The sequence below is a fragment of the Rhizobium sp. ZPR4 genome, from assembly GCF_040215725.1.
Classification (GTDB): domain Bacteria; phylum Pseudomonadota; class Alphaproteobacteria; order Rhizobiales; family Rhizobiaceae; genus Rhizobium; species Rhizobium rhizogenes_D.
Genome location: NZ_CP157967.1, coordinates 2,482,026 through 2,538,104, shown reverse-complemented (window position 1 = coordinate 2,538,104; position 56,079 = coordinate 2,482,026). Strand labels below are relative to the sequence as shown.

57 protein-coding genes and 1 other RNA gene (2 of these 58 running past the window's edge) are annotated in these 56,079 nt (G+C 60.3%); 36 read left to right on the top strand and 22 right to left on the bottom strand.

Features of this window, described 5'->3' with window-relative positions; genetic code table 11:
- The 4 genes from ABOK31_RS12475 to ABOK31_RS12460 all read right to left on the bottom strand — a co-directional run.
- Nucleotides 1–1,243, bottom strand: the 5' portion of a protein-coding gene (locus tag ABOK31_RS12475) for a translation factor GTPase family protein (RefSeq protein WP_349956242.1). 695 nt of this gene lie to the left of the window's left edge; only the first 1,243 of its 1,938 coding nucleotides appear in the window; its start codon is at nt 1,241–1,243; its stop codon lies beyond the left edge, outside the window.
- 283 nt (nt 1,244–1,526) lie between these two features.
- On the bottom strand, nt 1,527–2,042 hold the full coding sequence (locus ABOK31_RS12470; RefSeq protein WP_174171913.1) for a DUF1465 family protein: 516 nt from the start codon (nt 2,040–2,042) through the stop codon (nt 1,527–1,529).
- A 384-nt stretch (nt 2,043–2,426) separates the two neighbouring features.
- Nucleotides 2,427–2,618, bottom strand: coding sequence for a DUF1192 domain-containing protein (locus tag ABOK31_RS12465; RefSeq protein WP_174171914.1), 192 nt, complete (start codon nt 2,616–2,618; stop codon nt 2,427–2,429).
- A 30-nt stretch (nt 2,619–2,648) separates the two neighbouring features.
- On the bottom strand, nt 2,649–3,923 hold the full coding sequence (locus tag ABOK31_RS12460; RefSeq protein ID WP_174171915.1) for an MFS transporter: 1,275 nt from the start codon (nt 3,921–3,923) through the stop codon (nt 2,649–2,651).
- A 229-nt stretch (nt 3,924–4,152) separates the two neighbouring features.
- On the opposite strand from ABOK31_RS12460, the gene ABOK31_RS12455 reads away from it, so the two are divergent.
- The gene (locus ABOK31_RS12455; RefSeq protein ID WP_167459809.1) at nt 4,153–4,314 is read left to right on the top strand and encodes a hypothetical protein; all 162 of its coding nucleotides are present in this window, start codon (nt 4,153–4,155) and stop codon (nt 4,312–4,314) included.
- A gap of 49 nt (nt 4,315–4,363) precedes the next feature.
- Here ABOK31_RS12455 and ABOK31_RS12450 read toward each other — a convergent pair whose 3' ends face one another.
- The 7 genes from ABOK31_RS12450 to tkt all read right to left on the bottom strand — a co-directional run bounded on the left by ABOK31_RS12450 (nt 4,364) and on the right by tkt (nt 14,126).
- Nucleotides 4,364–5,281, bottom strand: a complete 918-nt coding sequence (locus ABOK31_RS12450) for a PhzF family phenazine biosynthesis protein (protein WP_349956241.1) — start codon at nt 5,279–5,281, stop codon at nt 4,364–4,366.
- A 144-nt stretch (nt 5,282–5,425) separates the two neighbouring features.
- Complete coding sequence (locus ABOK31_RS12445) at nt 5,426–6,505, bottom strand: serine hydrolase (protein WP_349956240.1); 1,080 nt, start codon at nt 6,503–6,505, stop codon at nt 5,426–5,428.
- Nucleotides 6,506–6,932: 427 nt separating this feature from the next.
- Nucleotides 6,933–8,135 carry a phosphoglycerate kinase gene (locus ABOK31_RS12440; protein ID WP_174171918.1) on the bottom strand — a complete coding sequence of 401 codons (1,203 nt, stop codon included), beginning with the start codon at nt 8,133–8,135 and terminating at the stop codon, nt 6,933–6,935.
- Between the two features lie 173 nt (nt 8,136–8,308).
- Nucleotides 8,309–10,159, bottom strand: a complete 1,851-nt coding sequence (locus ABOK31_RS12435) for a potassium/proton antiporter (RefSeq protein ID WP_174172197.1) — start codon at nt 10,157–10,159, stop codon at nt 8,309–8,311.
- Nucleotides 10,160–10,482: 323 nt separating this feature from the next.
- Nucleotides 10,483–11,067 carry a putative glycolipid-binding domain-containing protein gene (locus ABOK31_RS12430; RefSeq protein WP_349956239.1) on the bottom strand — a complete coding sequence of 195 codons (585 nt, stop codon included), beginning with the start codon at nt 11,065–11,067 and terminating at the stop codon, nt 10,483–10,485.
- Nucleotides 11,068–11,069: 2 nt separating this feature from the next.
- A complete protein-coding gene (gene gap, locus ABOK31_RS12425; protein ID WP_092850606.1) occupies nt 11,070–12,080 on the bottom strand; it encodes a type I glyceraldehyde-3-phosphate dehydrogenase in 1,011 nt (336 codons plus the stop codon).
- 63 nt (nt 12,081–12,143) lie between these two features.
- Nucleotides 12,144–14,126, bottom strand: coding sequence for a transketolase (gene tkt / locus ABOK31_RS12420; protein ID WP_174171920.1), 1,983 nt, complete (start codon nt 14,124–14,126; stop codon nt 12,144–12,146).
- Between the two features lie 403 nt (nt 14,127–14,529).
- On the opposite strand from tkt, the gene ABOK31_RS12415 reads away from it, so the two are divergent.
- From ABOK31_RS12415 to ssrS, 3 genes are all read left to right on the top strand, one after another.
- A complete protein-coding gene (locus ABOK31_RS12415; RefSeq protein ID WP_015341018.1) occupies nt 14,530–14,805 on the top strand; it encodes a DUF4164 domain-containing protein in 276 nt (91 codons plus the stop codon).
- A gap of 47 nt (nt 14,806–14,852) precedes the next feature.
- Nucleotides 14,853–15,230: a cell division protein ZapA gene (locus tag ABOK31_RS12410; RefSeq protein ID WP_174171921.1), complete on the top strand. Its 378-nt coding sequence runs from the start codon at nt 14,853–14,855 to the stop codon at nt 15,228–15,230.
- Between the two features lie 66 nt (nt 15,231–15,296).
- Nucleotides 15,297–15,455: non-coding RNA, 6S RNA (gene ssrS, locus ABOK31_RS12405), on the top strand.
- Nucleotides 15,456–15,539: 84 nt separating this feature from the next.
- Here ssrS and ABOK31_RS12400 read toward each other — a convergent pair.
- Entirely contained in the window at nt 15,540–17,330 is a 1,791-nt protein-coding gene (locus ABOK31_RS12400; RefSeq protein WP_349956238.1) for a chloride channel protein, read from the bottom strand.
- A 228-nt stretch (nt 17,331–17,558) separates the two neighbouring features.
- Here ABOK31_RS12400 and ABOK31_RS12395 point away from each other — a divergent pair, with 228 nt between their 5' ends.
- Entirely contained in the window at nt 17,559–17,996 is a 438-nt protein-coding gene (locus ABOK31_RS12395) for a helix-turn-helix domain-containing protein (protein WP_174171924.1), read from the top strand.
- Between the two features lie 73 nt (nt 17,997–18,069).
- Here the strand turns inward: ABOK31_RS12395 and ABOK31_RS12390 are convergent, their stop codons facing one another.
- A complete protein-coding gene (locus ABOK31_RS12390; RefSeq protein WP_349956237.1) occupies nt 18,070–18,786 on the bottom strand; it encodes an SDR family oxidoreductase in 717 nt (238 codons plus the stop codon).
- Between the two features lie 44 nt (nt 18,787–18,830).
- The gene (locus ABOK31_RS12385; protein WP_349956236.1) at nt 18,831–19,646 is read right to left on the bottom strand and encodes an SDR family NAD(P)-dependent oxidoreductase; all 816 of its coding nucleotides are present in this window, start codon (nt 19,644–19,646) and stop codon (nt 18,831–18,833) included.
- Between the two features lie 101 nt (nt 19,647–19,747).
- Between ABOK31_RS12385 and ABOK31_RS12380 the strand changes: the two genes are divergently transcribed.
- Nucleotides 19,748–20,611 carry a helix-turn-helix transcriptional regulator gene (locus tag ABOK31_RS12380; RefSeq protein WP_349956235.1) on the top strand — a complete coding sequence of 288 codons (864 nt, stop codon included), beginning with the start codon at nt 19,748–19,750 and terminating at the stop codon, nt 20,609–20,611.
- A 36-nt stretch (nt 20,612–20,647) separates the two neighbouring features.
- Here ABOK31_RS12380 and ABOK31_RS12375 read toward each other — a convergent pair whose 3' ends face one another.
- Nucleotides 20,648–20,971, bottom strand: a complete 324-nt coding sequence (locus ABOK31_RS12375; protein ID WP_349956234.1) for a helix-turn-helix domain-containing protein — start codon at nt 20,969–20,971, stop codon at nt 20,648–20,650.
- Between the two features lie 73 nt (nt 20,972–21,044).
- Here ABOK31_RS12375 and ABOK31_RS12370 point away from each other — a divergent pair, with 73 nt between their 5' ends.
- The 8 genes from ABOK31_RS12370 (at nt 21,045) to ABOK31_RS12335 (ending at nt 30,407) form a co-directional block, all read left to right on the top strand.
- A complete protein-coding gene (locus tag ABOK31_RS12370) occupies nt 21,045–21,527 on the top strand; it encodes an SRPBCC domain-containing protein (RefSeq protein WP_349956233.1) in 483 nt (160 codons plus the stop codon).
- 633 nt (nt 21,528–22,160) lie between these two features.
- Nucleotides 22,161–24,770 (top strand): bifunctional lysylphosphatidylglycerol flippase/synthetase MprF, encoded by a 2,610-nt coding sequence (mprF, locus tag ABOK31_RS12365; RefSeq protein WP_349956232.1) that lies wholly within the window; start codon nt 22,161–22,163, stop codon nt 24,768–24,770.
- Nucleotides 24,767–26,164 (top strand): AcvB/VirJ family lysyl-phosphatidylglycerol hydrolase, encoded by a 1,398-nt coding sequence (locus ABOK31_RS12360; protein ID WP_349956231.1) that lies wholly within the window; start codon nt 24,767–24,769, stop codon nt 26,162–26,164. The genes mprF and ABOK31_RS12360 overlap by 4 nt, the downstream gene beginning before the upstream one ends.
- A gap of 187 nt (nt 26,165–26,351) precedes the next feature.
- Nucleotides 26,352–27,026 carry an HAD family hydrolase gene (locus ABOK31_RS12355; protein WP_349956230.1) on the top strand — a complete coding sequence of 225 codons (675 nt, stop codon included), beginning with the start codon at nt 26,352–26,354 and terminating at the stop codon, nt 27,024–27,026.
- 104 nt (nt 27,027–27,130) lie between these two features.
- Entirely contained in the window at nt 27,131–27,718 is a 588-nt protein-coding gene (locus ABOK31_RS12350; protein ID WP_349956229.1) for a 5-formyltetrahydrofolate cyclo-ligase, read from the top strand.
- A gap of 3 nt (nt 27,719–27,721) precedes the next feature.
- Entirely contained in the window at nt 27,722–28,546 is an 825-nt protein-coding gene (locus tag ABOK31_RS12345) for a TIGR00282 family metallophosphoesterase (protein ID WP_069611843.1), read from the top strand.
- Nucleotides 28,547–28,671: 125 nt separating this feature from the next.
- Entirely contained in the window at nt 28,672–29,526 is an 855-nt protein-coding gene (locus tag ABOK31_RS12340) for an MBL fold metallo-hydrolase (protein ID WP_174171938.1), read from the top strand.
- A 134-nt stretch (nt 29,527–29,660) separates the two neighbouring features.
- Nucleotides 29,661–30,407 (top strand): YebC/PmpR family DNA-binding transcriptional regulator, encoded by a 747-nt coding sequence (locus ABOK31_RS12335; RefSeq protein WP_349956228.1) that lies wholly within the window; start codon nt 29,661–29,663, stop codon nt 30,405–30,407.
- A 54-nt stretch (nt 30,408–30,461) separates the two neighbouring features.
- Here ABOK31_RS12335 and ABOK31_RS12330 read toward each other — a convergent pair whose 3' ends face one another.
- Together ABOK31_RS12330 and ABOK31_RS12325 are read right to left on the bottom strand one after the other, a co-directional pair.
- Entirely contained in the window at nt 30,462–31,265 is an 804-nt protein-coding gene (locus ABOK31_RS12330) for an anti-sigma factor (RefSeq protein ID WP_349956227.1), read from the bottom strand.
- Nucleotides 31,262–32,017: a sigma-70 family RNA polymerase sigma factor gene (locus tag ABOK31_RS12325; protein WP_349956226.1), complete on the bottom strand. Its 756-nt coding sequence runs from the start codon at nt 32,015–32,017 to the stop codon at nt 31,262–31,264. Before ABOK31_RS12325 ends, ABOK31_RS12330 begins: the two co-directional genes overlap by 4 nt.
- A 342-nt stretch (nt 32,018–32,359) precedes the next feature.
- On the opposite strand from ABOK31_RS12325, the gene ABOK31_RS12320 reads away from it, so the two are divergent.
- From ABOK31_RS12320 to ABOK31_RS12310, 3 genes are all read left to right on the top strand, one after another.
- Complete coding sequence (locus tag ABOK31_RS12320; protein ID WP_349956225.1) at nt 32,360–33,334, top strand: MBL fold metallo-hydrolase; 975 nt, start codon at nt 32,360–32,362, stop codon at nt 33,332–33,334.
- Between the two features lie 25 nt (nt 33,335–33,359).
- The gene (locus ABOK31_RS12315) at nt 33,360–33,821 is read left to right on the top strand and encodes a tetratricopeptide repeat protein (RefSeq protein WP_349956224.1); all 462 of its coding nucleotides are present in this window, start codon (nt 33,360–33,362) and stop codon (nt 33,819–33,821) included.
- A 104-nt stretch (nt 33,822–33,925) separates the two neighbouring features.
- On the top strand, nt 33,926–34,363 hold the full coding sequence (locus ABOK31_RS12310; RefSeq protein WP_349956223.1) for a DoxX family protein: 438 nt from the start codon (nt 33,926–33,928) through the stop codon (nt 34,361–34,363).
- Nucleotides 34,364–34,432: 69 nt separating this feature from the next.
- Here ABOK31_RS12310 and ABOK31_RS12305 read toward each other — a convergent pair whose 3' ends face one another.
- A complete protein-coding gene (locus tag ABOK31_RS12305; RefSeq protein ID WP_349956222.1) occupies nt 34,433–35,431 on the bottom strand; it encodes an LLM class flavin-dependent oxidoreductase in 999 nt (332 codons plus the stop codon).
- Nucleotides 35,432–35,621: 190 nt separating this feature from the next.
- On the opposite strand from ABOK31_RS12305, the gene ruvC reads away from it, so the two are divergent.
- The 8 genes from ruvC (at nt 35,622) to ABOK31_RS12265 (ending at nt 40,675) form a co-directional block, all read left to right on the top strand.
- Nucleotides 35,622–36,134, top strand: coding sequence for a crossover junction endodeoxyribonuclease RuvC (gene ruvC / locus ABOK31_RS12300; RefSeq protein ID WP_174171948.1), 513 nt, complete (start codon nt 35,622–35,624; stop codon nt 36,132–36,134).
- 60 nt (nt 36,135–36,194) lie between these two features.
- A complete protein-coding gene (locus ABOK31_RS12295; protein ID WP_174171950.1) occupies nt 36,195–36,446 on the top strand; it encodes an AbrB/MazE/SpoVT family DNA-binding domain-containing protein in 252 nt (83 codons plus the stop codon).
- A gap of 2 nt (nt 36,447–36,448) precedes the next feature.
- A complete protein-coding gene (locus tag ABOK31_RS12290; RefSeq protein ID WP_174171953.1) occupies nt 36,449–36,862 on the top strand; it encodes a type II toxin-antitoxin system VapC family toxin in 414 nt (137 codons plus the stop codon).
- Nucleotides 36,863–36,874: 12 nt separating this feature from the next.
- A complete protein-coding gene (gene ruvA, locus ABOK31_RS12285) occupies nt 36,875–37,489 on the top strand; it encodes a Holliday junction branch migration protein RuvA (protein ID WP_174171954.1) in 615 nt (204 codons plus the stop codon).
- A 153-nt stretch (nt 37,490–37,642) separates the two neighbouring features.
- On the top strand, nt 37,643–38,683 hold the full coding sequence (ruvB, locus tag ABOK31_RS12280) for a Holliday junction branch migration DNA helicase RuvB (protein ID WP_120664914.1): 1,041 nt from the start codon (nt 37,643–37,645) through the stop codon (nt 38,681–38,683).
- Complete coding sequence (locus ABOK31_RS12275) at nt 38,684–39,586, top strand: metallophosphoesterase (protein WP_174171956.1); 903 nt, start codon at nt 38,684–38,686, stop codon at nt 39,584–39,586.
- A 6-nt stretch (nt 39,587–39,592) separates the two neighbouring features.
- Complete coding sequence (locus ABOK31_RS12270) at nt 39,593–40,102, top strand: NUDIX hydrolase (RefSeq protein WP_174171958.1); 510 nt, start codon at nt 39,593–39,595, stop codon at nt 40,100–40,102.
- Between the two features lie 9 nt (nt 40,103–40,111).
- A complete protein-coding gene (locus ABOK31_RS12265; protein WP_174171959.1) occupies nt 40,112–40,675 on the top strand; it encodes a DinB family protein in 564 nt (187 codons plus the stop codon).
- Here the strand turns inward: ABOK31_RS12265 and ABOK31_RS12260 are convergent.
- The 3 genes from ABOK31_RS12260 to ABOK31_RS12250 are packed head-to-tail and all read right to left on the bottom strand — an operon-like array spanning nt 40,620 to nt 43,653.
- Nucleotides 40,620–41,573, bottom strand: a complete 954-nt coding sequence (locus ABOK31_RS12260) for an NAD(P)-dependent oxidoreductase (protein ID WP_349956221.1) — start codon at nt 41,571–41,573, stop codon at nt 40,620–40,622. The genes ABOK31_RS12265 and ABOK31_RS12260 overlap by 56 nt on opposite strands.
- A complete protein-coding gene (locus ABOK31_RS12255) occupies nt 41,570–42,436 on the bottom strand; it encodes a glycosyltransferase (RefSeq protein WP_349956220.1) in 867 nt (288 codons plus the stop codon). The genes ABOK31_RS12260 and ABOK31_RS12255 overlap by 4 nt, the downstream gene beginning before the upstream one ends.
- On the bottom strand, nt 42,433–43,653 hold the full coding sequence (locus ABOK31_RS12250) for an NAD-dependent epimerase/dehydratase family protein (RefSeq protein WP_349956219.1): 1,221 nt from the start codon (nt 43,651–43,653) through the stop codon (nt 42,433–42,435). Before ABOK31_RS12250 ends, ABOK31_RS12255 begins: the two co-directional genes overlap by 4 nt.
- Before the next feature lie 136 nt (nt 43,654–43,789).
- Here ABOK31_RS12250 and ybgC point away from each other — a divergent pair, with 136 nt between their 5' ends.
- From ybgC to glmM, 11 genes are all read left to right on the top strand, one after another.
- Nucleotides 43,790–44,245 carry a tol-pal system-associated acyl-CoA thioesterase gene (gene ybgC / locus ABOK31_RS12245; RefSeq protein ID WP_349956218.1) on the top strand — a complete coding sequence of 152 codons (456 nt, stop codon included), beginning with the start codon at nt 43,790–43,792 and terminating at the stop codon, nt 44,243–44,245.
- Nucleotides 44,246–44,661: 416 nt separating this feature from the next.
- Nucleotides 44,662–45,384 (top strand): protein TolQ, encoded by a 723-nt coding sequence (tolQ, locus tag ABOK31_RS12240; RefSeq protein WP_075851548.1) that lies wholly within the window; start codon nt 44,662–44,664, stop codon nt 45,382–45,384.
- Between the two features lie 27 nt (nt 45,385–45,411).
- Nucleotides 45,412–45,870, top strand: coding sequence for a protein TolR (gene tolR, locus ABOK31_RS12235; protein WP_174171965.1), 459 nt, complete (start codon nt 45,412–45,414; stop codon nt 45,868–45,870).
- Between the two features lie 9 nt (nt 45,871–45,879).
- Nucleotides 45,880–47,103: a hypothetical protein gene (locus ABOK31_RS12230; protein ID WP_174171966.1), complete on the top strand. Its 1,224-nt coding sequence runs from the start codon at nt 45,880–45,882 to the stop codon at nt 47,101–47,103.
- Between the two features lie 8 nt (nt 47,104–47,111).
- The gene (locus ABOK31_RS12225) at nt 47,112–47,528 is read left to right on the top strand and encodes a hypothetical protein (protein WP_349956217.1); all 417 of its coding nucleotides are present in this window, start codon (nt 47,112–47,114) and stop codon (nt 47,526–47,528) included.
- Between the two features lie 20 nt (nt 47,529–47,548).
- Nucleotides 47,549–48,853 (top strand): Tol-Pal system beta propeller repeat protein TolB, encoded by a 1,305-nt coding sequence (gene tolB / locus ABOK31_RS12220; protein WP_174171968.1) that lies wholly within the window; start codon nt 47,549–47,551, stop codon nt 48,851–48,853.
- Nucleotides 48,854–49,006: 153 nt separating this feature from the next.
- The gene (pal, locus tag ABOK31_RS12215) at nt 49,007–49,540 is read left to right on the top strand and encodes a peptidoglycan-associated lipoprotein Pal (RefSeq protein ID WP_174171969.1); all 534 of its coding nucleotides are present in this window, start codon (nt 49,007–49,009) and stop codon (nt 49,538–49,540) included.
- Nucleotides 49,541–49,698: 158 nt separating this feature from the next.
- Nucleotides 49,699–50,721, top strand: coding sequence for a tol-pal system protein YbgF (gene ybgF, locus ABOK31_RS12210; protein ID WP_174171970.1), 1,023 nt, complete (start codon nt 49,699–49,701; stop codon nt 50,719–50,721).
- Between the two features lie 5 nt (nt 50,722–50,726).
- On the top strand, nt 50,727–52,052 hold the full coding sequence (gene tilS, locus ABOK31_RS12205; RefSeq protein WP_349956216.1) for a tRNA lysidine(34) synthetase TilS: 1,326 nt from the start codon (nt 50,727–50,729) through the stop codon (nt 52,050–52,052).
- A gap of 116 nt (nt 52,053–52,168) precedes the next feature.
- A complete protein-coding gene (ftsH, locus tag ABOK31_RS12200) occupies nt 52,169–54,112 on the top strand; it encodes an ATP-dependent zinc metalloprotease FtsH (protein ID WP_174171972.1) in 1,944 nt (647 codons plus the stop codon).
- Between the two features lie 371 nt (nt 54,113–54,483).
- Nucleotides 54,484–55,836: a phosphoglucosamine mutase gene (gene glmM, locus ABOK31_RS12195; protein WP_174171974.1), complete on the top strand. Its 1,353-nt coding sequence runs from the start codon at nt 54,484–54,486 to the stop codon at nt 55,834–55,836.
- 87 nt (nt 55,837–55,923) lie between these two features.
- Here glmM and ABOK31_RS12190 read toward each other — a convergent pair whose 3' ends face one another.
- Nucleotides 55,924–56,079 carry the end of an SH3 domain-containing protein gene (locus ABOK31_RS12190; RefSeq protein WP_174171975.1) on the bottom strand. Its footprint extends 405 nt past the window's final position, so the window shows 156 of its 561 coding nt (coding positions 406–561); the start codon falls outside the window, past its right edge; it ends in the stop codon at nt 55,924–55,926.

Sequence of the window (56,079 nt, the reverse complement as noted above, 5' to 3'; positions counted from 1 at the left end):
CGAACTCGGTTGAAAGGGTTGCCTGGATGACCTCCTTCTGCACTTCGCCGTAGAGCGAGACATATATGTCGCCCGTCTCCTCATTGGTGCGCAGGTTGATGAGCGGATCCTGCTCCGCGAGTTGGGTCAGAGCCAGCCAGAACGCTGCGCTTTCCGAAGGGTGCATCGAGCGGATGCGGGTTTCCAGAGTGGGCGGCGCGAAGTGGCGAAGCGTGCCGGATGGGCGTTCGGTGCCGACCCAATCGCCGATACGGGCATTGGTGAGCCCGCCGACCTTGGCGATCTGCCCTGCGTGGATCTGTGTAACCTTGCCCGCCCGCCCATCCCTGAAAAGCTGAAGGCTGCTGATCTTTGCCGGGCCGTTCGGGGTCTCGATATCGTCGCGAAGGCCGATCGTGCCCGACGCCAGGTGGAGATAGGCGAGCTTCTCGCCGCCCCATCCGCGCTCGATCTTGAAGATTGTCCCGGAAACCGGGCCACCAGGGTTGGGCTGCCGGCTGGGCAACAGGGTCTCGATCGCCGAGATCAGGGCGGGGATGCCAAGGCCCCGCGTCGCCGCACCGGCAAATGCCGGATGGATCAAAGACTTCGCCACCTGATCGACAAGGGCTTGTTCCAGCCTCTGCCGTGTCAGGCGCTCGGCAGCCAGAATATAGTCTTCCAGCAATGCTTCGTCATTCGCAGCAAGTGTTTCGCAGAGGCGCGAAAAATGGGGATCGCGTTTGATATCGGCGGCTTCCACCGTGGCGAGCCTGTTGCCGGCATCGCGGATGATCGACAGCGCAACGGGGCGAACCGCCAGCTGGGACGCAATATCTTCGAGAACCTCATCGTAACGCGCGCCGAGGCGATCGATCTTATTGATAAAGAACAGGAAGGGTATGCCGAGGCGGCGCAATGCCTTAACGAGCACGCGGGTCTGCGGCTGCACGCCCTCGACTGCCGATACGACAACCACAGCCGCATCGAGCAATTGTAAAATCCGTTCGATCTCGGCAATGAAGTCCGGATGGCCGGGCGTATCGATGAGGTTCACCACGACATCGCCGATGGTGAAGGAAACCACCGCCGCAGCGATGGTGATGCCGCGTTGTCTTTCGAGTGCGAGACTGTCGGTCTGTGTGCTACCGGCATCGACGCTGCCGAGTTTGTCGATTATGCCGGTGTCGAAAAGGAGTCGTTCCGTAAGGCTAGTCTTGCCCGCGTCTACATGGGCGAGGATGCCCAGATTCAATGTGCGCATGGTTCATCATCTTCTCAGAATTTCGGATTTGATTTTCGTGAGAAGTGAGTCGGCGCATTGGGTCCTCCACGCATATTCGATATCGGCATGCCCATCCCTTAAGAGAGGCAGGCACTCTTTTTTACAGGCGTTTCGCGGAATCCGTCAAGTTTCGCCCGGCTTCCACTTAGGGCCTGACTCTGCGCATGGCTTTTCCGAGGGCTGGATGATGAGATGATTGCCCAAAACAAAACCGGCCACGTCAGGCGCGGCCGGTTTAAATTCATTGCGGATTGTCTGAGGCTCAGCTGCCGCCGAATGCGGTCTGCAGCAGGGTCAGCTGCGCCTTGACGCTGTTCTGATTGTCCGGAACGATAGCGGCCTCCGTCGGGCGGTAGATCTCGCGGTCGAGGATGGCGACGCGATTCTGCAAGCGCAGCGAGCGCTCGACGAGGTCACGGAAGGATTCCGGCAGATCGTTCCAGCCCGGCGCGTTGCGGTCGACGTTGAAGCCGTCGAGGCGGACCTTGTTCTTTTCGGCCAAGACCTGATCGCGGGACATTTCGCCGTTGTTGACGGCGCGCTGCAGCAGCAGCCAAGAGGCCATCTGCATGAGGCGGGTGGTCAGCCGCATGGATTCTGCGGCGTAGAGTACGGAGGCCATGCGCGGCAGAACCTTGGAAGCAGCGCGGCCCTGGCCATCGAGATAGCCGGCGGTTTCCTCGACCAGCGACATGCCTTCAGAATAGAGTGCCCTGAACTGTGCCGATGATGCGGCGTGGCCAGCAAAGCTGATCGTGTTCAACCCAAGTTCCGACATCGAATAAATCCCTGCTTCACGCAACACTTTTGTTCAGGAAAAGCCGGTCAAGTCCATAAGAGCTTTCGGCATCCGCTTTTATGACTTTAAGATGGTTGTTTTAACTGAAATTCGCAAGGCGATTCTTAAGAAAGGGTTAATCTCCACAGTTTCGGCGAGGTCCGTGATACAGGACAAAAAAGAAGAGCCGCAAAAGCGGCTCTCAAGGTAAAACAGGGAGAAAAATCAGACCAATTCGCCAAGTGGAGGAACTGTCTGAGTCCAGAGCGAATCTGGATGGTCATAGTAATATGTCGTAAAGCTTAATATTCAGTTGAGCATGCCTTAATACTGGACTGCACCGCACAGATTTTGTGCTGCGGCCACGCGTCCCGACGCAGAGCTTCAGAAGCGGAAAAGGCTATCCGCCGCCTTGCGGCCGGAGGCCTTGGTGGCGATTTCCTCTTCCAGCCGGGCGACCTCGCTCTGGAGCAATGCTACGCGGCTTTTCAGCTCGTCCACCGACAGCAGCGACAGATCACTGCCGATCTCGTGGGCGGACGGCTGCTTGGGACGATCATCGTCGAAAATGCTCATTTCGGCTCCTCCTTTCCCTTATCAAGGGGATCAGGTGCCGTAATTTACAGTTATATCGTCCTTTTTTGAAGTCTCGCTTCGCGCGAGCGCCATGCTCTCGGGCGTGATCATCTGCGCATTGGCGGAGGGCATGGTCGTGTAGGAATCGCGATCGCCCGCTGGCTTGGCCGCGCGGCGGCGGCTGCGGAAGATCGAATAGGACGTAATCAGCACATGGGCGATGGCGGTGACGAAGAACAGCGAGTAGGGGCCGATGGAAGACATGACCGGGCCGCTCAGCGTCGGGCCGATGATCGTGCCGATGCCGTAGAGCAGCAGCAGGCCGCCCGACACCTTGACGAAATCCTCCGGCGCGGCGAAGTCGTTGGCATGGGCGACGGCGATTGGATAGAGCGTGTTGGCGACCGCGCCATAGACGACGACCATGCCGATGAGGAAGAAGGGGCTGCCGGGCTTCAGAAGGAAGAGCAGAATGCCATCGATCGCCGCGATTGCGGCCATGCCGGCCAACACGTAGCGGCGGTCGATGCGATCGGATAGCCGACCGGCCGGCAGTTGCATGACGGCGCCGGCAAAGATGGTCAAGCTCATCATCAGCGCGATATCGCTTTCGGAAAGGCCCGCATTGGCACCGAAGACGGCCCCGAGCGTGCCGTATGCGCCATTGGCGATGCCGACGAGCAGGATGCCGATCGAGGCGACCGGCGAATTGCGGTAGAGTGCCTTCAGGTCGAGACTGACCGCCTTCAGTGGCTGCGGGGATGCGGCCGTCGATAGCGTGGTCGGCAGCATGGCGACACAATAGCAGATGCCGCACATCATGAAGAGGATGGGCGTGTGGATATCGGCGAAGGGCACCATCATCTGGCCGGCGACGGCGCCGATGAGGGTGATGCCGATATAGAGAGAGAAGATCGCGCCGCGGCTTTCATTGGTGGCGCGTTCGTTGAGCCAGCTCTCGATGATCATCGAGGTGCCGGCGGTGCAGAAGCCGGTCACGGCACGCAGCACCACCCACCAGGTCGCATCGACGACTATGCCTGTCAAAAGCGCGATGATGGCGATGACCGAGATGAAGCCCGAGAAAGCGCGGACATGGCCGATGCGCCTGACCAGCTTCGGGGCCGTCAGGCAGCCAAGCACGAAACCAGTCGCCCAGGTGGTGCCGAGCAGGCCGAGCGTTGTCGTCGCATAGCCTTCGGCCGTGCCGCGCACCGGCAGCAGCAGGCTGTGCAGGCCGTTGCCCGTAAATAGGAATAGCGTGCCGAACAGCAGAGCGAGTACCGGCAATATATTTCTTTTCATGCTCCCCACCTTCATGCGGCTCCATTTTTTAGGAGCCGATAAGACAGGATCCCGCCCTGCCTGTTTTCGCTATTGATTGTGTCCCGGATTGCCGCTATCGGCCTGTAGAAACAGTCTGTTGGCGCGGAAAAATGTCCGTCCTATGACGATTAGAGCATGATCGCGAAAGCCGTGCAGCGGTTTTTGGTCGCGGCTGCCCTCACTCTTGCATAAACGGGGGAAAAATAGCGTGACAAAAGCCATAGCGCTGCTGCTCCTGCTTGCCATGGCGGTGCATATCATCAAGCCTTTGGGGCTGCCGGGCCTAAAGCGCAGGGCAGATTTCTGGAAGATCGCGATCTTCGCCTTTGCGATCTGGACGGTGGCGCTGCTGATCAACGAGGCGTTTTAGAGCATTTCAGGCCGGGATTCGGGCTCCTGGCCAATCGCACGCCGCTCCCTTAGAGCAGGATCTCGCCGCGCATGACCGAGACGCAGCTGCCCGACAGCAAGACTTCATTTACCGTGCCGGCAGATTTCCTGGCATCAACGCCGATGACGCTGCGTCTTCCCATCTCCACGCCCTGCTCGATGGTGATTTTTATTTCCGCATCCCGTGCCGGCAGCAAGGAAGTCAGATAGGCGCCGATCGCGGCAGAGGCGCTGCCGGTCGCCGGGTCTTCCGTCACATTGTCGAGCGGGGCAAACATGCGGGCGCGGATAGCCCACGGGTTTTCGTGGGAGCGCACGTAGAGAAAGAGCGAGAAGCCGGTCTTGTCTTCTTTGTGCCGCGCGGCCGCTTCGGCAAAAATGGCGGCATTCGGCCATGCCTTGCCGAGCGTTTCGAGGCTGTCCAGCTCCGCAAAGGCGAAAGGCAGGCCGACGGATGCGAAGGTTGGCGCATGGGTTGCGTGGCGGATCGATTGCGGATCGATCTGCACGCAAGCGGCAATCAGCTCGTCGGCAATGGTCTCGCCGATCGTAAGCCTGCCCGGTGCGCGGATGCTTGCGCCGGAGACGCCGCCACCGTCGCGCAACAAAGTGACCTCCACGAGCCCGGCTTCCTCTTTGAAGATCAGCCTGTCGCCTGTCGGTTTTCCGAAGATCGCTTGCTGCTGGCCGAGAACGAAAGCGGTGCCGACATTGGGATGACCGGCAAAGGGGATTTCGGCCGTGGGCGTGAAGATGCGGACCCGCGCGGTGTGATCGGGGTTTTCAGGCGGTAGCACGAAGGTTGTTTCCGAATAGCAGAATTCAGTTGCAATCTTCTGCATGGCGTCGCTGCTGAGACCGCGGGCATCAGGGATGACAGCCAGGGGATTGCCGACGAAGCGTTCGGATGTGAAGACGTCAACGGTGACGTAAGCGACGGCGTTCATGGCGGCTCCCGGCAGCTTTGATGGAACTGCCAGGATTTAGCCGTTGCTCGGCCAGGCCTGAAAGCTTGAACTTGTGCCCCTGACAAGTTTATCGACGACCTTTACCCCCCGCCTTGCGAGTTTGCGGCCTTCATGGCGATCGCTTCAATTGCTCTGGAACTGCTTGAGCACGCTGGACCAGAGTTCGACCAGCTCGGCGCTGCCGGCATCGCCAGGCTTCGCACGTACCGCAGTGTGTACGAGGACCAGATGCGTCGTTGGATCGACGAGGATGCGCTGGCCTGCTCGGCCATCCAGAAAAAACGTTCGGCGCGGACCGGGCATCAGCCAGGTCTGATAGCCATAGCCCCAGGGGTTCGTCTCGTGATTGACCGCGAGGAACGAGCCTTGCTTGACCGGTTGCGTCGCGTCGAGCAGCCATTGGCGCGGGATGATCTGCCGGCCGTTCAAGGCGCCGTCATGTGCGAGCAGCATGCCAAAGCGGGCATAGTCGCGAAGCGTTGCGCTGAAGCAGCAGTAGCCGACTTCCTGGCCTGTTCTGTCAACCTGCCAGTTCGCGCTGGCTTCCGCACCCATCGGCTGCCATATGCGGGTCTGGAGATAATCCGCCATGCTCATATGGGTGGCGTGGGTCAGGACGAGGCTCAGCCCTTCGGTGTCGAGATTGCTGTAATGCCAGACCGTATCGGGAGGAGCGACCCGCTTGTTGAACCGCGATACGGCCGTAATGGGGTCAAGCTTTTCCGGACCGAGCAATGAGTTGCTGAGATGAACGTTGTCGTCGGGATTGCCGAAGTTCTCGGTGAAGGCAATGCCGGAGGCCATGTGCAGCAACGCGCGGATCGGCGTGCTGCCCATCTCTGTGCCTTTAAGCTCCGGCACATAGGTCTCAACCGTATCGTCGATCGAATGAATGGCGCCTTCGGAAATAGCGATCCCGATCATCATGCCGGTCAATGTCTTCGCCATGGATTGCGAGACAAGGCGGTCGCGATCGGTGCGGCCATATTGATAATGTTCGAACAGGATCGTGTCGTTGTGGGCAATCAGCAATCCCGTGGTGGGATTGGTGTCGAGATATTTCGACAAGGAGGCGGTTTCGGTGCCGAACGTGAACTTGACCGAAATCTCGGAGGGCGCACGCAGCAGCGGCAGTGGATGTTCGGCTGCAGCGATCGTGTGCGTCGGGGCCAGCTGATCGGCATGGCTGAAGTTGCCGATCATGTTTTGCTGCTTGCCCATTGGTGGGCTTAGTGACGGGCCTGTGGGATAACCGAGTTTTTCACCATAAGCTTCGGCGTCCGGTCCGGTCGGAGAGAAGACGGGAACGGCTGCGTGCAACTGTTGGGCGTGAATTATGCCTGATTGAGCAACTAAGAATACAGTAAGAACGGCAACAAAACTGCGCCAGGCAAGCATATGGCAACCCCTCTATTAGGCCCCTTTATTATTAGCGGGACAACCCAGTGCCGTGCTTTCGTAACATCTGTTTGACATGGTCTCATTTCCGATATCACAGCAAACCTATTCTTGTCATTGTGGCAAATGTGACTTGCTCTGTCCTGAACGCTTGGTTGGCTATTGCAGGAAAGCAAAAGAGCCCCGGTCAGATCGCGACCGAGGCTCTTTTTCTTTTGCAGTGCTGGCTGATTTACTTGCTGGCCTGCAGAACGGCCACGCCCGGCAGGACCTTGCCTTCCATCCATTCGAGGAAGGCGCCGCCGGCCGTCGAGACATAGGTGAAGTCGTCGGCAACGCCGGCGTGATTGAGCGCCGAAACCGTATCGCCGCCGCCGGCGACCGAGGTCAGCTTGCCGGCTTTGGTGCATTCGGCGGCATATTTGGCGACTGCAACGGTCGCGGCGTCAAAAGGCGTGATCTCGAAGGCGCCGAGCGGACCGTTCCAGACCAGCGTGGTGGCACGACCGATCCAGTTCTTGACGGCCTCGACTGACTTGGGGCCGACGTCGAGTACCATGGCATCGGCGGGGATCGCTTCGATCGCGACAACTTCGTTGTCGGCACCGGCCTTGAATTCGCGGGCGACGACGCCGTCTTCCGGCAGCACGATCGCGCAGCCGGAGGCGGCGGCTTCGATCATGATCTGCTTGGCGGTATCGGCGAGATCATGCTCGCAGAGCGATTTGCCGACATTGGTGCCGCGGGCGGCGATAAATGTATTGGCCATGCCGCCGCCGATGACAAGCGCATCGACCTTCTTCACGAGGTTCATCAAGAGATCGATCTTGGTGGAGACCTTGGCGCCGCCGACGATGGCAACAACCGGACGGACCGGATTGCCGAGGCCTTTTTCCAAAGCTTCAAGCTCGGCCTGCATCGTGCGGCCCGCATAGGCCGGCAGCAACTGGGCGAGGCCCTCGGTCGAGGAATGAGCGCGATGGGCAGCCGAGAAGGCATCGTTGACGTAGATATCGCCGTTGGCGGCGAGCTGCTTGGTGAAGGCTGCGTCGTTCTTTTCCTCTTCCTTGTGGAAGCGGGTGTTTTCAAGCAGCAGGATGTCGCCATTGTTCATCTTGGCAACGGCGTCGGCTGCCGGGGCGCCGATGCAATCGGAGGCGAAGAGAACGGCATGATCGAGAACTTCCTCGACGGTCGGCACGATCAGGCCGAGGGAAAGGTCCGGGGAGGGGCCATCCTTCGGGCGGCCGAAATGGGCAAGCAGGATGACCTTGGCGCCCTTTTCGGACAGCTCGAGAATCGTCGGGGCGACACGCTCGATGCGGGTCGCATCGGTGACCTTGCCATCCTTGACCGGCACGTTGAGGTCGACGCGCACGAGCACGCGCTTGCCGGTGATGTCGGTGAGATTATCGAGAGTTTTGAAGGCTGCCATGGGAGGATCCAATATTGTTGGTGGCGAAAAGCGCGCCGACCATACTACGGATGATCGGAGACGCAAGAACCGTTCAGCGTTTCATGGAATCGTTGAACGGTTCTATCTTCTTGGTTTTTCGCAATCCCAAATGGAAAACCGCTGCGCAGTTTTCCTGGAATTGCTCAAGGCGCTCAGACGTCGTTTTTGCCTGCAGTCGAATCGTCTGAAACAGCTTCATGCGCTCGCTCGCGGCGCTTCTGCAGATAGGCGTGGATGCTCTTCAGAATGTCATGGAGATTGATGAAGATCGGCATGATGACGGGCGGCTCCACCGCTTCCAGCGACATGCCGACAGATTGGATATGGTCGTTCTCGTCGAGATCGCGAACGATGAGGATGATCTCGCCCAGACGAACGCGGTCGGCGTAGTCGGCCTTGCCACCCAGGCGATGGCGCATGAGCTCGGCGATGGTGAGACCTTTCTCCTGTTCGCTGAGGAGCCCCGGCCCATAAGCGGCATCGAGGTCCGCGGCTGGGCGCAGCGGCGAAATCGAGAACGCGCCGAAGAATTCGGCATCGTCCGGATCGACTGGCGCGCGGCTGGCGAAGAGGCGGTCGAGCAGGCGCGAATAGTTGGGCGAGACGAAAAGATAGACGATATCGTTTTCGCGCAGGCGGCCGGCATATTGATAGCGCATGGATTTGCCGTCGCGAACGATAAGCGATGGCGTCGCCCAGCGGGGGATGCGTTCGCCGCGAAGGACCGGGCTGTCTTTGACGACACGGTAGGAGAGGAGCTCGTGGTTGACGGTGCCGGGCAGATCGACCTCGACCTTGTCGATTGCTCCCATGCGCGGGGGAACGATGAGGCCAAGCCGGCGTGCCATCGGCTTGATGGTCCAGCCTTGCACGAGCAGAGAGACCAGCACGACGATGAAGGCGACGTTGAAATAGGTCTGGCCGGCCTGCAGGCCGCCGAGGATCGGCATGATCGCCAGAAGAATGGAGACTGCGCCGCGCAGGCCGACCCAGGCGACGAAGCCGGTCTCACGCTGGGTATAATCGAAGGGCAGCAGGCAGAGCCATACTGCGATCGGACGGGCGATGAAGATCAGGAACAGCGCCAGCGCCACGGCGGGGATCGCGATCGCTGGAAATTCGGACGGGGTCGCAAGCAGGCCGAGGACGAGGAACATGATGATCTGTGCCAGCCAGGTCATGCCGTCCTGGAAGCGCTTGATCGAGGCGGATGCCGGCAGGCGTCGATTGCCGGCGTAGATGCCGGCAACGTAGACGGCCAGGAAGCCGCTGCCGCCGACGGCGCCGGTAAACGAGAATACGAGGAGCGCCAGCGCCAGCACGAAGATTGGCGTCAGGCCGCGATCCGTCTCCAGGCGGCTGACGATGAGGACGATCATCATGCCGCCAAGCAGGCCGAGAATGACGCCCAGTCCCATCTGCTGGACAAAGGTGGCGAGCATGGCGAGGTTGATGCCGGCATAGCCTTCGCCGCTTGCCAATAGCTCGACCAGAGCGAGGGTCAGGAAGATCGCCATCGGGTCGTTGGTGCCGGATTCGACTTCCAGCGTCGAGCGCACCTTGTCACGGATATTGATGCCGCCGATGCGCAGCAGGAAGAAGACGGCGGCCGCATCCGTCGAGGCGACGATGGAGCCGAGCAGCAGGCCCTGCAGCCAGGTGAAGCCGAGCAGCCAGGTGGCGGCGAGGCCGAACAATGCGGCCGTTACGATAACGCCGACGGAGGCTATGGTCAGCGCGGGCGCCGCAGCAAGCTTGAAGGCCTGGATCGGCGTGCCATAGCCGGAATCAAACAGGATGATGGCAAGCGCCAGCGAGCCGAGAATATAGGCAAGATAATTGTTGGAGAATTCGATGCCGAGCCCGTCGGTGCCGGCGGCAAGTCCGATCATGAGGAAGAGCAGCAGCAGGGGTGCGCCGAAGCGGAAAGCAAGGAGGCTGGAGAAAGCTGCAATAAGAATAAGAACCGTGCTGATCAGCACGATGACGTAAAATGCCTCCACCTTTTCTTCCCCTTTTTCCGTGCGCCGCTGCTGGGGCCAAAAGCCCGGAATGCCGGAGGTCTCCCCAGTTTCCATCATGTTGCCGTGCCTGGCAAATTGGCAAACACGGAAATCGTTCGGAGGAGAGTTCATGGATCGAAACTCTTTCCGACGACTGCATCGTCATGGTGTGATGCGCCTTGCCAGAACGGCAAAGCGGCCCGGAATGCCCTGGGAGACGTCCAGCTTCGAAATTTACTGGTAAATCTGGACCATAGCAGGGCAGAGAGGTGAAAAAATCGAAATGTTTTTAAGAGGATGCGCGAGCGTGCCTTGCCGGCCGCTCAGACGGCGACGCGCCTGAAATAGATCGGATAATCGATTACCAGCCCATCCTCGTCGACCGGAAGATCGACGGTGAAATCCCTGTCTTCGGCCGCGTATCGATAAAGTTTCTCCGGCATGATGCAGGTATAGTGCTGACCGTCGCGCACCGGTTCGAAGGTGTCGAACGGGATATAGAGCATTGAAAGCTTGGCGGTCCCGCTTTCGGGCGTCAACTCCAGCCGGCGGATCGGCAGGCTGTTGGTGAAGGGCGAACCGTAGAGGTCGATATCGATGCAGCCGTCGAATTGCGGCAGCGTCACGCCATGCTCGGTGCGCCAATGTCCCTTGCCGTCCGAAATCAGCGCCAGGCGCCGGCCATCGGTGGTTTCGACGGAGAAGGAAAGAACGGCCCAATCGGCGGCGCAGTCGATGCGGTAGGAGACGCCGTAGGGCGTGCCGCCGCGGCCACCAATGATAATGCCGGCGGCGCGGATGACCGCAGCGCCGGCATTGTCGATAGGAGCGATCGTGAGGTGCTCCAGCCCGTCTCCTTCCATGGGACGCCAGCGGACTGTCGTCGGAAGGAGCGGGCGGAAGGCCATGATCAGATCAGCTTTGCGAAGGCAACGGCCGTGTCCGACATGCGGCTGGAGAAGCCCCACTCGTTGTCGTACCAGGACAGGACGCGCACGAAGTTGCCTTCCATGACCTTGGTCTGGTCGGTCGCGAAGATCGACGAGTGGCTGTCATGGTTGAAGTCGCGGGAAACCAGCGGCTCGTCGGTGTAGCCGAGGATGCCCTTCAGCTTGCCGTTCGAAGCAGCCTTGATGGCTTCGTTGATTTCGCCGACCGTCGTTGCCTTCTTGGACACGAACTTGAAGTCGACAACCGAGACGTTCGGCGTGGGAACGCGGATCGACGTGCCATCGAGCTTGCCCTTCAGGTGCGGCAGCACGAGACCAACGGCCTTAGCGGCGCCCGTCGAGGTTGGGATCATGGACAGGGCTGCGGCGCGGGCGCGGTACAGGTCCTTGTGCATGGTGTCGAGCGTCGGCTGGTCGCCAGTGTAGGAGTGGATGGTCGTCATGAAACCGTGGTCGATGCCGACGGCGTCGTCGAGAACCTTCACGACCGGCACCAGGCAGTTTGTAGTGCAGGACGCGTTGGAGATGACCAGGTGCTCCTTGGTGAGCTGGTCGTGGTTGACGCCGAAAACGACAGTCAGATCGGCGCCGTCGGCAGGAGCCGAAACGATGACGCGCTTTGCACCGGCCGTCAGGTGAGCGGCGGCCTTGTCGCGGGCAGTAAAGATGCCAGTGCATTCCATCGCGATGTCTACGCCGAGATCGCGGTGCGGCAGGGTTGCCGGGTCCTTGATCGCCGTGACCTTGATCGGCTTGCCGCCGCCAACGATGATCGTGTCGCCTTCGACCTTCACTTCGGCGGGGAACTTGCCGTGGATGGAATCGTAACGCAACAGGTGGGCATTGGTCTCGACCGGGCCGAGGTCGTTGATGGCAACGACTTCGATGTCGGTGCGGCCGGACTCGACGATTGCGCGCAGGACGTTACGGCCGATACGGCCAAAGCCGTTGATGGCTACTTTTACAGTCATGAATGTCACTCCCTTTCATTCAGGGTGTTTATCTATTGGATTTGAGAGCGCTTGTCAGCGCCCTCAGGAAAGCTTTGCCTCAGCGGCGGCGACAACGGCTTCCGTGGTGATGCCGAAGTGCTTGTAGACATCCTTGTACGGAGCGGAAGCGCCGAAGCCCTTCATGCCGATGAAGGCGCCTTCCGGTCCGATGAAGGCATCCCAGCCCTCGCGAACGCCGGCTTCGACAGCAACCTTGACCGGCGAGTTGCCGATGACTTCCTTGCGGTAGGCGTCCGGCTGCTCGAAGAAGAGCTCGGTGCAGGGAACGGAAACGACGCGCGTGGAGATGCCCTTGCCTTCGAGAACGGTGCGGGCGGCAACGGCGAGTTCGACTTCGGAGCCCGAAGCGAAGATCGTCACCTTGGCATCGGCATTGCCGGCCAGCGTGTAGGCGCCGAGTTCGCAGAGGTTCTTCTCGCTGTACTCGGTACGAGCGGCCAGCAGGTTCTGACGGGTCAAAGCAAGGCCGGACGGACGGTTGGTCGTCTTGATGGCGATCTGCCAGCATTCGGCCGTTTCCGTGGCGTCCGCCGGGCGGAAGAGCTGGAAGTTCGGGATGGCGCGCAGGCTTGCGACCTGCTCGACCGGCTGGTGGGTCGGGCCGTCTTCGCCGACGCCGATGGAATCATGCGTCAGGACGTGGATGGCGCGGATGCCCATCAGAGCGGCGAGGCGCAGTGGCGGACGGCAATAATCCGAGAAGATCAGGAAGCCGCCGCTATAGGGGATGAGACCGCCATGGAGCGCGATGCCGTTCATGGCAGCGGCCATGCCGTGTTCGCGGATGCCCCAGTGCATGTAGCGGCCGGAGAAATCGGTCGGGGTGATCGACTTCATCTGGCTGGTCTTGGTGTTGTTCGACGGCGTCAGGTCGGCGGAACCGCCCAGCGTTTCCGGGATGAAGCCGTTGATGACTTCGAGCGCATCTTCCGATGCCTTGCGGGTTGCGACCGTCGGCTTGGTTTCGGCGAGCTTCTTCTTGTACTCGCTGATGGCGGCGTCGAATCCGGCAGGCAGCTTGTGATCGAAGCGGCGGGTGAACTCGGCCTTCTTGGCAGCGTCGGTTGCGGCGAGGCGGCCTTCCCAGGCTTCGCGAGTGCCGATGGAGCGTTCGCCGGCAGCACGCCATTCACCGAGGACGTCGTTCGGGATGACGAAGGGTTCGTAAGGCCAGTTCAGCGCAACGCGGGTCGCGGCAATTTCCTCGGCGCCAAGCGGCGAGCCGTGGACCTTGTGCGTGCCCTGCTTGTTCGGAGCGCCGAAGCCGATGATCGTCTTGCAGGCGATGAGCGTCGGGCGGTCGGACTTGTGAGCGGCTTCGATGGCAGCGCTGATAGCGGCCTGGTCGTGACCGTCGACTTCGATCGTGTTCCAGTGAACGGCCTTGAAGCGCATGATCTGGTCGGTCGAATCCGACAGCGAGACGGCGCCGTCGATGGTGATGGAGTTGTTGTCCCAGAACAGGATCAGCTTGTTGAGCTTGAGGTGGCCGGCAAGCGCGATCGCCTCATGGCTGATGCCTTCCATCAGGCAGCCGTCGCCGCACATGGCGTAGGTGTAGTGATCCTGCAGCTCGGCGCCGAATTCTTCGCGCAGCTTGCGCTCGGCGATCGCCATGCCGACGGCATTGGCAATGCCCTGGCCGAGCGGACCGGTGGTGGTTTCGATGCCGGTGGCGTGACCATATTCCGGATGGCCTGCGGTCTTGGAGCCGAGCTGGCGGAAGCGCTGGAGCTCTTCAACCGTCATGTCCGGATAGCCGGTCAGATAGAGGACCGAGTAAAGCAGCATCGAGCCGTGGCCGGCCGACAGGACGAAACGGTCACGGTCCGGCCAAAGCGGGTTCTTCGGGTCGAAGCGCAGATATTTGCTAAAGAGAACGGTGGCGACATCAGCCATCCCCATCGGCAAACCGGGGTGACCGGAATTGGCCTTCTCGACAGCATCCATGGCAAGGAAACGGATCGCATTCGCCATCCGGTCGTGTTGTTCGCGAGAGTTCATGGGTTTTTCCGCAGTGTTCCGGGTTCGGGGGGATGGCCACACGCCTGGGACGGAGGGCCATCGGTTGAAAGGCGGGTGAAGGGGAGGCGCTCTTCCGAACGCCATTTTCAACGTCGCCTCAGGCGGTCGAGACATAGCAGTTGGGGCGAGCAAGTCAATAAATCGAGGACCCAATCCGACCCTCTTGGGGCAATTTTTTGACATTTGCCCGTTCACTTTTACAAAAGACGACAATCATGCGACAAGGCCTGTGTAGACGGCAAAGGTGGCATTCATCCACAGAATAGGGGGGCTGCCACATGACAGCCTTTATTGACGTGCTGTTGCCGAGTTGAATATTGTTGCGAAATCAGACAAGTGGCCGGATGTTTTGATTCGGGCCTTGCGCGGAGATGCGAAGGGTATGACACCTTCAGGCAAAACGGTGGACGCGGCGCTCGCCCAATTGCGCCAGGCGCTTTCGACTTTGGAAAGCGCGGTTGATGGACGGTTCGAGCGGGAACGGGCGCAGAGCGATATAGAAGGCGAGGTCCGCAGGGTTCACGCCGATCGGTCCCGCCTTGCCCAGGAATTGGATCAGGCTGAGTTCCGTGCGAACCGGCTCGAGGAGGTCAATCGTGAAGTGTCGCGCCGGCTTGTCACGGCGATGGAAACCATAAGAGCCGTGCTGGACCGCTGATCCCTCGGGAGGCAGCCGTCGCAGCGCGGCAATGATCGGAAAGTCGAATGGCACAAGTAACGGTAACGATCGACGGCAAAGCATATCGGATGGCCTGCGAAGAGGGCCAGGAAGACCATCTGACGGATCTTGCCAATCGCTTCGACCGTTATGTCATGCATTTGAAGAGTCAGTTCGGCGAAATCGGCGATCTGCGGGTGACTGTCATGGCCGGCATCATGATCATGGACGAGGTGAGCGAATTGACGCGGCGCGTGTCTTCGCTGGAAGCCGAACTGGAAACTCTCACCAGCAACCGCGATACGACCGTGGCGGCCAATGCGCGGGCCGAGGAGACGCTGGCAAGCGTCATCGATGAGGTGACGACGCGTATTCACGGAATCACCGAAAAGCTTCTGGAGCGGCCGGGCGTCGAGCAGGCTTGAGTTTATTTCTGCGGATGCCGGTCGCCGACCTCTGGTACAAGACCCGAAACCTCTTTATATAGTTCAGGCGGTCTGCGCTTCCCGACAGGAACCACAATCCCTGGGGCCATACTCGATCCAAAGGGAGCTGTCCCTGACCAGGCCCGTGGGCCTGGACACACGGTGCCCACCTACGTTTGTAGGCACCCAGGATCGTAAACATCCATCGGTCGTCGTGGATCGCTCTTAAATCTTCCCAGCCGATGGCCAAGGAAGGCGCCGCGCAGTTCTTCCGCCGCGCTGACGCCACTCCTCCTCCCCTTAACTTTTCTATCGCAGGTAAGCACCGCGTTCGAGTTCGGCGCGGTTGGTCGCGCTGCGCAGCCGCAGCAGATCCTTGCGGGCGATAAGACCCACGAGGCGGCCGGTCTGCGGCTCGACGACGGGAACACGTCCCGTATCGGCATGGATCATGATGTCGGCGACGCGGCCGACCGTATCCTCCGCATGGGCGACCGGGAGCGACGTATCCGAGATCACATCATAGAGCGACTGATCCATGAGCTCCGGTTCGCTCTGCCAGCGCAGGGCGTCGGCGCGCGAGATCATGCCGACGAGGCGGTCATTCTCTCCGACGACGGGATAGAAACGATGCGCATCCGGCCGCTCCGTCATCTGGGCCAGCGCTTCCGACAGGCGCATGGATGCGGGCAGCGTGTCCACCTTGGCGATCATGATGTCGCGGGCACGCGTCAGCTCGAACAGATCTATGCCGTATTCGCGGGTGATGTGCTGGCCGCGACGGGCGATCTTTTCCGTCAGGATTGATCGTTTCAACAGTAGTACGGTGACGGCATAGGCCGCGACCGTGGCCGTAAGCAGGGGCACCAGCGCGCTCGTATCTCCGGTCAGCTCGACGGCGAAGAAGGTACCCGTCAGCGGAGCACGCATCGTTCCCCCCATCATCGCCGCCATGCCGAGCATCGCCCAGAAGCCAGGATCGCCAGGCAAAACAAGGCCTACAAGCCAGCCGAGTGCGCCGCCGAGGATCAGCAGCGGCGCCAGGACGCCGCCTGATGTGCCCGAGGACAGTGCCACCAGCCAGATGCCCGCCTTGACCAACAGGATTGCCAGAACGGCCCCGACGGCGATGCGGCTATGCAGGAGATCGGCGATGATGTCGTAGCCGACGCCCAGCGCGCGCGGCTCGATCAGGCCGCCAAGCCCGACGATAAGGCCGCCGAGTGCCGGCCACCACATCCAGTGGATCGGCAGCTTCTCGAAGGCATCCTCGATCTTGTAGAGCAGCGTCGTCAGCAGGCCGGATTGCAGGCCGGAGACAATGCCAAGGCCGGCGGCGAGCACGATGCCCCACCAGGAGAGCGACATATCGAAGTGCGCAGGGAAGAGCGCGCCGCTGCCGATCAGGAACGGACGCCAGACGGCGGAAACGCAGGCTGCGACCGCGACCGGAATGAAGCTGCGCGGCTTCCATTCGAAGAGCAGCAATTCAACGGCAAGCATGACGGCCGCGATCGGCGTGCCGAACACCGCCGTCATGCCAGCCGCAGCGCCGGCAACGAGCAGGGTCTTTCTCTCGGCGGCACTCATATGAAAGAACTGCGCAAAGAGCGAACCGATGGCGCCGCCCGTCATGATGATCGGACCTTCCGCACCGAAGGGGCCGCCGGAGCCGATCGAGATCGCCGACGACAGGGGCTTCAGCACCGCCACCTTCGGCGACATGCGGCTGCCGCCGATCAGGATCGCCTCGATGGCTTCGGGAATGCCGTGGCCGCGAATTTTCTCAGAGCCGTAACGCGCCATCAGGCCGATGACGAGACCGCCGAGAATGGGAGCGGCGACCATCCAGGGAGAGCGCGCCACCATGGCGAAGGATAGCGGCTCGGTGCTGATCTTGAACAGCCAGACGGCATTGCTGACGAGCGCGATGAGATTGATGAGCACCCAGGCGGCGAATGCGCCGCCGGTGCCGACGACGAGCGCCATGGCAATCAGCACCAGGACGCGTTTGTCCGTGGTGAAATCGCCATTGTCCTTGCGGGAGGCCCCGCCGGAGAAATCGTGGCTGTGACTTTGTGAGGTGGGTATGTCCTGCATGGGAGGCCTTCTGTGCTAAGCGCGCGCGGCCGTCCTTCAGCCGCTCCCCGCTTCGAGATGGCAAATATATCGTAATGCGATATAAATCAACTGAAGCGCATCGCGATCTGCAAGATTCGTTTTCGGCACTATAGTTCCTTGATCTGGAGCACGGTGTTGCCGCAAAACCGCTGAAGATTTTGCGCGACTTGCTTTAGGACCGCGAACCGCGGCAATGAGGATTATTTGATGGTGCGACGTTTAAACAAAACCCTTTCTCAGGCGGATTACGAGGCGCTGGCGACCTTGCGCTACACGCTGCGCAAATTCATGGATTTCAGCACCTCGGCCGCGCAGGAGGCGGGCCTGCCGCCACAGCAGCATCAGGCGCTGCTGGCCATCAAGGGTAACGGCGCCGGAGAGGCGATGACGATCGGTATGCTGGCGGAAAAGCTGCTGATTGCTCCTCATACGGCGACGGAGCTTGTGGGACGGCTGATCGATGGCGGCTATGTCACCCGCCACCCCGATCCGACGGACAAACGCCGCCAGACGCTGCAATTGACGGAGAAATCCGAAGAGGTTCTTCAAACGCTGAGCTCGATCCATCTGGTCGAAATCCGTGAAATGGCTCCCAGGCTGATCGAGATCCTCACGCAGCTTCAGGCGGATGTCCGCAATAGTTGAGGGTGCCATCGCTCCCGCCGGCCGGCGATGGCGCGTTTTCGCGATCTGAAGAAAAGCGCAAAGCCTCCGGAGATCATTGACCGAGGCGGATGCCGCCATCGCAGATCAGCGTATGACCGCTGGTGAAGCCGTTGCCGATCAGAAAAGCGATGGCTTCGGCGATCTCCCGTGGGTCGCCGACGCGGCCGACCGGCGTGCGTGCTGCGAAGTTGGCGAAGGTCGGCTCTTTCTGCTCTTCGCTTAGGAAATCCCACCAGGGGGTGTCGACGACACCGGGCGAAACGCAGTTCACTCGGATGGGCTTGAGTTCGACGGCGAGGATCGGTGCCAATGCGGCAATGGCGGCATTGATGGCTCCAAGCCCGGCGGTTCCCGGCATGGCCGCCTGTGCCGAGACGGCGGAGACGAAGGTGATGCTGCCCTGCTTCGAAAGATGGGGAAGGCAAGCCTGGGCACAGGCGAAATGTGCCATGGTCTTCTGCTCGAAGCCTTTCCTGACATCGGCGAGGTCGACGGTGGCAAAGGGACCGGCGCCATTGCCGCCGCCCAAGGCCAGGACGAGATGGTCGAGCGGGCCGATTGCCTGGAAGGCTTCGGTAAGGCCCGTGAAGTCGGCGGCATCCATGGCGACGGGGGTAAGCTCGCCGTTCAGGCTTTGCGTGGCAGCCTGGAGCTTCGCAGCGTCGCGACCTGTGATCGTGACCCGGTATCCTTTTTCGAGAAGATGGGCGGCGGTCGCAAGGCCGATGCCGGAGGAGCCGCCGATAATAACGACATGCTGAGACGACATGGGTGTCTCCTTTCTGGGGTAGGGGAAGTGGTCAGGGGTATGGTTCAGCCGAGGCCGGCAAGGCTCTGGCTGAGTATTCGCAGACGCTGTCGCGCGGTTGCGTCATAGGCCTGGGCGGCAGCGCGTGATGGGCGCAGCCCGTCGTAATAGAGGCCGGTGTGCCCTTCCAGGGCGGTGCCGGCCGCCAGATTGAGGATGGCATCGGCACCTTGCTCGACGGAGCTTATGGGGGTGACGCCTGCCTGGCGCACCATGGTCGTATCCATATAGGTTGCCGGGTGCAGGCAACTGGCAGTGACGCCGGAGCCGGCAAGCTCCTCTGCGAGATCGAAGGTGAACATGATCTGCGCCAGCTTGCTCTGGCAATAGGCGCGCACACCGCTATAGCCGCGTGTCAGCATGACGTCGGAGAAGTCGATTGCCTGCTGTCCAGCCGAAGACACGTTGACGATGCGGGCGAGAGTGCTTGCCTTCAACAGGGGCAGCAGGCGGCGCGTCAGTAGGAAGCCGGCGAGATAATTCACGGCAAAGCGCAGCTCGTATCCGTCTTGGCTCACCTGTCGCCCGCCGCCGCCATTGGTGCCGATGCCGGCATTGTTGATCAGGACGTCGAGGTGGTCGTAATCATGCTCGATGGCGTCGGCCAGAGTGCGGACCTCATCCAGCGAAGAAAGGTCGGCAAGATGGAAGGTCGTTTTGCCGCCTTTGTCCCGGATGCGGGAGACCAGCTCTTCGGCGCGGGCCTTGTTGCGGCCGTGAATGAACACCGTCGCACCTGCTGCTGCCAGTCGCTCCGCGACCCGGCGCCCGACACCATCCGTCGAGCCTGTAATCAGGACCGTCTTGCCGCTCATATCCATAGCTACTGCCTTCTTGTTATCTGCATCACGATATTTGGCAGCTTGCAGGCGCGGCAAACAGTTCTGACTTTATCCTAGTATTGATCCTGCTATGATAAGCCATGACCATCAATCAGAGCCAGTCCATTCTCGAAGCCAGGCGTCGCGAGTTCGGCGCCTTTCTGCGCTCCCGCCGGGAAAAACTGACGCCCGCAGGCGTCGGGCTTCCGGAAGGGTTTCGGCGGCGCACGCCGGGGCTCAGGCGCGAGGAAGTGGCGCTTCTCGCCGGTGTCGGCACCACCTGGTACACATGGCTGGAACAGGGCCGGGATGTCCGCCCCTCCGCGGAGGTTCTATCGGCGCTGGCCGACGCGCTACGCCTCGATCCGGCCGAGCGGCGGCATCTCTTCACGCTGAGTGATCGGCCGTCTGCGGAAGCTCCTTCGCGCGGTCCTGAGGATGTACCAGACGCTCTGCGGCGCATGCTTGCGAGCCTTACGGGCCAACCGGCCTATGTTCTCGGCCGGCGTTGGGATGTGCTGGCATGGAATGCGGCAGCGGTCGCACTTTTCGGCGATTACGCCCTGCTGCAGGGCGATGCGCGTAACAGCGTCCATCGGGTGTTTACCGACCCTGCTCATCGACAGCTTCTTGTCGATTGGGAGATCGTTGCGGCGAATTCGCTGGCGATGTTTCGCGCCGACAGCGCCCGTTACGCCGGCGATCCCGATTTCGAGCGGCTGATCGCCACATTGACGCAGGCGAGCCCCGAATTTCGCGCGTGGTGGCCGAGGCAGGATGTGCTGCGGCCGCTGACCGGTCACAAGCGTCTGCGCCATCTGGAAGGCGGGTTGATGACATTCGAATATACCGCGCTTGCCGTCATGGATCGTGCCGACATGAAGCTGGTGGTCTATACGCCGCTCGACGAGGACGGGACGAACGACCGGCTGAAGCGATTGTTGAGCCGAACTGGCACAGCCTAAATCCGGCCTCCGCCGGCCGCAGTCATCCCTTTCCTGTTAATCCTCCAGATCTTTTTTCAACTGATCGAGGATGGAGAGGGCGTGGCCGGCATAGGCGCTGATCCAGCGATCATGGATCTGTTTGATCGGCAGGCTGTTCAGATGATTCCAGCGCTCGCGCCCTTCCTTTTTGGCGATCACGAGATCGGCTTCCTCCAGCACTTTCAGATGCTGCATCACGGTGCAGCGGTCCATATCCGTGAATGCCTCGCAGAGCATGCCCGTCGTACGCGGTGCGCTCTTGAGCATGTCGAGGATTTCGCGCCGGCGACGATGAGCAAGGGCCTTGAAAATCAGGTCGCTATCCGATTCGTTTGACATGTTATATTTTTATAACATAATGAGGCCGCTCGCAATGGAGCGATAGCCACAAACGGACAACGGAGGAGATGCCATGACATTGAATGTTCGGATTTCAGGACGGATCGGCCGCCAGGTCGGTGAAGTCTTCGATGCGGTCGTCAATCCGAAGAAGCTTTCGAGCTATTTCACGACAGTCGGCGGCGCCAGCGCCCCGCTTGTGGCGGGAACGACGGTCATCTGGTGGAAGAATGCCCCTGTCGAGGTGAATGAGGTGGAAGCCAACAAGCGGATCGTCTTTTGCTGGGAAGGCGGCACCGGTGAGGATGGCATCCGCTATAGGACGAAGGTCGAGATGACATTCGATGCCCTGGACGATGGCGGCACGCTCGTCATCATCGAGGAAACCGGCTGGCGCGAAGACGAGGCGGGCCGCCGCGGCACCTATCTGAACTGCGAGGGCTGGACGCAGATGCTCTGCTGCATGAAGGCCTTCGTCGAATACGGGATCAATCTGCGCGAAGGATTCTTCCTGAGCGAGATGCGGGGCGAGCCGGCGGAGGCGCCGGATCGCTGAGTTCCGGCAAAGACGCATCGGGAGTCATCAAACCCTTCCCCCTGCATTGGCTTTCAGCTTGAGGCCCGGCGCTGATTTTGGCGCCGGGCCAATCCGTTTGCTTGTCGACCAGCTGCTCGTTCTACCTATCTCGACTGGTTCAGCGCGATCTTATCAAGAGGACAGGTTGACGGCGCAATATGGATATCTATCTCACGTTGTAGTACGTTTCCGACAATCGGGAGCGAAGCTGAGCTTCGGCCTTCGAAAACTGGCTGGCTGAGTTTGCCCGAAGAATTGTGATTCATGCCGGCTGCTCGGCCGCGAAGATGTGTTCGCATGAAGGAATGACTGGACAGATGACCAGTTGGCGAATTCCTGATACAGGCTGCCTTCGGGATGGGATGGGAAGATCACTTTTGTGTGTGGATAAGCTCAAAAGCCGGGTGAATGACAAAATCCTTTAAATAATAACAGATTCATTGCTGGCAGGACGGGGCCTGCGCCAAAATTGCCAAAATTCAGAATGATGGGAGCGCGCGTCACAACGGGCTTGTCGAAAGAAGTGTATACGGCAACTCGAAGACGCGTCGTCGATGTTACTGAATATCCGAACAGTCGGAACCGGCGAAGATCACTATAAACAGGTAGAGTATGTCGAGCCCAATCGATCTGGAAAATGCCGATGAGGAATTGGAAGAGCGTGGCGGTATCGTCGGTCTGTTGAACCGCTACCGGGCGCTGATCGTCGCTCTTCTCACCGTCGCCGTCTTCTGCATCGCTGCTTACGCGATCTACGACCTGACCACAGAAGTGCGTTATGACGACGTCGTGCACGCCTTGACGACGACGAAGATCTCCTCGGTGCTGCTTGCGCTGCTGTTTACCGGCCTGAGCTTCGCTTCCCTGATCTTCTATGACCAGAATGCACTCGAATATATCGGCAAGCGGCTGCCGTTTCCCCATGTGGCGCTGACCTCCTTCAGCGCCTATGCAGTCGGCAACACGGCCGGCTTTGGCGCGCTCAGCGCCGGTGCCATCCGCTACCGCGCCTATACCCGGCTCGGACTGTCGCCCGACGACATCACCCGCGTCATCGCTTTCGTCACGCTCGCCTTCGGTCTCGGCCTGGCCGCCGTCGGCGCTATCGCGCTTCTGGTCATCGCCGACGAGATCGGCCCGCTGATCGGCGTCGATGGCTTGTGGCTGCGGCTGATCGCCATCGTCATTCTCGCGGCGCTCGCTTTCGTCGTCTATGCCGGCCGCAACGGCCGCGAGGTGCGCATCGGGCCGGTCGAAGTTCGGTTGCCGGATTCGCGCACTTGGTCGCGACAGTTCCTCGTCACCGCATTCGATATCGCAGCCTCGGCCTCCGTGCTCTATGTACTGCTGCCGGAAACCTCGATCGGATGGCCGGGCTTCTTCGCCATCTATGCCATCGCTGTCGGCCTCGGTGTGCTCAGCCACGTTCCAGCCGGCTTCGGCGTCTTCGAGACGATCATCATCGCTTGGCTCGGCAGTTCGGTGAACGAAGACGCCGTTCTGAGCTCTCTGGTCCTCTATCGCGTCATCTACAACGTCATCCCGCTCGTCATCGCGATCGCCGCGATCTCGGTGGCGGAGCTGCGTCGTTTCGTCGATCATCCGGTGGCTTCCAGCATGCGCCGCATCGGCGCCCGTGTCATGCCGCAGCTGCTTTCGGCCTTTGCGCTATTGCTCGGCATGATGCTGGTCTTCTCGAGCGTCACGCCGACGCCGGATCAAAACCTGATCGTGCTGTCCGACTATCTGCCGCTATCGCTGGTCGAAAGTGCACATTTTCTCTCCAGCCTTCTCGGGCTGGCGATCATCGTAGCTGCGCGTGGTCTCAGCCAGCGCCTCGATGGCGCCTGGTGGGTATCGAGTTTTTCGGCGCTGCTTGCCCTGTTCCTGTCGCTGCTGAAGGCCATCGCCATCGTCGAGGCGGGACTGCTGGCCTTCTTCGTCTTCAGCCTTGTCGTCAGCCGCCGCCTGTTCAAGCGACCGGCCTCGCTGCTCAATCAGACGCTGACGGCCGGATGGCTGACGGCCATTGCCGTCGTCTGCATCGGCGCGATCGTGGTGCTGTTCTTCGTCTATCGCGATGTCGGATACAGCAATCAGCTCTGGTGGCAATTCGAATTCGCCGACGAGGCGCCGCGCGGGCTTCGCGCGGCCCTCGGCATTTCCATCCTATCCTCGGCGATCGCAATCTTCAGCCTTCTGCGCCCGGCGACGAAACGCCTGGAGCCCGTCACCGACGATGCGGTGACCCGCGCCGTCGAAATCGTCCGCAAGCAAGGCGTGGCCGACGCCAATCTGGTGCGCATGGGCGACAAGAACATCATGTTCTCGGAAAAGGGCGATGCCTTCATCATGTACGGCAAGCAGGGCCGCTCGTGGATCGCGTTGTTCGACCCCGTCGGCCCGCGTCAGGCGCTGCCGGATCTGATCTGGCGTTTCGTCGAGGCTGCACGCGCGGCGGGTTGCCGCTCGGTGTTCTACCAGATCTCGCCCGCACTTCTGTCCTATTGTGCCGATGCCGGCCTGCGTGCCTACAAGCTCGGCGAGCTCGCTGTGGTCAATCTTGCCAATTTCGAGCTCAAGGGCGGTAAATGGGCCAACCTTAGACAGACGGCCAGCCGCGCGGTTCGCGATGGACTAGAATTTGCCGTTATCGAACCTCAAGATATACCTGAAGTCATGGATCAGCTTGCCCATGTGTCCGACACGTGGCTTGCCGATCACAATGCCAAGGAAAAGAGCTTCTCGCTTGGCGCGTTCGATCCGGACTACGTGTGCTCGCAGCCGATCGGCGTGTTGAAAAAGGATGGTAATATCGTCGCTTTTGCGAATATCCTGATGACGGAGACCAAGGAGGAGGGGTCCGTCGACCTGATGCGTTTTTCGCCCGATGCCCCGAAGGGTTCGATGGATTTCCTGTTCGTGCAGATCCTCGAATACCTCAAGGGCCAGGGCTTTCAGCGTTTCAATCTCGGCATGGCGCCGCTATCGGGCATGTCGAGACGGGAATCGGCGCCGGTTTGGGACAGGGTCGGGGGGACTGTCTTCGAGCATGGCGAGCGTTTCTATAACTTCAAAGGGCTTCGTGCCTTCAAATCCAAGTTCCATCCCGAATGGCAGCCGCGCTACCTGGCTGTTTCGGGAGGTGTAAGTCCAATGATCGCGTTGATGGATGCCACATTCCTCATCGGGGGCGGACTTAAGGGGGTCGTGAGGAAATGATCTTGAAATACGCAATGTCATTGGCTTTCGCATGCATGGTGTCGATGGGCCTGCTGGTGTCGGGTCCGGCACGGGCGGAAGCCGACGACGCCAAATATGATCTGGGCATGATCCCGGCGCCGCATATCATGCGCCCGCAGGGCAAGGTTTCGAACGAAGTCGTGCTGATTTCCGATCTCGCCGGCTGGGGTGACAAGGAAAGAGCAGTTGCCGACAAGCTGGTCGCCAACGGTTCGCTGGTGATCGGCATCGATTATCCGTCCTTGCTGGCTTCGCTCAACAAATACGACGTCAGCCAGAATGACGGCTGCATCTATATCGTTTCGGATCTGGAATCGCTCAGCCAGCAGGTGCAGCGCTCCTTTGCCGACAGCACCTATCAATTGCCTATCATCGCCGGTGTCGGCGCCGGCGGTGCCATGGCGCTGACGATCGCCGCCCAGACCCCGGATGCGACGGTCGCGGGCACGCTGGCTGTCGATCCGACCGCCGGTATCGGCCTGAAGCAGGAACTCTGCACGCCGGCCGAGAAGAAGACCGATGGCGACATGGTGTCCTTCGGTCTGCAGGAAGGTGCCTTGCCGAACCCGATCCTGGTGACCTTCACGGCCAATGCGCCGAAGGACGGACGCGACCATGTCGAGGAGATCCAGAAGGACCATCCCGAAGTTCAGACCACGGATTCGGATAATGCCGACACCTATGCGACGCTTGAGGCATCGCTCGCCGATCTGATGAAGGCGATCGACAGCTCCAAGTCGCCGCTTGGGCTGCCCGTCGACGTCATGGAGACGACGCCGACCGAGGATACGCTTGCGATCGTCTATTCGGGCGACGGCGGCTGGCGCGACATCGATAAGGAAGTCGGCAGCTATCTGCAGGACCAGGGCATTCCTGTCGTGGGCGTCGATACCCTGCATTATTTCTGGACCGAGAAGGACCCGCAGCAGACTGCGAACGACCTTGGCCGGATCATCGACTTCTACACCAAGCGCTTCAAGGTCAAGCATGTGGTGCTGGTTGGCTATTCCTTCGGCGCAGATGTGCTGCCGGCGAGCTACAATCGCCTGCCGCAGTCTGAAAAAGACAAGATCGTGCAGATGTCGTTGCTGTCGCTGTCACAGAAGGTCGACTACGTGATTTCGGTCATGGGCTGGCTCGGCGCTTCGAGCGAGGGCAAGGGCGGCAACCCCGTCAATGACCTCAAGTCGATCAATCCGAAGATGGTGCAATGCGTTTATGGCAAGGACGACGACGAGGATGTCGCATGCCCGCTGTTGAAGGGCACGGGAGCCGAAGTCATTGCCATGGATGGCGGCCATCATTTCGACGACGACTATGAGGCGTTGGCGAACCACATCATCAATGGTCTGAAGAGCCGCCTCGGCGAATAATAGCAGGTGACGCGCGGCACGTTGCTGCCGCGCGTCACTCGCCCTTGCCATCGGCGCAATGTCTTTTCCCCGCAGTCAAACTCAGCATTCGTTTGCTTCTTGCCGCGGCTGCCGCTAGTCGGGGGAGGGCTCGCATCGTGAGGCCGCGTTTTGCGGCTGATCACCGTCTATCCAGAAAGGTTCTTCCTTGTCCGCTGCATCGTCTTCCGCCTTCACCAAGACCTATTCCGGTTTCCTGTTCGACATGGATGGCACGATCATCAATTCGATCGCCGCCGCCGAACGTGTCTGGGGTAACTGGGCGCGCGCTCAAGGTCTTGATGTCGAGAAGTTCATGCCGACCATGCACGGCAAGCGCGGTGTCGATACGATTGGCCAGTTGAATCTGCCTGGCGTCGATCCGGTCGCGGAGGCGCTGAAGATCACCGAGGCTGAGATTGCCGATGTCGAGGGTGTCGTCGCACTGCCGGGCGCTGTCGATTTCCTGGCTTCCCTGCCGCCGGAGCGCTGGGCGATCGTTACCTCGTCGCCCTATCGGCTGGCGTTGGCGCGGCTGGATGCTGCCGGGATCCCCGTGCCGCGCTTCATCGTTACGGCCGAGGACGTGAAGGTCGGCAAGCCCGATCCGCAGGGTTATATCCTCGGCGCGCAGCGCCTTGGTCTCAGCCCATCGGAATGCCTGGTGTTTGAAGACGTCATGGCCGGCGTCAAGGCGGGCGAGGCGGCCGGTGCCGATGTGGTGGTCATCACCGCGACGCATTCGCATCCGGTCGAGACCAATTACACGACGCTGCATAATTATGAAAACGTTCGCGCTCATGTGGATGGCAACGGAAAATTGTCGATCATCCGCAAAGGCTGATGGAGCCGGCTCCTTTCTGCGACGATCATATGTCGCTTTCGCGCTTTGCAATGGGCTGCCGGCTCATTATGTTTTCGTGATCTTATAAATTTCGCGAAGAGCAGATGACCCCCAAAGAGCTGAAAGCCCGATATCGCAATGAATGCCTGGCGGCGCGCGATGCCATTCCGGCGGTAGACCGCATCGAAAAGGGCCTCGCCATGGCCACACATGGCGGCGATACCATCGATATCAGGCAGGGAGACATCGTCTCCGGCTTCCTGCCGATCCGCTCCGAAGTGGATATAAGGCCGTTGATGGCGCGGCTGCGGGAGCGGGGTGCAAGACTTTGCGTGCCCATCATCCTCGATCGCAGCACGATCGTCTTCCGGGAACTCGTCGCGGGGGCGCCATTGGTTCCAGTCGGATTTGGGACTTCTGGCCCGGGGCCCGATGCGGCAGTGCTCGATCCCGATATCATGCTCGTGCCGCTTTCGGCCTTCGATAGAAGTGGCCATCGCATCGGCTACGGCGCCGGGCACTACGACCGCGCGATCGAGCGGCTGCATCAAAAAGGCTTGAATCCGCGGCTGATCGGCATTGCATTCGATTGCCAAGAAGTGCCATCAGTACCCGCTGAGCCGCATGATGTCCGTCTTGACGCGATTTTGACCGAGAGCGGACTCAATTTCGTTTCGGAAGTGATTGGATAGCGAATGCGGCTGCTTTTTTTGGGTGACATGGTCGGCAAGACGGGACGAACCGCAGTGTGGGAACGCCTGCCGGGGTTGGTATCCGACCTGAAGCTCGATTTCGTCATCGTCAACGGCGAGAATGCCGCTGGCGGCTTCGGCATCACCGAGGACATCTTCCTCGAAACGATCAATGCCGGCGCAGACGTCGTGACGACGGGCAACCATGTATGGGACCAGAAAGAAGCCGTCGTTTTCTGCGAGCGCCACGACCAGTTCCTGCGCCCGGCCAACTATCCCGCCGGCACGCCCGGCCGCGGCTCCGGCCTCTATTATGCACGCAACGGCGCCCGCGTTCTCGTGGCCAACATCATGGGCCGCGTCTTCATGCATCCGGAGCTGGACGATCCCTTCAAGTCGGCAGAGGCCATCCTCGATGCCTGCCCGCTGAAGGAACAAGCCGATGCGATCGTCTTCGATTTTCATGCGGAAGCGACGAGCGAAAAGCAGTGCTTCGGTCATTTCGTCGATGGCCGCGCGAGCTTTGTCGTCGGCACGCATACGCATGTGCCGACCGCCGACGCGCAGATCCTGAACGGCGGCACGGCCTATATGTCGGATGCCGGCATGTGCGGCGATTATGATTCCTCGCTCGGCATGGAGAAGGAGGAGCCATTGAACCGCTTTATCTCGAAGATGCCGAAGGGGCGTTTCGAGGCGGCTTCGGGGCCTGCCACCATCTGCGGCGTCGGCGTCGAGATTTCCGACGCGACGGGCCTAGCCGAAAAGATCGCACCGCTACGGCTCGGACCGCGCCTTGCGGAAACCATTCCGGACTTCTGGCGCTGACCGCTGCCTGATAATTCAGCATCACCATATGATGACGCGATTGTGAGCAATCGTGCCTGATTGTCGCTGGACCTGTTTCGGGTCATGCCGCATCCTTCCGCCACTATCGGGCTTGAGGGGATGGCATGTTACAGCGATTTCCTGTCTTTGCCGTGTTTTTCCTATCGCTGATCTTCTGCTGGAGCACGGCAAATGCCCAGCAAAAGCCTATGCGCCCGCAGCCCAGCCAATGCCAGGCGATTGCGCAATCTCTGCCAAAGGCGACATTCGCCAGCTTTTCTCCTCCCGGTCCGACGCTTGCCAATGACCCTGGCAATGGCCCCAATAGCGGCGACGTGAAGATCACCTTCCTCGGTCACGCGACGCTCTTCATCGAGACGCCTGGCGGCGTTTCCATCGCCACGGATTATAGCGGCGCCTATCCGCCGCCCTATACGCCCGAAGTCGTGACGATGAACAAAGCGCATCCGAGCCACTATACGCTGACACCCGATCCGGCGATCAAATATGTGTTGCATGGCTGGAGCGATACGCCCGGCGAGCCGGCAAAGATCCGCATGACCGTCGGCGATACGCTGATCCGCAATGTCGTCACCGACATTCGCTCCTGGGGCGGCGGCATCGAGCCCAATGGCAATTCGATCTTCATCTTCGAGGTGGCAGGCCTCTGTATCGGCCATCTCGGACACCTGCATTTCGAGCTCACCGACCAGCAATATGCCGAGATCGGCAGGCTCGATGTCGTGATGGTGCCGGTGGACGGCGGTCTGACCATGGGAGCCGACAGCATGAGCCGCGTGGTCAAGCGGCTGCGTTCGTCTCTGATCCTGCCCATGCATCGGTGGGGGCCGCCGGTCGATCAGTTTCTCGCCCTGTTCGGCCCCGATTTCGACGTCGCCTATGCGCCGACGCCCAGTGTCACGGTGTCGCTGAAGACCTTGCCGCGCAAACCGCTGATCTATGTGCTCAAGGGGCTTTGATCGTCAGGACGGTCTCTACGATCATCCTGATATGCGGCGTACTCCATCCCCATTATCCGGCTTTTTACTTGAATGAGGGCCGCTTCGCTCTTATAAGGCAGCCATTCCCAACAAAAGACGTGAACAGGGGTGCCATGGCTGGCCATTCACAGTTTAAAAACATCATGCACCGCAAGGGTCGACAGGACTCCGTGCGTTCGAAAATGTTCTCGAAGCTGGCGCGCGAAATCACCGTCGCTGCCAAATCGGGCCTGCCCGACCCGACGATGAACGCGAGCCTGCGTCTGGCGATTCAGAACGCCAAGGCCCAGTCGATGCCGAAGGACAATATCGATCGCGCCATCAAGAAGGCGTCCGGCGCCGACACCGAGAATTACGACGCGATCCGCTATGAGGGTTATGGCCCGGGCGGCACGGCGATCATCGTCGAAGCGCTGACCGACAACCGCAACCGCACGGCGTCCAACGTCCGCTCGATCTTCACCAAGGCCGGCGGTGCGCTCGGTGAAACCGGTTCGGTGTCCTTCTCTTTCGATCACGTCGGCGAAATCACCTACAAGCCGACTGTTGGCGATGCCGACAAGGTCATGGAAGCGGCGATCGAAGCCGGTGCAGACGATGTCGAAAGCGATGAGGAAGGTCATTGGATCATCTGCGCTTTCGAATCCCTCGGCGAAGTCGCCAAGGCGCTCGAAGCGACGCTTGGCGAAGCCGAAACCGTCAAGGCGATTTGGCGTGCGCAGAACAACGTGCCGGTCGACGAAGAAAAGGCTCAGTCGCTGATAAAGCTCATCGAGAGCCTTGAAGACGATGACGATGTTCAGAATGTCTATTCGAACTTCGAAGTCTCCGAAGAAGTGCTGGCCAAGCTCTCGGCCTGATCCTTTGCAATTATTCAAGAAAGCCGGCCGCAGAGATGCGGTCGGCTTTCTGCGTTATGGGTTTGCCGCGCGGGTGAAATCGTCGCGGAAGGCGGAAAGATCCGGTGCGGCGACGTCGGAAACGGCCCAGAAGACCAGCCCGTCCGCATGCCATTCGACGAAATTGTAGCCATCTTTCTCAGCATTGCCGTGGGTTCCGGATGTGCCCGGCCAGATGAAGAGATTGATGACATGCCCGTGCCGGCGATAGACCAGCGCCGCCACCACCCGGCCATCAAGATAATCCACCCTGCCGCCGACCAAGGGGAAACCCTGTATCGCCAGATCGACCACGGGCGGCGAGAAATCAATCTTGCCGTTGAACCATGGCTTGACGGTATGCTGGTCCGAGGTCAGCACATCGGTCAGATGGTCGGCGAGCATTGAGCGGACATGACTGGCAAGAAGCTGATCCTCAATCGTCTGGCTCTGCTGCGGCACGTTCAGCACCAGCATGAGGCTTGCGGCAAGGACGGCAAGCGACGGTACGAAGCTCCATTCGCGCACCAATCGCCAAGCGCGCTGCCATGGGTTTTCAGCATGCCGGGTTGCCACGGTGGCGCGCGTCATCATTGCCTGTTCGAGCGAAAGCGCTGATTGTACGCGGGCATGGACGGCTTCCGGTGCTTGCCATTTCACGCCTTCGCGCGCGGACAGGCGCTTGACCATCAGCGCGTTCTCCATCTCGCCAGCGCATTCCCGGCAAGTGGCCAAGTGCGCCTCGAAGCGGGCCGCATTGGCTGCATCCAGCTCGCCATCGATGAAGCCGTGCAGCAGATCGTTCCATTCGCGGTGTTCATTGTGCTCTCCGCCACTCATCGTGTCGCCTCCCGTCCTTCGAGGCTGCGCCAGATCTCGCCGAAATCACGGCGGGCGCGGGCAAGGCGTGACATGACAGTGCCGATCGGCGCGTCGATGATCTCGGCGATTTCCTTGTAGGAGAGATCCTCGAGTTCGCGCAGGACCAGGACTTCGCGCATGGCATCGGGCAGCTGGTTGATGACCTCGCGCACCCGCTGTGTTTCCGACTTGCGGATGAAGGCTGCTTCCGGTGTGTCGTCTTCAGAAGCGGGATCGGTGGAAGGCGAGCCTTCGTCCGAATCCCTTTCGTCGGTCATCGGCTGCTCGTAACGGGTCTTGCGCCGGCCCTCCTGCAGCCAGGCATGATAGCAGTTGCGGACGATGGTGAAGGTCCAGGCGCGGGCATCGCCATCGCGAAAGCCGCCAAAGCCGCGATAGGCACGCAGATATGCCTCCTGCACGATATCCTGGGCAGCATCGGCATCGCGGCTGAGAAAGCGCGCGAAATTATACGCGGCGTCCAGATGCGGGATGATCGTGCGCTGGAAGCGTCGCATGGTCTCATCGGGGGATGAGATCGCGCGCTGCGAAGGAGCGGCATGCGACGATGGTTCTGCCATCGCCGTAAGGACGGTGTGTTTGATCGTTTTCGGTCCCGCAAGGAAAGCGCGCAGGCGGCCTAGAAGCCACCCCAGCTTGCCAATCGCGGTGTCTTGCGGCGGGCGCCAGCTCCAGATCGGGAACTCGTCGCCAAGCGTTATCGAAGTCATAAATCGGGCGTCTGTCATCATGATCCCCGCAAAACGCCGATGCCGACTGTAAGCCTCGCATACGGTGCTTGCAATGTTACCTGAGATGCTAGATCGCGCTCGCGTGGGTTTTATTCCCGATCGGATGCAAAAAAATCTGAGATACCGAATGCGGACGCCTGCCGCCACGTCGGGTCGATGGGTCTGCATAAAAATAACTTCATATATCTCAATGGCTTGTAAGAATTCTTAGCGTGGGGGGAATAAGGGTCCTTCACCATCGATCTTCTTCCTCAGTGGACGGCCGCGATCTGAAGCGTCCCCTGCTTGGCTCGAAAGCCATAACCCTGAGGAGATATTGCGATGTTTGATATGACCCGCCGCGCCGTTCTCGGCACGGCCGCAGCTGCGGCAGCCTTCGGGCTGTCGTCGAAGCTCGAATTCATCCCGCAAGCCTTTGCTGCAACGCCGCTGGAGCCGACGGTCGGCTTCTACAAGTACAAGGTCGGTTCGATCGAGGTTACGGCCATTTATGACGGCATCTGGCGCAAGCCGCACGATCCGGCCTTCATCAAGAATGCTTCCGTTGAAGACACCAAGGAAGCGCTCTCCAAGGCCGGCCTGACGACGGATTTCATGCCCATTCCGCTGACCGTCGTCGTTCTCGACATCGGCGGGCGGAAGATCATGATGGATGCCGGCTCGGGTGTCGGGCAATGGCAGACCAATGCCACGCATCTGCCGGCCAACATGGCGGCCGCCGGCATCGACTACAAGAAGATCGATACGATCATGATTTCGCATTTCCATCCGGACCACGTCTGGGGCCTGATGGAAAAGGGAACGAATGCGGCGGTCTTTCCGAATGCCGAGCTGATCGTCAACGCGGCCGAATACAATTGGTGGACCGACCCTGGCCGTGTCGACAAGCTGGCGGAGGGCCGCAAGGAAGCCGGCCGGCGCATCGCTTCCGTCTTCCCGACATGGAAGAACTGGAAGCTGGTCGAGGATAATGCCGAAGTGGCGCCTGGCGTGCACATGTTGGCCGCTTACGGTCATACGCCCGGTCATTCCGTCTTTCTCATCGATGGCGGCAGCGAGCAGCTGATGGTTTCGGCCGACATCATGTATGTGCCGGCGCTGCTGGCACCCCATCCCGAATGGGAAGGCGCCTACGACCAGGACGGCCCGATGGCTGTCGTCACCCGCCGCAGGCTTATCGATCGCGTCATTGCCGACAAGATCAGGATCTGCGGCTCGCATTTCCCATTTCCTGGCTCTGGCACCTTCGTCAAGGACGGCAATGCCTACGGCTTCACCCCCACCATCCAGGCCTGAGCGGCCAAAAACAGGAGCAAATACTATGTTTAGACATGCCATTTTCGGGATCGCCGGCCTTTGCGCCGTTGCCATCCTCCCTGCTGCCACGGCAGGCCTTGCCTTCGCCGTCGACAATATGGAGTCGACCGATGCGCCTGATCTCACTTCGGTGCGCGCCAAGATCGACGCGAAGGATTATGCCGGCGCGCTCGCGGAACTTCGGGACATCGCCGAGGAACACCAGCAGGCCGATGTCTACAATCTGATGGGCTTCACCCTGCGCAAGACCGGCGATTTCAAGACGTCGCTGACCTACTACACCAAGGCGCTCGAACTGCAGCCGGATCACAAGGGCGCGCATGAATATCTCGGCGAACTCTATGTCGAGACCGGCGATATGCCCAAGGCCCGCGAGCAGCTTGCGACGCTGACCAAGCTTTGCCCGGCGGGATGCGAAGAGCTTGAAGATCTCACCAAGGCGATCACCGCCAAGGGAACCAACTAGTCCGCAGCCTCTACGGAGTCGGCGGCATTCCACGCGACCAAGTCGTGGGATGCCGCCGGGCAGGATCGGAAACTGCGCGGATATCGACGGGAAGGAGACAAGCCATGGAATTCGAAGAGGAAAGCATTGTTCTTGTGAATATGGCCGACATGGCACTGCTGTTCGGTCGCGTGCTGCTGTCGCTGCTCTTCCTGGAGGAGGGTATCGAACTTGCCAGCAATCTCGGCACTGCATTGGAGGCGATGGCCCGGCTCGGTGTCTCCGCCCCCATTGCGATTGCCACCATCGTGCTGCAGCTTGGCGCCGGCCTTGCTATTGCATTCGGGCTGATGACACGCCTGGCGGCGTTTGGCCTCGGCCTGTTCTGCGTGCTGACAGCGCTGCTCTTTCACACCAACTTCGCCAGCCATAACGAATTGCTACATTTCGAAAAGGATTTGGCGATCGCGGGCGGCATGTTCGCCCTCATCGTGGCTGGCGCCGGCAAGCTGTCGCTCGACATGCTCATCCGGCGTCACTGGAACACGAGGCTGGTGGCATGAGCTCCTCGGCCGTTCGGTGAGCCGCATATACCTGATCGGCTCACCGCATAGACTGCCCGCTCTTGAAAATCAGGAGACTTTCTTGAAGCTTGGAAGCGTCGCGAAAAGTTCCACCGACTTCAGTCGTGCCTCGATATCGTGGATCGGCATGGAAATGATGACTTCATCGGCCTCGGTATCCTTGATGAATTGCGAAAGCTTCGCCTCCGCCGTCGCCGGCGAGCCGACCACGGCGTAGCGCAGCGTATTTTCCACATTCAACTTTTCCATCGGCGTCCAGAAATCGTCCATGTCGCTGCGCGGGCGAGGGAAGGCGCCGCGCACGTTGCGGCGGAGATTGACGAATTGCTGCTGTGCCGAGGTGAAGTGATATTGCGCCTCTTCATCTGTCTCCGCGACCGCTCCCATGACGCCGACCATGACATGGGGCTTATCGAGTGTGGCCGAAGGCGTGAAGCGTTCGCGGTAGATGGCAATCGCATCCATCAAAGCTTCCGGCGCGAAATGCGAAGCGAAGGCATAGGGCAGGCCTAGCATGGCGGCGAGATGGGCGCTGTAGAGGCTGGAGCCGAGCAACCAGATCGGCACATTGGCGCCATGGCCCGGAACTGCGAGGATGATCTGACCCTCGTCGGCGGGGCTGAAGAGATGCTGTAGCTCGACGATATCCTGCGGAAAGTTTTGCGCGCCGGCTTCGATATTGCGGCGTAGGGCCTGCGCGGTGCGCATGTCCGTGCCGGGCGCGCGGCCGAGGCCGAGATCGACGCGGCCGGGAAACAAGGCTTCCAGCGTGCCGAACTGCTCGGCAATGACAAGCGGCGAATGGTTCGGCAGCATGACGCCACCCGATCCAATGCGGATGCGCGAGGTTGCGGCGCCGATATGGCCGATGACGACCGATGTCGCTGCACTGGCAACGCCCGGCATGCCGTGATGTTCGGCAAGCCAGAACCTGTTGTAGCCAAGCTCTTCCGCTTTCTGTGCCATGCGCTTCGAACTGTCGAAGGACTGGCGGATGGTGCTGCCTTCGGCAACGGGCGAAAGGTCAAGGATGGAAAAGGGAACCATGGCAAGAAACCTGCGTGGTTGAAGGGAGGGTTGCTCCCACATGTAGGAGCGCTGCGCGCCTATTCCAAACCCTACCGCCGCAATTTCGTCACGACGTTTTCAGCGCGCCTCCAGCGATCCATTCTGTGTCTTGTTTTTGTTTTGTTCACATTTTGCTGGCACATGTCAGGCCTGAAAGATAGGTTGGCTTATGCAGAATACGATTCGCATCATCGGCATCGATCCGGGCCTGCGCCGCACCGGTTGGGGTATCATCGATACGCTTGGCAACTCCCTGCGTTTCGTCGCATCGGGAACCGTGACGTCGGATGGCGACATGGATCTCGCATCCCGTCTCTGCCAGCTACATGACGGGCTTGCCGAGGTCGTACACAGCTATCAGCCCGATGAGGCTGCCGTCGAGCAGACCTTCGTCAACAAGGATGCGGTGGCAACCCTGAAGCTCGGACAGGCGCGTGGCGTTGTCATGCTGGTTCCGGCACGCGCCGGCCTGCCGGTGTCGGAATATGCGCCGAATGCGGTCAAGAAGGCTGTCATCGGCGTCGGCCACGGCGAAAAGCAGCAGATCCACATGATGCTGAAGATCCTGATGCCCAAGGTCGAGTTCAAGGGCAGTGACGCCGCCGACGCGCTCGCCATCGCCATATGCCATGCCCATAACCGCGGCGCCAGCCGGTTGCGTCAAGCAGCACTGGCCGGATAGTTTGTTCTTGACTTGTTCTTGTGGTAATGATAATTCTTACTTCAAGTTTGGAGAGTAAGAATGCGCGTGACATCCAAAGGGCAAGTGACCATCCCCCGCGATCTGCGCGAGTTGGCTGGCATAGAGCTCAACAGCGAGGTCATATTTTCCATCGAGGATGGAAAGCTGATGGTTTCGCCCAAGAACGGCAAGCGGGACATCGAGGATCGGCAGCGGCTCGATCGGTTCATGGCCACGCTCAAACGCCTGGAAGGCACCGGCGATCAGGATATCGACGCCGAAGCGCTGATGTCGATGACGCGTGACCGGTAATCATGGTCACCATCGTCGACACGAATGTGCTGGTTGATCTGGCGATATCCGGGTCAGCTTGGCACGATTGGTCCAGCGGGCAGGTGTTCTCCGCTTTCAAGCGAGGAGCAGTCGTTATCAACCCCATCATCTATGCGGAATTCTCGGTGCGTTATGGCAGCATGGATCAGGTGGACGAGCTGCTGCCGCGAAGCGAATTCCGCCGTGAAAGCCTGCCTTGGTCTGCGGCTTTCGCCGCAGCGGCGGCTTTCAGGGTTTATCGCCAGGCTGGTGGTGGGAGAGAGCGCATTCTTCCGGATTTTCTGATCGGCGCGCACGCCGCTGTGCGTGGCTATTCCATATTGACGCGCGATCCGAAGGGCTATCGCTCCTACTTTCCTTCGCTCGACCTCATCTCTCCCGAAACCCATCCCTGACGGACCTCATCCATGATCGGCAAGCTGAAAGGCACAATCGAAGAGATCGGCGAAGACTATGTGCTCGTGGATGTGCATGGCGTCTGCTACGTCGCTTATTGCTCGGCGCGGACGCTGTCGAAGCTCGGCTCCGTCGGCGAGGCCTGCATTCTCTTCATCGAGACCTATGTCCGTGAAGATCAGATCCGGCTCTTCGGCTTCATGACGGCGTTGGAACGTGAGTGGTTCAATATCGTTCAGACGGTTCAGGGTGTGGGCGCGAAGGTGGCGCTGGCGCTGCTGTCGACGCTGACGCCGGCCGAGCTTGCCAACGCGATCGCCTTGCAGGATCGCGCCGCCGTTTCGCGGGCGCCGGGTGTCGGCCCGAAGGTGGCCATGCGCATCGTGACGGAACTCAAGAACAAGGCGCCGGCCTTTGCCGGTGATGCGGCCAATATCGGGCTCAAGCAGGAGCTCGGCGAAGGCGTTGCCGCAGCGCCGGTTGCCGATGCCGTTTCGGCGCTTACCAATCTCGGCTATTCCCGCGATCAGGCCGCCAATGCCGTTGCCGCCGCGATGAAGGCGGCCGGTGAGGGCGCCGACAGCGCCAAGCTGATCCGTCTGGGCTTGAAGGAACTCTCGCGGTGAGGCTTTGCACCTTCCGCAATCCTTACTATTGTCGCAAAGTCGAGAGATCGAGCTTCGATGTTCCTTCGTCACAGAGTATTTTTGATGCGGCGGATATGATAGCGCCTTTGGCGTGGGAGCCGCAAAACGCATACCGGGAATGGAACCTCTGACATGAGTGAAGCCGCACGTCTGATATCGCCGGAAAAGCGGGGCGAAGACATCGATGTGACGCTCAGGCCGCAATCGCTGGACGAATTTACCGGCCAGGCGGAGGCGCGCGCCAACCTGAAGATCTTCATCGAGGCGGCCAAGGGACGCGGCGAGGCGCTGGATCATGTGCTGTTTGTCGGCCCGCCCGGCCTCGGCAAGACGACGCTGGCGCAGATCATGGCGAAGGAGCTCGGCGTTAATTTCCGCTCCACGTCTGGTCCCGTCATCGCCAAGGCGGGCGATCTTGCGGCGCTGCTGACCAATCTCGAAGAGCGCGACGTGCTCTTCATCGACGAAATTCACCGCCTCAACCCGGCCGTCGAGGAAATCCTCTATCCGGCGATGGAGGATTTCCAGCTCGATCTCATCATCGGCGAAGGCCCTGCCGCCCGTTCGGTGAAGATCGATCTCGCCAAGTTCACGCTGGTTGCCGCCACGACCCGCCTCGGCCTGCTGACGACGCCGCTGCGCGATCGTTTCGGCATCCCGGTTCGCTTAAGTTTCTATACGGTCGAAGAGCTGGAACTGATCGTCCGTCGCGGCGCGAGGCTGATGGGCCTCGGCATGACCGACGAGGGCGCGCGCGAAATTGCGCGCCGCGCCCGCGGTACGCCACGCATTGCCGGCCGCCTGCTGCGCCGCGTGCGCGATTTCGCCGAAGTCGCGAAGGCGGAAGCCGTGACGCGAGAGGTTGCCGACGAGGCGCTGACGCGCCTTCTCGTCGACAATGTTGGCTTCGACCAGCTCGACAAGCGCTATCTGAATATGATTGCAGTCAATTTCGGTGGCGGGCCTGTCGGCATCGAAACCATTGCCGCCGGCCTTTCCGAGCCGCGGGACGCGATCGAAGACATTATCGAGCCCTATATGATCCAACAGGGCTTCATCCAACGCACACCGCGCGGCCGTGTTTTGACCGCGATTGCCTGGAAACATCTCGGCATGCAGCCGCCCAAGGATCTGGAGGCCGCGCAGTTCGGGTTGTTCCGGGAGGAAGATTGAATGCTCGGCCGTCGTGCCTTTTTGAAGCTTTTCGGCGGCAGCGTTTTCGGTTTGATGGCTCTCGGGGGATATGCCCTCGGATATGAGCCGGTCGTTCGTCTGAATGTCACCCGCTATGCGTTGAACCCGCCGGGATGGGCGCCGGGGCTCAAGCTCAAGATTGTCGCGCTTGCCGACTTCCATGCCTGCGAGCCGTGGATGAACCGCGAGCGTATTGCTTCGATCTGCGCCCGCGCCAACGAGCTTGGCGGCGATATCATCATTCTGCTCGGCGATTATACCTCGGGGACGGATCTGATTACTGCCCGCGTCGATCATCGCATCTGGGCGGCGGAGCTGGCGAAGCTGAAGGCGCCGCTCGGCGTCCACGCCATCATCGGCAATCACGACTGGTGGCATGATTCCGCGGCACAAAGAACCGGCCACGGACCGACCTTCAGCCATCGGGCGTTGTCGGCCGTCGGCATCGAGGTCTATTCCAACCGCGCGGCGCGTCTGGAAAAGGACGGGCAGGGGTTCTGGCTCGCGGGTGTCGAGGATCAACTCGCCTTGCGTCGGAGCATGCGATGGAAGCGTCCCTTCACGAGGGGGCTCGACGATCTCGGCGGCACGCTGGCACAGGTCCGCGACGACGCGCCGGTCATCCTTCTCGCCCATGAGCCCGATATCTTTCCCGCCGTGCCGTCACGGGTGTCGCTCACCCTGTCGGGGCACACCCATGGTGGGCAGGTCAGGATTTTCGGCTGGTCGCCCTATTCGCCCTCGCGCTATGGTGACAGATATGTCTACGGCCATATGGTGGAGGAAGAGCGCCATATCATCGTTTCCGGCGGTCTCGGCTGCTCCATTGCGCCGGTGCGCTTCGGTGTGCCGCCCGAGATCGTCGTGATCGATGTAGGATAGGGGATCATGTCGAAACGCAAGCTCATCAGATTGAATGCGGGTAATTCGCGATTCCAGATGCGTGTTGCAGGCCTTGGATTTCGGAATGGATATGTGCTCGTGCATCGCGCCGTGCATGAGAATTTCTGGACCTTTCCCGGCGGTCGGGCGGAGATCGGCGAGACCTCCGAAGAGACCCTGCGGCGGGAGATGATGGAGGAGATTGGTGTCGATGTTACGATCGGTCGCCTGCTCTGGTCGGTCGAGAATTTCTTCCATTACGAGGAGATGGATTGGCATGAACTCGGCCTCTACTACCTGATGGATATTCCAGCCGACTTTCCTTTCGATCCCGATGGGATCGTGCATCGCGTCCAGGATGGCGACAACGATCTGGAGTTCAAATGGGTGCGGGCGACGCGGGAAGCGCTGGTTGCGCTCGATATCCCGCCCTATTTCATCGCCGAGGAAATCGAGAATCTGCCGGCAACCTCGCGCCATCTCGTCTGGCGGGACGGTGATCTCGATAAGGCGTAGGGGGATTTGATGGCCGCTTTTGATCCGGTTCGCAGCTTTCGCAAGCTTGCCTATAACAACGCGTTGGCGAATGTCAGGCTCTATCAGGCCTGTGCGGCGCTCAAGCCTGGCGAATTCGAGGCACAGCGGGTCAGCTTCTTTCCGTCGATCAAGGCGACCCTCAATCATATCCTGACGGTCGACTGGTTCTATGTCGATGCGCTGGAAGGCGGCACTCTGGGACTGAAGGCCTTCGATGTCGAAGAGCCCTATGACCGGCTGGATGAATTGAGCCGGGAACAGGCGGATGTCGATCGCCGCCTGGTGGCCTTCTGCGAAAACGTGACGCCGGAGACGGCCGTGGGGATCATCGATATCCAACGCAGCGGCCGCGTCCAGCGCGAGAGGGCGGACGATGTGCTGAACCATCTGTTCCAGCATCAGACGCATCACCGTGGTCAGGTGCATGCCATGTTGGCCGGAACAAGCGTCGCGCCGCCGCAGCTGGATGAGTTCGTCGTTTCCGACGATGCGCGCTTCAGGGGCAAGGAATTGGCGGCGCTCGGTTGGGACGAGGCGAAATTGATGCGTTGACGCCGGCCTGTGATGACATCGCCTTTGCCAGCGTTTCAATGGTCCGCTGCAGCAATGCTTTTCCGCGGCCTTGCCATCCCAGGGCCTGGATCTTTGCCGTATCCATGGCGTTGACAGCCCCGTGCGGCGCAGGTGCGGGCAGGGCATGGGGACAGTGTGTCGCCTTTTGAAGATGTCCGAGGATCTCGTGCGTATCCGTCAGAATATCCGAAAGGTTGAAAACCTCGCGGTCGATGCGGCCCGTGTCCGTTTCCAGCAGAAGACGAACTGCCCGGCCGAGGTCGCGGCCGTGAACTTCCGCTCCGGCGCGGGACGGAACCGGCCTGCCGTTCAGATAGTCGTCGAACAGCTCGTCCCATTTATTGGGCCGCAGGTCACCATAGACGCCCGTCGCTCTCAGGCTCACGGTCGCAAAGCCGGGCACTGACAAGGAAAACAGTGCGTGCTCCGCGTCGCGCTTCACCTCGCCATAGAGCGTGGTCGGCGTTGGTTTGGTCGCCTCGGTCAACGCCTCTCCAGCACCCCCATCGCCATAGACGGCGCGGGAGGAGAGAAAGATGCAACGCCGTATGCCGGCCTTTCTCGCAGTCTCGAACAGCTTGACCGTGCCGTCGAGATTGAGGCGGCGAAAACCGTCCGGATCTTCGCCTTCGCCGCCGCGATATTTGCCGGCGACATGGCTGAAGGCCGTGTGCACGAAGAAATAGGCGTCGTCGAAGGCGCTGCTTTGGTTTTCCGCCGGGTCGAGGCTCAGGGGCACGAAGGAGGTAGGCAGCGGGAAGAGGCCTGATGAAGGTGGGTTGCGCCCGCCGATTGCAACCTTGTACCCGGCCGATAACAGCTCCTCGGCGATGTATCGACCGACAAGGCCCGTTCCGCCTGATATGAGGACTTTCATGCCGCGGCTCGCGGATTTGCGAGCGTGGCGATATCGGGCATATTCCGGCCGGCATGGAAGCTATGCCATAGCTCGATCAGCGGCCTCAGCTGCTCGGCCTTGGGATGGTTTTCCTCCCAGGGCTTTTCATACTGATAGTGCAGGATTGAGACACTGTTCCAGTTCCAGAGCTCGGGCATGCTGAACCAGATATATTGCAGCATGTTCATGAATACGGGCAGTCCGTGCCAATCCGGGAAAAAAGCCTCGAGGAAGGTCTGATCGGTGCGGCGCCAGAAGACGTCGGGGCGGTCGAGCCGCTCCAGCATGTGCTGAAAAGTCGCAAGCGACGGCTTGGCGACAAAGACACCGGAATTCAGCCGGTGGAAATCGGAAAGGCTCTCGTAGACGTTCGGTGCCGCTGAAAATTCCGGATAGTCGAACAGCCGGTCGACATTGCGCAGCACCAACGCATCCGCATCGATGAAGACGCAGGTGTCGTATTCGATCAGCTGCCAAAGCCGGAGCTTGCAGAAATTGTCGAGCGGTGTGTGGAAGGAGGGCTTGCGGCCCTTGGCAAAGGGAGCGGCGGCATGAAGGTTGCCGCGCGCATGCCGCTCGTTGAAGGCATCCGACAAGGGAAGGTGCTCGACTTCGACCAGCCGGCAGTCGAGTGCCGTCAATGGGGCAAGGTCGTTTTCGCCGACCCCTTCCGTATGCAGCACGACGATATCGGCCTTGGTGCCGCTAAGAGCGATCGAGCGCGCCAGCGCCAGCGCCCCCATGGCATAATCGGCATTCGTGACGAGCGTCACGAATGCCTGCCTGGCGCGGGGCCGTGTTTGCGCACGCAACCCCTGCAGCATTTCGCTTCCCGGCATCATGACACGGATTTCAACCTCTTGCCCTCGGGATCGTGATTGACCGTCGCGGCGAGATCCTTGGTCCAGGCGGAGACGGCCGGAACGCGCGAGCGATCGACGCGATAGGCATATTTCTTGGCGACATCGACGATTTCACCGAGGAGGCCCGCCTGCAGCGTAATCGGTGCCAGGCCGAGATCGAGGAACTTGTCGTTCTTGACGATCAGTTCGTTCTCCGGGGCTTCCTTGCGCGGGTTGGGCAGGCGGACGACTTCCGCGCCGCTCATCTTGGCGATCATATCGGCAAGATCGCGCACGCGATGCGTTTCCGTCATCTGGTTGAAGATTTCGACGCGGGCGCCGCGCACTGGTGGGTTCTTCAGGGCCAGCTCGATGCAGCGCACGGAATCCTGGATATGGATGAAGGCGCGGGTCTGGCCACCGGTGCCATGCACGGTCAAGGGATAGCCGATCGCCGCCTGGATGAGGAAGCGGTTGAGCACCGTGCCGTAATCGCCGTCGTAGTCGAACCGGTTGATCAATTGTTCGTGTCTTCGTGTCTGCTCCGTATGCGTGCCCCAGACGATGCCCTGATGCAGGTCGGTGATCCTCAACCCGTCATTCTTGGCGTAGAACTGGAAGAGCAGCTGATCGAGGCATTTCGTCATGTGGTAGATCGAGCCGGGATTGGCGGGGTAGAGGATTTCCTGGCTGACGGTACGGCCGTCCGTCGTATCGATGCCAACGGGCAGGTAGCCCTCTGGAATCGCTGCGCCGATCGTCGAATAGCCGTAGACGCCCATGGTGCCGAGATGCACGAGATGCGCATCGAGATTGAGATCTACCAGCGCGTTCAGAAGGTTGTGCGTGGCGTTGACGTTGTTGTTGACCGTGTAGTTCTTGTGACGGTCGCTCTTCATCGAATAGGGGGCGGCGCGCTGCTCGGCGAAATGCACGATGGCATCGGGGCGATGCTCGGCCAGCCACTTCTTCAGGAGCTCATAGTCCTTGGCGAGATCGATGAGGTTGAAATGGATGCGGCGGCCGGTTTCGGCGTGCCAGATGCGGGTGCGTTCCTGAATTGAATCCATCGGTGTCAGCGACTGGACGCCGAGTTCCGTATCGATCCATCGGCGGGAGAGATTATCGAGGATATGGACCTCATGACCAGCGTCGGAGAGATGTAGCGAGGTTGGCCAACCGATGAATCCGTCGCCGCCCATAACCGCTATTTTCATGAGATTTTTCCTTCTGCGCCGATCCGCTAGCCGGCACCATTCCGGATAGTCGGAGTTTATGACAATTGTTCAAAGCTTGCTTGATGGCAGAACTTCGGCCAAAGAGGTGCCGGACATTCAAGGAGATGCGGCAACGATGAACAGCCCCTTTCTGATAGCTGGGGAACTGGAAGCCGGAAGCCACCGGCTGGTGCAGCGAGTCTACTATGAGGATACGGATTTTTCCGGCCTCGTCTATCACGCGCGCTACCTGCATTTCCTCGAGCGCGGGCGCACCGATTACCTGCGTTGTCTCGGCGTGGAGCAGCGCGAACTCTTGAATGCTGATGAAGAAGGGCTGGTTTTCGTCGTTCACCGCATGGAGATAGACTTCAAGGGACCGGCTCGCATGGATGACGTGCTGACGATCCGCACCGTCACCGAAAAGGCTGGTGGTGCCAAGATGGTATTGTCCCAGGAGATCCGGCGCGACGATACATTGCTGATCGCAGCCAAGGTCATCATCGCCGTCATCAATGCCAAGGGGCGCCCGCGTCGGCTGCCGGAAAAGCTCGCCGCGCAGATGCTCGCCGCGTCGGAACGTGCTGGCTGAACTCAAGTTTGGCTTGTTCGCGCTGAAACGATTGCGTCCAAGGTGACGGTGACTGACAACAGGCAGCTTGCAATAACTTGAGTTTTATGTGAAGGAATTCGCCGCGCAAGATTTGTCTGCGTTTGCCGCCGGTTTCGTCCGGTCAGTTCTTCCCTGGAGCTAGAATAACCTTCGCCGCCGTTAAATCCTTCATGTTTCGACGCTAACATTCTTTTAACCATAATAGTGTCTTACTGGTTATGTCGGAGTTTGTGCGGTGCACGCCTTCCTTTGACCAAATTTGACGGCAAGAAGGCAGTTGTAAGCTTGGAAGGCTTGACCAGGGCGTTCAGCGGCGGCTGCCAAACAATTCTTGTGAGATCACTTTTAGCCGCCCGGTCTAGCGCCGGGCGTTTGGATTCGGGGATTTTGGATCAATGGAACAAGTAGCATTGGCAGCGGCCACCACACCAGACATCACCCTCTGGTCGCTCTTCATGCAGGCGGGCCTGGTGGTCAAGCTCGTCATGATCGGCCTGCTGGCAGCGTCCGTATGGACCTGGGCGATCGTCATCGACAAATATCTGAGCTACGCGCGGGCACGCCGGCAGTTCGATCACTTCGAACAAGTCTTCTGGTCCGGCCAGTCGCTCGAAGAACTCTACCGCACGCTTTCGGAGCGCAACAACACAGGCTTGAGCGCCATCTTCGTCGCGGCCATGCGCGAATGGAAGAAATCCTTCGAGCGCGGCGCCCGTTCGCCGATCGGCCTGCAGATGCGTATCGACCGCGCCATGGACGTGACGCTGGCGCGCGAATCGGAGCATCTGATCGCCCGTCTCGGATCGCTTGCCACCATCGGTTCCGCCGGCCCGTTCATCGGTCTCTTCGGTACCGTCGTCGGTATCATGACCTCGTTCCAGGCGATCGCCGGTTCGAAGTCGACCAACCTTGCAGTCGTTGCGCCGGGTATCGCCGAAGCGCTGCTCGCAACTGCCATCGGTCTGGTTGCCGCTATTCCCGCGGTTATCGCCTACAACAAGTTCTCGGCCGATGCCGGCAAGCTCTCGGGTCGCATGGAAGGTTTCGCGGATGAATTCTCCGCCATCCTTTCGCGCCAGATCGATGAGAAGCTGCAGCCGCGTCAGGCAGCGCAGTAAGTCGCGGACAGAACCGGAGTAATTCATATGGCAATGTCTGTTGGAGGCAAGGGTGGCGGCGGTGGCCGCCGGGGCGGTCGTCGCGGCGGAGGCCGGGGTGGCCCGATCGCCGATATTAACGTGACGCCGCTGGTTGACGTCATGCTCGTGCTGCTTATCATCTTCATGGTGGCGGCGCCGATGATGACGTCGGGCGTGCCGATCGACCTGCCGCAAACGCAGGCCGGCGCACTGAACGCCCAGACCCAGCCGATCACAATCTCGATCAAGGCCGATGGCCAGGTGTTCATGCAGGAAACGCAGATCGACGTCGCCGAAATCGCCGCGAAGCTGCAGGCGATCGCGACCACGGGCTACAACGAACGCATTTTCGTGCGTGGCGACGGCAAGGCGCCTTACGGCGTGATTGCCGACGTCATGTCGCGTATCCAGGAAGCCGGTTACAAGAATATCGGCCTGGTTACGCAGCAGATAACGGACCACTGACGAACCGACATGAAGCGCAGTCTCGCCACTTCTGCTGTCATTCACATCCTGGTGCTGATCGGCGCCATGGTGACGCTGAGTGCGCCGGCGCCGCTTGAGACGCCGGAAAGCACGGCGATGGATGTCGATATCGTGACGGCGGATCAGCTGCAGCAGGGCGAGAAGAAGGCGCCGGTCACAGATCACGCCGCGCGCAAGCCGACGACCAAGCAGGACCAGGTCGCCAACGCCCAGAATACCGGCGAGAACAAGGTGGATATCAAGAACCCGGTCGTGCCGACGCAACGGCCGGAGAGCGAGACTGCGGCCCTGGCGCCGAAGAAGGTGGATGCGCCCGTTCCGCAGGACGATCCGAGGCCGAACGACGTCAAGACGATCGAGCAGAAGGAAACGGAAGCCGCCCCCAAGGAAGTGGCCGCCATTCCGCAGCAAAAACCTGACGTGACGCCGACCCCGAAGCCGGATCCCACGCCGCCGACCCCGAAGGCCGATGCAACGCCGACCCCGCCGACGCCGCAGCCGACGGAACAAGCCGAAATTCAGCTGCCAAACAACGTCCCTGTCCCGGATGTGAAGCCGCAGCCGACGCCGCCGAAGGCTGCCGAGCAGAAGCCGGAGGTCAAGCCGACGCCGAAGCCGGATGTGAAGGTTGCCGACGCAAAGCCGACGGACAAGACGACGACGCAAAGCACGAGCAAGACCACATCGGCTGACGACGGCAAGAAGGACGCTGACAAGAAGCGTCAGACCCCTAAGGCCTCCAGCAAGGGCCTTGACGATGGTCTTGCCGATCAGATCAATGATCTTCTCAACAACACCTCGTCGAAGGGCGGTGCGAAGCGCTCATCGCAGCAGGCTTCCGCAGGCGCCGATACCCAGGTCGCTTCGCTTGGCGGCAAGAAGTCGCTTGGCGCCGGCAAGCTCAGCCAGAGCCAACAGGACGGTCTGCGTGATCTGATCCAGAAATACTGGAACCTCCCGCCTGGTCTTGAAGGCGCCGGCGACGTGCGAATCAAGGTGCACTTCAAGCTCGATAAATCCGGGCAGATCGTCGGTCAGCCGGAAGCGACGACGAACGGTGGACCGGCTTCGACCCAAGGTGCCATGCAATCCGCCGCTGTACGCGCGGTCCTTCGCGCTCAATCAGAGTTCATGACGATTCTTCCGGCGGACAAATATGAGGACTGGCAGGAAGTCGTCGTCAATTTCAGTGCAGCGGATCTGGGAATGTGATGCGGGGAGTGCGGCTTTTGACAAATCACTGTCCCCGTCTCGGCATGAGCTTGATTGTGGCCTTGGGGATGATGTTGGTTGGTTCCGTGTCGGTGCAGGCTGCAAGCGCTAAGCAGCAGCCTGGAAACTCGACGGGGGACCACATCCGCGAGGACGTCACGAAGAATTGGAATATCCCTGCTGATATGGAGGGATCGAAACATGTCCACGTCCAGCTGCATCTCAAGCTAAGCCGAAGCGGAGAAATCGTGGGCGAGCCGAAGGTTACCGTGACCGGCGGCCCCAAGGCAACGCGACAAGCCATGGCGGCAAGCGCGATGCGAGCTGTGCTTCGGGCTGCCCCGTTCAAGAACTTGCCAATAGATCAATATGATGACTGGAAAGAAGTCGTAGTCAACTTCAATGCCAGCGATCCGGCGAATTAATGCTGAAAGGCTTGATACATATGATCAGAAAATCCTTCGTCCGCCTCCTGGTGGTGCTAGCAGGCCTGATGGCTGTGGCATCCACTCCGGCCTATGCCGTGGTCGAGCTCAACATCAACAAGGGCAATGTCCAGCCCATGCCGATCGCGATCACCGACCTTCTGTCGAATGATACGCTCGGTCCGCAGATTTCGAGCGTGATCTCCGCCGACCTGCAGCGTTCCGGACTGTTCGCTCCGATCAACAAACAGGCCTTCATCGAGAAGATCACCAATCCGGACTCGACCCCGCGCTTCCCGGACTGGACGTCGATCAACGCGCAGGCGCTGGTAACCGGCCGCGTGACGCAGGAAGGCGGCCGCCTTCGCGCTGAGTTCCGCCTCTGGGATACGTTCGGCAACAGCCAGATGATCGGCCAGCAATTCTATGCCCAGCCGGATAACTGGCGTCGTGTCGCGCACATCATTGCCGACGCGATCTACGAGAAGATCACCGGCGAAAAGGGTTATTTCGATACCCGTGTCGTCTTCGTTGCCGAAAGCGGCCCGAAGACGGCCCGCAAGACGCAGCTCGGCATCATGGACCAGGACGGCGCCAACGTGCGCATGCTGACCGACGGCAGCGATCTCGTGCTGACGCCGCGCTTCTCGCCGAACCGGCAGGAAGTGACCTACATGTCTTTCGCCAACCAGCAGCCGCGCGTCTATCTGCTGCAGCTGCAGACCGGCCAGCGCGAGCTGGTCGGCAATTTCCCCGGCATGACCTTCTCGCCGCGCTTCTCGCCGGACGGGCAGCGCGTGATCATGAGCCTTCAGCAGGAAGGCAACGCCAACATCTACACGATGGACCTGCGCTCGCGCACCACGACGCGCCTGACCTCGACGGCCGCGATCGACACCTCGCCGTCCTATTCGCCCGATGGCACGCAGGTTGCTTTCGAAAGCGACCGCGGCGGTCAGCCGCAGATCTATGTCATGAATGCCGACGGCTCGAACCAGCGTCGCATCTCGTTCGGCAACGGCTCCTATTCCACGCCGGTCTGGTCGCCGCGCGGCGATCTGATCGCCTTCACCAAGCGTGCCGGCGGCAATTTCTCCATCGGTGTCATGAAGCCGGACGGTTCCGGCGAGCGGATCCTGACCTCCGGCTCTTATAGCGAGGGACCGACCTGGGCGCCGAACGGCCGTGTCATCATGTTCTTCCGCGCCCCGTCCGGTGCGAGCGGACCGCAAATTTATTCGATCGACCTGACCGGCTATAACGAGCAGAAGATCCCGACGCCGGGCTTCGCTTCGGACCCCGCATGGTCGCCGCTCCTCGAGTAATGTGGGGCTCGCCACTTTATCGCCGCAAAGTCCTGTGACTGGACCGGTTGGCGACAATTTTAGGACATCATTAACCATACTTGTTGGAATCGGATTAACCGAACCCGGTTACAGTCTGGCAACCCTGATAGAGACTTATAGGAGAGACCGGCCATGAGCCGTACCGCAATCCAGGCCGTTGGCCACATGCAGAACCTCGCACGCAACCCGATCATGATCGCGCTTTTCGTCGGCCTTTCTCTGGCTGGCTGCGCTTCCAAGAAGGGTCTGCCGAACGATGCCAACGGTCTTGGCCTGAACGGTGCCGGCAATGCTACTCCGGGCTCGCCGCAGGACTTCACGGTCAATGTCGGCGACCGCGTTTTCTTCGTTGTTGACAGTTCCTCCATCAGCTCCGAGGCAGCGCAGACGCTCGATCGTCAGGCTCAGTGGCTTGCTCGCTATCCGAACTATTCCATCACGGTCGAAGGTCATGCCGACGAGACCGGCACTCGCGAATATAACCTCGCTCTCGGCGCGCGCCGCGCAGCAGCAGCGAAAAGCTACCTCGCTTCGCGCGGCGTTCCGGCGAACCGCATGAAGACGATTTCCTACGGCAAGGAACGCCCGGTCGCTACCTGCGACAACGAGTCCTGCTGGTCGCAGAACCGCCGCGCTGTCACCGTGCTCAACGGCGCCGGCTCCTGATAGTCGAAAGACCAATCGAAATACAAAAGGCGGCCTTCTGGCCGCCTTTACTTTTTTGACCACACTTTGGCCGAACTCCGTTGCTTTTTGAGAGCAATTGTAAAAATCTCCTGTTCGAGCCCTCAGGCCCGAAGAATCAGTAGGACAGGAAGATCCATATGAGAAAACTTGTCGTGGCGAGCATGCTTTGTCTCGCTGCCGTTGTGGGTAGCGAGCGCGATGCTTCTGCCTTGTCGTTGTTTGGAATCCATCTCGGAGGCCGCGAGGCTTCCGCGCAATCGACTTCCGGCAATCCTCAAAGACAAGCACAATACGGCCAGGCGCCGGTCATCAACGTTCAAAACAGCGATGCCGAAGTCCGCCTGCAGCAGCTCGAAGACCAGATGCGCCAGCTGAACGGCCGCGTCGAGGAAATGAGCTATCAGCTGCTTCAGATGCAGGAGACGATCCGCAAGGCGCAGGAAGACAACGAATTCCGCTTCCAGCAGCTTGAAAAGCGCGGCGGCGGTGCCGCCGCGCCGGCTGCCGGGGGCACGATGAAGAAGAGCGAGGCCGATGTGCCCGCGCAGAGCGGCGGTGGTCAGCAGGATGATGTTGCCGGCGTCATCAGTAATTCGCAGAATGGCAGCGCCGCTGCGCCGCGCAACAACAGCGCAGGCAAGCCACCGAGCGAACTCGGCTCGATTCAGTTCGATCAGGGCGGCGACCAGATTGGCTCCTCCATGACGGGGGCCAACAATGGTTCGGGTGCGCCGCCGAGCGCGGGCTCTAGCTCCGGCTCGCAGACGGCTTCGCTCGGCAGCGAGAACGACCAATACAAGGCTGCCTATGGGCACGTCCTGTCCGGCGACTATGGTGTCGCCGAACAGGAGTTCCGCCAGTATCTCGACAGCTATCCGAGCAGCTCGCGGGCTGCGGATGCGAATTTCTGGCTCGGCGAAGCGCTCTATTCGCAGGGTAAGTACAACGAGGCCGCCAAGACCTTCCTGAATGCGCATCAGAAATATAGCACGTCAGAAAAGGCGCCCGAAATGCTCCTGAAGCTCGGGATGTCGCTTGCGGCACTCGACAATAAGGATACGGCCTGCGCCACGCTTCGCGAGGTGGGCAAGCGTTATCCGAAGGCCTCCAAGGCTGTGACTGGCAAGGTTGCCAGCGAAGAGAAGCGGCTTGCCTGCTGATTGCCATGTCCGTTGATGCTGTGACCGGCGGCGCCACAGCCATTACGCCTGAAGCCGCAACAAGCGAATTTCTGCACTCTCTAGCGAAGCCTGCTCATATTCTCGTCGCCGTTTCGGGCGGCAGTGATTCTACCGGGCTTCTGATTGCCCTTGCCGAGCGGCTGAAATCTCATCCTCACGAAGGTCTTACCCTTACCGCAGCAACCATCGATCATGGATTGCGCGCTGCAGCAGCGGACGAAGCGCGGCAAGTCGCCGCATTCTGCGCCTCGCGCGGGATTTCCCATTTTGTCCGCCGCTGGGAGGGGGAGAAGCCCAAGACCGGCATCATGGCCGCGGCGCGCGAGGCGCGCTACGCGCTGCTTGCGGACCTGGCCTCCGACATTTCGGCCGATGTGATCGTAACAGCCCATACGCTTGGCGATCAGCGTGAGACGATGGTCATGCGCAGCGCACGCCGCGGGCAGGGCGGTTATGGCACAGGCATTGCCGATGCGGTTTTGTTCGATCGGCGCATCTGGATTATCAGGCCGTTTCTCGCTTGCCGGCGGGAGGATATCAGGGCCTTTCTCAAGGGGTACGGCGTTTCCTGGTTCGACGACCCGAGCAACGAAGACATGAAATACGAGCGGGTACGCACCCGCATGGACCTTACGGGGGAGGCGGCGACCGAACCGCTGGCAGATGGTGGCGCCGATCGGGCCGCGCTTTCCAGGCGAGCGGCCGCATGGTTGGACGAGCATGTCGCAATCCACGCGCATGCGCTCTGCGTCATCGATCGATCCGCTCTCTCGGCGGATGAGGCGGTCGTTTCCTATGCCCTGTCTTATTTAGCCGCAGTCTTCGGGGGCAGACCCTATGCACCGGGCCGCGCGCAGATGGAACGCGTTCTCGAATTTGTGAACGGGGCTAATCCGGGCCGGCGCACGGCCGGAGGGGTGGTCTTCGACCTGCGCCGCGACGCGCTCTACCTTATGCGGGAAAACCGCAACATCGCTCCAATTTCCGTCTTTCCTGGCGAGAGAGGCAATTGGGATGGCCGCTTTGAAATAGAGAATTCCGGATCGACGGCGGTCTGCATCGGCGCCTATGGAGCGGAAAATGCGACGGTTTTTCCGAAGGTTCTGCCAAAAGGTGTAGTGCAGCGTGCTCGGGCAGCGATGCCACTGATTGTGGCGCAGGATGGCGCAGAGACGGCAAAGGTTGGGCTTCTGCCCCATCTTGCGCCCTTCGACCGCTTTTTGACACGATTCGATCTCACATTCGCCGATCACCTATCAGTCGCTTTTGGACGTGAAGCCTATAGGCGGCTGCCGCTTTCGGCCCTATAGACGGAAAAAACATGCGGCGATGCGGTTTGCCTTGGCAAGGGCTTGGCGCAACCCTATGTTAGGGATCAAGTAATGCCGTCGCTTAAGCGGCGGAAGTTTCAGTGCTGGGGAGTTCGATGAACCCTAATTTTCGTAATTTCGCTCTGTGGGCAATCATAGCTCTGCTGTTGATTGCCCTGTTCAGCATGTTTCAGAACGCGCCGGCACAAACAGGCTCCAGGGAAATACCGTATTCGCAGTTCCTTCGGGAAGTTGATTCCGGCCGTGTTCGTGACGTGACCGTCACGGGCAACCGCGTTGTCGGCAGCTATGTCGAAAACGGCACGCCCTTCCAGACCTACGCTCCGGTCATCGATGACAGCCTGCTTGAACGCCTGCAGACCAAGAACGTCAACATCGTCGCCCGTCCGGAATCGGATGGCTCTTCGAGCTTCCTGAGCTATCTCGGCACGCTGCTGCCGATGCTCCTGATCCTCGGTGTCTGGCTGTTCTTCATGCGTCAGATGCAGGGCGGCTCGCGCGGCGCCATGGGCTTCGGCAAGTCGAAGGCAAAGCTTTTGACGGAGGCGCATGGCCGCGTCACTTTCGATGATGTCGCCGGTGTCGACGAAGCCAAGCAGGACTTGGAAGAGATCGTAGAGTTCCTGCGCGATCCGCAGAAGTTCCAGCGTCTCGGCGGTCGTATCCCGCGCGGCGTCCTGCTTGTCGGACCTCCCGGTACCGGTAAGACGCTGCTCGCCCGCGCTATCGCCGGCGAAGCCAATGTGCCGTTCTTCACCATTTCCGGTTCCGATTTCGTCGAAATGTTCGTCGGTGTCGGTGCAAGCCGCGTCCGTGACATGTTCGAGCAAGCCAAGAAGAATGCGCCCTGCATCATCTTCATCGATGAAATCGACGCCGTCGGCCGCCATCGTGGCGCCGGTCTCGGCGGTGGTAACGACGAGCGCGAGCAGACCCTCAACCAGCTGCTCGTTGAAATGGACGGCTTCGAGGCCAATGAAGGCATCATCCTGATCGCCGCGACCAACCGTCCCGACGTCCTTGATCCCGCGCTGCTGCGTCCGGGTCGTTTCGACCGTCAGGTCGTGGTTCCGAACCCGGATATCGTCGGCCGCGAGCGCATCCTCAAGGTTCATGCCCGCAATGTGCCGCTGGCTCCGAACGTCGACCTCAAGACGCTTGCGCGCGGCACGCCCGGCTTCTCCGGTGCCGACCTCATGAACCTCGTCAACGAAGCTGCCCTCATGGCCGCCCGCCGCAACAAGCGCCTGGTGACGATGCAGGAATTCGAAGACGCCAAGGACAAGATCATGATGGGCGCCGAGCGCCGTTCTTCGGCCATGACCGAAGCGGAAAAGAAGCTCACCGCCTATCACGAGGCTGGCCACGCGATAACGGCACTCAAGGTTGCTGTCGCCGATCCGCTGCACAAGGCGACGATCATTCCACGCGGCCGTGCGCTCGGCATGGTCATGCAGTTGCCGGAAGGTGACCGTTACTCCATGAGCTATACGTGGATGGTGTCGCGCCTCTGCATCATGATGGGCGGCCGCGTTGCGGAAGAACTGACTTTTGGCAAGGAAAACATCACCTCGGGCGCATCTTCGGATATCGAGCAGGCCACCAAGCTTGCCCGCGCCATGGTCACGCAATGGGGCTTCTCCGACCAGCTTGGTCAGGTAGCCTATGGCGAGAACCAACAGGAAGTGTTCCTTGGCCACTCGGTTTCTCAGTCGAAGAACGTGTCCGAAGCGACGGCCCAGACGATCGACAATGAAGTCCGCCGTCTGATCGACCAGGCTTACAAGCAGGCGAAGGATATCCTTACGGAACATCACGATGGCTTCGTGGCGATCGCCGAAGGCTTGCTCGAATACGAGACGCTGACAGGCGACGAGATCAAGGCCCTCCTTCGTGGCGAGAAGCCTGCACGCGATCTTGGCGACGATACGCCTCCGAGCCGTGGCTCCGCCGTGCCGAAGACCGGCACGAAGCGGGACGATTCGCTCGGTGCCAAGGGCGATGAACCTGAAGGCGGTTTCGAACCGCAGCCGCGCTAAGCGCGAGGCGTTCAAACCTCGGTTAGAGGCCAGCCACCTGTCTCAGGTGGCTGGCCTTTTGTTTAAGGGACGACAGAAGGAGGTAACGCTTCTGATGCTGATCGGCGCCTATGGCAACCGCCGGGTCGGGCAAAGTAATGCGGACGCAGTAGGCTGTGAATTGGACTATTGTCGGTCTCGACCTGGTGCAGTTTTTTAGTGCTTATTAATGGTAACGCGTTGTAATAGGCGTTCTCGGTAATTTAAGTGCCGAGTTTTACAATCTGTGGCATGAGCCACAAGCATCGATGTTTGCAGTGTCGCTTGCTTTGGGGCGGCGATATCGATGCCGCTGCAGTCCTGATGAGGATGCGGCAACGACAGGAGTGCATATGAAACGTCGTTATTTCGGAACTGACGGAATCCGCGGTCAATCCAATATCTATCCGATGACGCCGGATCTTGCCATGCGCGTGGGTATCGCTGCCGGCACGATCTTCCATCGAGGCAGTCATCGTCACCGCGTCGTTATCGGCAAGGACACGCGCCTGTCCGGCTATATGCTGGAAAATGCCATGGTGGCGGGTTTTACCGCGGCCGGCGTCGATGCTTTCGTTCTCGGCCCGATCCCGACACCGGCGGTGGCCATGCTCACGCGCTCGCTGCGCGCCGATATCGGCGTCATGATTTCGGCCTCGCACAATCCCTATCAGGACAATGGTATCAAGCTTTTCGGCCCGGATGGTTACAAGCTCTCCGACGATCTGGAAATGAAGATCGAGGACATGCTCGACAAGGACATGTCGGAACATCTTGCCAGGTCGGAAGATATCGGCCGTGCCAAGCGTATCGATGGTGTGCATGACCGCTACATCGAACATGCCAAACGCACACTGCCGCGCGACGTGACGCTGCAGGGGCTGCGGATCGCCATCGACTGCGCCAATGGTGCCGCCTACAAGGTCGCTCCGGCCGCCCTTTGGGAGCTTGGCGCCGATGTCGTGACCATCGGCAATGAGCCGAACGGCACGAATATCAATCTGAATTGCGGCTCCACCAGTCCCGTCGCCCTGCAGAAGAAGGTGGACGAAGTGCGGGCTGATATCGGCATTGCACTGGATGGCGATGCCGACCGTGTCATCATCGTCGATGAAACCGGCACGATCATCGACGGCGATCAGCTGATGGCTGTCATTGCCGAAAGCTGGGCCGAGAGCCAGACGCTGCGCGGCAATGGTATTGTTGCAACCGTCATGTCCAATCTTGGCCTGGAACGCTTCCTCGACGATCGTGGCATGTCGCTTGCGCGCACGGCCGTCGGTGACCGCTATGTCGTCGAGCATATGCGCCAGCATAATTACAATGTCGGCGGTGAGCAGTCCGGCCATATCGTGCTGTCCGACTATGGCACGACGGGGGACGGCCTCGTGGCGGCTCTGCAGATCCTTGCCGCGGTGAAGCGCACGGGAAAGCCGGTCAGCGAAGTCTGTCGTCGTTTCGAACCGGTACCTCAGTTGCTGCGCAATGTCCGCATTTCCGGCGGCAAGCCGCTGGAGGATATTCAGGTGCGCCAGGCAATTGCCGATGCGGAAAGCGAGCTTTCCCGTAACGGTCGCCTGGTCATCCGTCCGTCCGGCACGGAGCCCTTAATCCGCGTCATGGCGGAAGGCGATGATCGCGGTCAGATCGAGCGTATCGTCGGCGGATTGATCGACGTGATTTCGAGCGTGCGTTCGGCTGCCTGAGCGAACGCAAGAAGTAATTCCGGAATAATACTATGGCCGCCTCATCGAGGCGGCCATAGTATTTTCAGTTTAGGAATGATGGTCAGCCTACTGGAACATTTCCCCGGGATAGGCGCCCCAGAGCTTGTCCTGCCTGACATAGCCTCTGGCGGAGTGCTCCCTGACCGAAACACGACACCACATTCCGGTGCAGGATTGTAGCGAAACCAGTACGCGTGGTTGCAATTCTGCGATTAGCCTGGC

Coding starts and splice junctions, on each gene's coding strand:
- glmM (WP_174171974.1), top strand. CDS start 54,484: ATGAAACGTCGTTATTTCGGAACTGACGGAATCCGCGGTCAATCCAAT.
- ABOK31_RS12385 (WP_349956236.1), bottom strand. CDS start 19,646: ATGGATATGAGCGGCAAGACGGTCCTGATTACAGGCTCGACGGATGGT.
- ABOK31_RS12400 (WP_349956238.1), bottom strand. CDS start 17,330: ATGCAGGACATACCCACCTCACAAAGTCACAGCCACGATTTCTCCGGC.
- ABOK31_RS12380 (WP_349956235.1), top strand. CDS start 19,748: ATGACCATCAATCAGAGCCAGTCCATTCTCGAAGCCAGGCGTCGCGAG.
- ABOK31_RS12325 (WP_349956226.1), bottom strand. CDS start 32,017: ATGACTTCGATAACGCTTGGCGACGAGTTCCCGATCTGGAGCTGGCGC.
- ABOK31_RS12395 (WP_174171924.1), top strand. CDS start 17,559: ATGGTGCGACGTTTAAACAAAACCCTTTCTCAGGCGGATTACGAGGCG.
- ABOK31_RS12275 (WP_174171956.1), top strand. CDS start 38,684: ATGCTCGGCCGTCGTGCCTTTTTGAAGCTTTTCGGCGGCAGCGTTTTC.
- ABOK31_RS12340 (WP_174171938.1), top strand. CDS start 28,672: ATGTTACAGCGATTTCCTGTCTTTGCCGTGTTTTTCCTATCGCTGATC.
- ABOK31_RS12430 (WP_349956239.1), bottom strand. CDS start 11,067: ATGGCCTTCCGCCCGCTCCTTCCGACGACAGTCCGCTGGCGTCCCATG.
- ABOK31_RS12320 (WP_349956225.1), top strand. CDS start 32,360: ATGTTTGATATGACCCGCCGCGCCGTTCTCGGCACGGCCGCAGCTGCG.
- ABOK31_RS12470 (WP_174171913.1), bottom strand. CDS start 2,042: ATGTCGGAACTTGGGTTGAACACGATCAGCTTTGCTGGCCACGCCGCA.
- ABOK31_RS12465 (WP_174171914.1), bottom strand. CDS start 2,618: ATGAGCATTTTCGACGATGATCGTCCCAAGCAGCCGTCCGCCCACGAG.
- tolQ (WP_075851548.1), top strand. CDS start 44,662: ATGGAACAAGTAGCATTGGCAGCGGCCACCACACCAGACATCACCCTC.
- ABOK31_RS12450 (WP_349956241.1), bottom strand. CDS start 5,281: ATGAACGCCGTCGCTTACGTCACCGTTGACGTCTTCACATCCGAACGC.
- ftsH (WP_174171972.1), top strand. CDS start 52,169: ATGAACCCTAATTTTCGTAATTTCGCTCTGTGGGCAATCATAGCTCTG.
- ABOK31_RS12260 (WP_349956221.1), bottom strand. CDS start 41,573: ATGAAAGTCCTCATATCAGGCGGAACGGGCCTTGTCGGTCGATACATC.
- ABOK31_RS12265 (WP_174171959.1), top strand. CDS start 40,112: ATGGCCGCTTTTGATCCGGTTCGCAGCTTTCGCAAGCTTGCCTATAAC.
- ABOK31_RS12250 (WP_349956219.1), bottom strand. CDS start 43,653: ATGAAAATAGCGGTTATGGGCGGCGACGGATTCATCGGTTGGCCAACC.
- ABOK31_RS12410 (WP_174171921.1), top strand. CDS start 14,853: ATGGCACAAGTAACGGTAACGATCGACGGCAAAGCATATCGGATGGCC.
- ABOK31_RS12315 (WP_349956224.1), top strand. CDS start 33,360: ATGTTTAGACATGCCATTTTCGGGATCGCCGGCCTTTGCGCCGTTGCC.
- ABOK31_RS12295 (WP_174171950.1), top strand. CDS start 36,195: ATGCGCGTGACATCCAAAGGGCAAGTGACCATCCCCCGCGATCTGCGC.
- tilS (WP_349956216.1), top strand. CDS start 50,727: ATGTCCGTTGATGCTGTGACCGGCGGCGCCACAGCCATTACGCCTGAA.
- ruvC (WP_174171948.1), top strand. CDS start 35,622: ATGCAGAATACGATTCGCATCATCGGCATCGATCCGGGCCTGCGCCGC.
- ABOK31_RS12270 (WP_174171958.1), top strand. CDS start 39,593: ATGTCGAAACGCAAGCTCATCAGATTGAATGCGGGTAATTCGCGATTC.
- ABOK31_RS12390 (WP_349956237.1), bottom strand. CDS start 18,786: ATGTCGTCTCAGCATGTCGTTATTATCGGCGGCTCCTCCGGCATCGGC.
- ABOK31_RS12415 (WP_015341018.1), top strand. CDS start 14,530: ATGACACCTTCAGGCAAAACGGTGGACGCGGCGCTCGCCCAATTGCGC.
- ABOK31_RS12350 (WP_349956229.1), top strand. CDS start 27,131: ATGACCCCCAAAGAGCTGAAAGCCCGATATCGCAATGAATGCCTGGCG.
- gap (WP_092850606.1), bottom strand. CDS start 12,080: ATGACTGTAAAAGTAGCCATCAACGGCTTTGGCCGTATCGGCCGTAAC.
- ruvB (WP_120664914.1), top strand. CDS start 37,643: ATGAGTGAAGCCGCACGTCTGATATCGCCGGAAAAGCGGGGCGAAGAC.
- mprF (WP_349956232.1), top strand. CDS start 22,161: ATGTCGAGCCCAATCGATCTGGAAAATGCCGATGAGGAATTGGAAGAG.
- ABOK31_RS12440 (WP_174171918.1), bottom strand. CDS start 8,135: ATGGCAGCCTTCAAAACTCTCGATAATCTCACCGACATCACCGGCAAG.
- tolR (WP_174171965.1), top strand. CDS start 45,412: ATGGCAATGTCTGTTGGAGGCAAGGGTGGCGGCGGTGGCCGCCGGGGC.
- tolB (WP_174171968.1), top strand. CDS start 47,549: ATGATCAGAAAATCCTTCGTCCGCCTCCTGGTGGTGCTAGCAGGCCTG.
- ABOK31_RS12445 (WP_349956240.1), bottom strand. CDS start 6,505: ATGATCGGCAACTTCAGCCATGCCGATCAGCTGGCCCCGACGCACACG.
- ABOK31_RS12290 (WP_174171953.1), top strand. CDS start 36,449: ATGGTCACCATCGTCGACACGAATGTGCTGGTTGATCTGGCGATATCC.
- ABOK31_RS12255 (WP_349956220.1), bottom strand. CDS start 42,436: ATGATGCCGGGAAGCGAAATGCTGCAGGGGTTGCGTGCGCAAACACGG.
- ABOK31_RS12360 (WP_349956231.1), top strand. CDS start 24,767: ATGATCTTGAAATACGCAATGTCATTGGCTTTCGCATGCATGGTGTCG.
- ABOK31_RS12335 (WP_349956228.1), top strand. CDS start 29,661: ATGGCTGGCCATTCACAGTTTAAAAACATCATGCACCGCAAGGGTCGA.
- pal (WP_174171969.1), top strand. CDS start 49,007: ATGAGCCGTACCGCAATCCAGGCCGTTGGCCACATGCAGAACCTCGCA.
- ABOK31_RS12375 (WP_349956234.1), bottom strand. CDS start 20,971: ATGTCAAACGAATCGGATAGCGACCTGATTTTCAAGGCCCTTGCTCAT.
- ABOK31_RS12330 (WP_349956227.1), bottom strand. CDS start 31,265: ATGAGTGGCGGAGAGCACAATGAACACCGCGAATGGAACGATCTGCTG.
- ABOK31_RS12460 (WP_174171915.1), bottom strand. CDS start 3,923: ATGAAAAGAAATATATTGCCGGTACTCGCTCTGCTGTTCGGCACGCTA.
- ruvA (WP_174171954.1), top strand. CDS start 36,875: ATGATCGGCAAGCTGAAAGGCACAATCGAAGAGATCGGCGAAGACTAT.
- ABOK31_RS12310 (WP_349956223.1), top strand. CDS start 33,926: ATGGAATTCGAAGAGGAAAGCATTGTTCTTGTGAATATGGCCGACATG.
- ABOK31_RS12230 (WP_174171966.1), top strand. CDS start 45,880: ATGAAGCGCAGTCTCGCCACTTCTGCTGTCATTCACATCCTGGTGCTG.
- ABOK31_RS12305 (WP_349956222.1), bottom strand. CDS start 35,431: ATGGTTCCCTTTTCCATCCTTGACCTTTCGCCCGTTGCCGAAGGCAGC.
- ybgF (WP_174171970.1), top strand. CDS start 49,699: ATGAGAAAACTTGTCGTGGCGAGCATGCTTTGTCTCGCTGCCGTTGTG.
- ybgC (WP_349956218.1), top strand. CDS start 43,790: ATGAACAGCCCCTTTCTGATAGCTGGGGAACTGGAAGCCGGAAGCCAC.
- ABOK31_RS12370 (WP_349956233.1), top strand. CDS start 21,045: ATGACATTGAATGTTCGGATTTCAGGACGGATCGGCCGCCAGGTCGGT.
- tkt (WP_174171920.1), bottom strand. CDS start 14,126: ATGAACTCTCGCGAACAACACGACCGGATGGCGAATGCGATCCGTTTC.
- ABOK31_RS12345 (WP_069611843.1), top strand. CDS start 27,722: ATGCGGCTGCTTTTTTTGGGTGACATGGTCGGCAAGACGGGACGAACC.